Below are 55,720 nucleotides of genomic sequence, written 5' to 3' on the forward strand. Positions count from 1 at the left end.
TCCCGTCGGCCTGCGGTCCGCCGGGTGGTCCGGGGTGCACGTCGAAGAGATACCGGCCGATCAGTTCCTGTCGGGTCCGGCCGGTGCCCGCCGCAGACATGCCTCGGTCGACCACGGGGGCCTGCTTCCGGCGCCTCCCGCCCCTCGGCGCAGGCCGGGCGGCGGCACGGGGCACCGCGCCGCCGCCCGGCGGTGGGATCAGGGAAGCTTGACCGCGAGGAGGTCGACCGGGCGGATGTCCGGCGCCTCACTGAGCATGGTCTCGGCGGCTTCCATGAGCGCGCCCGCGATCCGGCCCTTCAGATGTCCCTGGCGTCCCTGCTCGTCGTCGAAGGTGTCGAAGACACCGAAGGTCGTGGCGCCCTGCCGGAACGCGAACCAGGTGACGGTGTGGTCCTCCTGTTCCGCGAGCCGCACCGCGTCCCGCAGCAGGGCCTCGACCTTCTCGGCGTACTCCGGCTTGGCCTCGATGCGGGCCAGCAGCCCCAGCTTCGTCATGTTGCACTCCTGTGTCTGTGATCACCGAATGAACGGGTGGTGCTGGTACCGGGCACCCATGTCGTCCGGACACCACAGAACCTAGGCCGCCCCCACAGCCACGCCCAGCGTCGCAAACGACTCTTCCGATACCGTTTCCGTCATGGATGTGGCTGTGCTGACGTACGACGGGGTGTTCGACTCCGGCCTCGCCGCCCTGCTCGACGTGCTCGACGGGGCCAACGCCATGCGCGAGGAACTCCCCGAGCCCCAACCCGCCTGGAACGTGTCCACGGTCGGGTTCCGCCGCCGCGTCCGCACGGGCGCGGGACACGTGGTCGAGACCCTCCCCGCCGACACGGCGAAGGACGCCGACCTGCTCCTGGTGCCGGCGCTGGCCGAACGGCGGCCCGAGGCCCTGGTCGCGCATGTCTCGGGCCCGGAGTCCGCGTCCGTGCGCCGACTCGTGGCGCAGACACGTGAACGCCGCATCCCCGTCGCTTCCGCCTGCACCGGCACGTTCCTGCTGGCGGAGTCCGGAGTGCTCGACGGGCGCCGGGCCACCACGAGTTGGTGGCTCGCCCCGTACTTCCGCAAGCGCTACCCGGCGGTGACGGTCGACCAGACCCGTATGGTCATCACGTCCGACGGGGTGACCACGGCCGGCGCGGCCTTCGGACACGTCGACCTCGCGCTCGCGGTCGTACGGATGAACAGCCCGGCCCTCGCGGAGCTCGTCGCCCGCTACCTGGTCGTGGACGAGCGGCCCTCGCAGGCGGCGTACACGATCTCCTCGGCGCTCGCGCAGAGCGATCCGACCCTGGCGGCCTTCGAGCGCTGGGCCCGGTCGCACCTGGACCAGGCCCTCTCGATCGCCGACGCGGCACGGGCCGTCGGGGTCAGCGAACGCACGCTCCAGCGCTCCGTGCGCCGCACGCTCGGCACCTCGCCCGTCCGCTTCGTCCAGGACCTGCGCGTCGAGCGCGCCTCCCACCTGCTGCGCACCACGGACCTGCCGCTGGAGGTCATCGCCCGCAGGGTCGGCTACGAGCACGCCAACACCCTGCGCATCCTGCTGCGTGAGCGCACCGGAGAGACGGCGAGCGCACTGCGGGGGCGATGACCCGTCGGCCGGAGGCAGGGCGCGGACAGCCTGCTCCTGTAGCTCCTGTAGCTCCTGTAGCTCCTGTAGCTCCTGTAGCTCCTGTACCCCTGGAGCCCGTGGAACCCGCAGGCCAGGCCGTCAACGTCCGCTGTACGCAAGGTGGTTGATGGCGCACCAGTTTTGGTAATCAAATATAACTTTGCCATTTCTTGGTGTAGGTCGGCCGATGATTACGTGAGCCTCATGGGCATCAGGCGGTGACCGCAGCCCCGCCAGAACCGAGGGCACCACGGTCACCGTCCCCCCACGTAGGTGAAAGGCACCAACGATGACGATGAACCGCGCCCTGCGGTACGGCGGCCGCACGCTGGCGTTGACCGCGACCGCTCTTGGGACGATCGCGGCGGCGGCCGTGCCCGCGGCGGCCGAGGAACAGCCCACGGCGGAGCAGATCGTGGCCGACTGCGCTTCCGGGGAGGGCAAGTGCACCTTCAACTCCCCTGAGATCGGTGAGGCTTACCTCGGCGAGCCCCGCCAGGTCTCCGAACTGCTCTACAACTGCACCGACTCGCCCGCGTCCCAGTCGATGTCGTGGGCCGACACCGTGGGCTCCTCCCACTCGGTGGGAGGCTCGGTCACCGTCGGCGGCGGCATCGAGGGCATCGTCACCGCCAGCGTGACCGCGACGTACAACTACACCTGGCAGAGCTCGCGCACGGAGACCAGCTCCTTCACGGTGTCCGTGCAGCCGGGCGAGGTGGGTTGGATCTCCCGCGCCCAGGTGATGCAGCGGATAACCGGCACCTGGCAGACCCACTACGACGACCCCAAGTGGGGCCACTACTACTGGTTCGTACCCGATGTGATCACCGGCCCCGCCCCGAACGGCACGGACGGCAAGCACAACGCGGTCGTCGTCAAGTCCCGCAAGATGACGGCCGAGGAGAAGAAGCTCTGCTCCAACGGCTCCACCAGGAACGAGGTCTTCACCCGGAGCGCCTGACCGGCAGCGCCGGTTCCCCGGAGGGGGAGGGAACGGAGGGGCCTCGCCGCCGGAGCGGAAACGGCGGGGTCCCTCCGGCGCGATGCCGACCCGCGAGATCGGCCGGCGAGATCGGCCCGCGAGAATGGTCGCCGACCTCGGGCGCGGCGTCTCGTGCGCGGGGGAGTGGCCGGACCCGGGGACCTGCCGTCGGGAACCGCGCGGTGGCCGCGGGCCGCGAAGGCCGACCACGGCCCTGGAATCCGATTGCCGCTTCGACGTGGGCCGCGCATCCTGCCAGGATGCGCTTCTCCGTCAACATCCCCAACTTCGGCGACTTCGCCGACCCCCGCAACGTCGCGACCGTGGCGAGCGCCGCCGAACAGGCGGGCTGGGACGGGCTCTTCGTCTGGGACCACGTGCTGCACCGGTATCACCAAGGGCGCCCCTTCGCGGACCCCTGGATGCTCCTGACGGCAGCCGCGCTGGCGACCTCCCGGATCCGCCTGGGGACTTTGCTGACGCCCGTCCCGCGCTACCGTCCGCAGCAACTCGCCCGACAGGTGGCCACGTTGGACCATCTGAGCGGCGGCCGGGCGATCTTCGCCGCCGGTCTGGGCGGCCCCGTCGAGGACGAGTACGGCAGCTTCGGCGACAGCACCGATCCACGTATCCTCGCCGAACGCCTCGATGAGGGACTGGAGTTGCTCAGGCGCTTGTGGTCCGGGGAACCGGTGGAACACCAGGGGCGGCATTACGCGGTTCGTGACGTGACGCTGCTGCCCGCCACCGTGCAGCGTCCCGGCCCGCCGGTATGGATCGGGGGATTCTGGCCGCGGCGTCCGCCCATGCGGCGGGCCGCGCGATGGGACGGAGCGGCACCCCTGTTCGAGACGGCCCGGCATGGTCAGGTGCCCGACGTCGCCCATGTGCGGGACCTCGTCGCCTACGTACGCAAGCACCGGACGGCCGAAGCCGAGCGGCCCTTCGAGTTCGTGCTCGGTGGCGCCACACCGCCCGACGCGACCCGGGCCAAGGACCTCATCGGCCCCCTGTACGAGGCCGGCGCCACCTGGTGGGACGAACGACAGCTCCAGACCGGACCCGAGCTGGACCGCCTGGCCCCGGTGCTGCGCCGGGTCGAGGCGGGTCCGCCGGTGCTTTAGCCAGGGCAGTCGCCCGCCTGCTCGGCGACCCAGACGCCCGGCACCACCCGGCGGGCCGGGCGGTTCGATGCTCAACTCATTGACAGGTCCGGACCAACACGCAACTCTGAGAGCGCTCTCAGAGCTTCCTGAATCGGCCGACGTCGAACGGAGACAGAGCATGTTACGAACACTGGGGCGCCGCGCCGCCGCCGCGGCCTTGTCCCTGGCGACCGCCGTCGCCGGCGCACTGCTCGCCACCGGAGCGGGCACGCCGGCCCACGCCGCCGTACCGGCCACGATCCCTCTGAAGATCACCAACAACTCGGCCCGTGGCGAGCAGGTGTACATCTACAACCTCGGCACCGAACTGTCGACCGGACGGCAGGGCTGGGCCGACGCGAACGGCACGTTCCACCCCTGGCCCGCGGGCGGCAACCCACCGACTCCCGCGCCCGACGCGTCGATCCCGGGCCCCGCGGCAGGACAGTCGAAGACGATCCGCATGCCGAAGTTCTCCGGCCGCGTGTACTTCTCCTACGGCCAGAAACTGGTGTTCAGGCTCACCACCGGCGGCCTGGTCCAGCCGGCCGTACAGAACCCGACCGACCCCAATCGGAACATCCTGTTCAACTGGTCGGAGTACACACTGAACGACTCCGGTCTGTGGATCAACAGCACACAGGTCGACATGTTCTCCGCGCCCTACGCCGTCGGCGTGCAACGAGCCGACGGCACCACCGCCAGTACCGGCCGGCTCAAGCCCGGCGGATACAACGGCTTCTTCAACGCCTTGAGAGGACAGCCCGGAGGCTGGGCCAACCTGATCCAGACCCGCCCCGACGGCACCGTGCTGCGTGCCCTGTCGCCGCTGTACGGACTGGAGACCGGCGCACTGCCGACCACCGTCATGGACGACTACATCAACCGCGTCTGGCAGAAGTACGCCACCTCGACGCTGACGGTCACGCCGTTCGCCGACCAGCCGGGCACTAAGTACTACGGCAGGGTCTCCGGCGGCGTCATGAACTTCACCAACGGCGCCGGCGACACCGTCACCAGCTTCCAGAAACCCGACGCCTCCTCGATCTTCGGCTGCCACAGGCGGCTCGACGCCCCGAACGACCTGGTCCGCGGCCCGATCTCACGCACCCTGTGCGCCGGATTCAACCGCTCCACCCTGCTCGTCAACCCCAACCAGCCCGACGCCTCAGCCGCCGACTTCTACAAGGACCCCGTCACCAACCACTACGCCCGCAAGATCCACGCCCAGATGGCCGACGGCAAGGCGTACGCGTTCGCCTTCGACGACGTGGGCCACCACGAGTCCCTGGTGCACGACGGCAACCCGCGCCAGGCCTACCTCACCCTCGATCCCCTCAACTGACCGCCCGCCGTGGGCCGACCCTCCGCTCGCCGGGCCACGCGCGTTGGCCCGACAGGGTGGAGGTCGCCGTATTGCTCGGCTTGTATGCCCAGGTGGTCGCCATGGTGACTGCTAGCTTCGCCTGCTGTTGACAAGGGCCCGGGTTCTGTCCAGTCCTGGTGGACCCATGGCTCCCGACCGAGGCGAGGGTGACGGGTATGAGCGAAGAGTCGGGCAGCCCGGCGGTTGCTCCTCTCAAACGCAGGAGTTTTCTGGCGTCGGCGGCCCTGGCGGCCGGTGCGCCCGCCGCGGTCGCCGGCGCTGCGGAGGCGGCCGCGGCGCCGGCGACCGCGCCGTCGGCAGCGCCCGGCCTCGGGTCCGTGGCCCGGCTGCTGGCCGTTTCCGAGGACGCCCGCGGCGTCGCCTGGATCAGGTCGGCCCTGCAGGTGGCCGTAGGACTCGAACTCGCCACCATTCCGCCGTACTTGTGCGGCTGGTGGTCCGTCAAGGACCGGGGCAGCGAGGTGGCACGGATGATCCGGCGTATCGCCGGTGACGAGATGTACCACCTGGGCATCGTCTGCAACCTGCTCGTGGCCGTGGGTGGCAGGCCCCGTATCAAGGCCGCGGCGCCCGTCTACCCGGGCCCGCTGCCCGGAGGGGTGCGGGCCGGCATCACGGTCTACCTCTCCGGTCTGACCAAGCCGTTCGTCCGCGACGTGATGATGGCGATCGAGGCCCCGGAGGAATCGCTGGTCAGAAGCGCCCAAGCGGCGCCGACCGTCGGTGAGTTCTACGCCGGACTGCAAAGGGCCTTCCAGGTCGTGCGGCCGGACCTGTCCGTGCGCGGGCAGTTGTCCGGGTACGTCGGCGGTGACGACCTGCGACCGGCAGAGAGCCTGGAGGACGTCGAGCGCGCCATCGGGATCATCAGGGAGCAGGGGGAGGGCACCGCCGGCTCCCCGGCCGACTCCTTCGAGGACGACCACCCCGCGCACTACTACGCGTTCGGCGAGATCTACCACGGCCGGGAGCTGCGCGAGACCGACGAGGGCTGGAAGTACGTGGGCGGCCCCGTGCCGTTCCCCGACGTGCGCCCCATGGCCCCGGTCCCGGTGGGCGGCTGGCCCCACCCCTCAGCGCGTGTCGGGCAGCTCCTCTACCAGTTCGACGCCACGTACAGCACGGTCCTGGACACGCTCGACGCGGCTTGGGCCGGCGGCGGCCACCGCACGCTGGGCGCGGCCCTGCACGCGATGCGGGGCCTGGAGGACCCGGCCGTGGAACTGATGGAGACCAAGATCCCCTACGCCCCGGGCACCTACGGCCCCCAGTTCCGGGCGCTGCGCAGGCGGAGCCAGGCGGGATGAGGTGGCGGTCGAAGCCGCTTCGGGCACGGCTCGCCGGGAACACGGCCTCCCGGCGGGCCGTGCCCGGGCCGAAGTGAATCTCGACGCGTCCGAAAAACGTGTGTTCGACGGGCTCGCCCGATCGTTGGGCTGAGGGACACCGCATTTCGCGCGACCTCAGGGGGACACGGTGGCGACGGCTCACGACGACGTACGCACGCCCACCGGAGCGGGTGGCTCCGACCCGGCCCCACCACCGGAGCCGGAGAACGCCTCGGTCCTCGTCGCCAATGACGACGGCGAGTACCTGCTGCACCTGCGGGACAACCTGCCGGGCGTCTGGGAGCCCGGCGCCTGGTCCCTGCTCGGCGGGGGGCGGGAGCCGGGCGACCGGTCCTTGGAGGAGACGGCGCGCCGGGAGCTGTGGGAGGAGGCCGGCCTCGTGCTGCCGCTGCTCCAGCGGTTCCGTGTGGAGCTCGTGACGGCCCTGGACGGGGCGACCGTCCCCGTCCAGGTTTTCACGGCACGCTGGAACGGCGACCCCGACTCCCTGCACCTCACCGAAGGGGTCATGCTCCGCTGGTTCGCCCCGGAGATCATGCCCAGGCTGCGGCTGAGCCCCTCGACACTCGACCTGGTGCGCGACCACGCGGCGCACCGACCGGCCGCACCCCGGAGCACCGTGGCGGACGCACCCGTCCCGCCCGAGGCACAGCGACCGGCCGAGGGCGCGGACCGTCGAGGCGTCCCCCACGTGGTCGGCGTCCACCTCTACCTGGAGAACGCGCAGGGCGAGGTTCTGCTCGGTCTGCGCCACCCCGACTGCGCGTTCGCGGGCGGCCGGTGGCACTTCCTGGCCGGGCACGGTGAACAGGAGAGCGCGATCGCCTGCCTCGTACGGGAGGCGTACGAGGAAGCGGGCCTGCTGATCCACCCCCGCGACGCCGAACTCGTACATGTCGTCCATCTCTGCGACGCGCCGGGCAGCCGACCGCGCCTGCAGCTGGTCTTCCGGGTACGGCGGTGGGCGGGGGACCCGGTGATCCGCGAGCCCGACAAGTGCCTGACCTGGCGCTGGTGGAATCCCGATGCCCTGCCGGAGCCGATCGTGGCCTACACCCGCACGGCCGTCCAACGCCTCCGGGAAGGCCACCTCTACACCGAGACGGGATGGGCGTGAACCCTCACCGTCGACGCCCCCGTGCGGATCGCGACTGGGGCGTTGTCAGTGGTGGCAGGCAGGATGACAGGCATGACCACACCAGTTGCGCAGATCGTGGACGCCGTCGGCTACGCGCGGGCCGTCGAGGACGTCGTGAAGGCCGCGGCCGCCTACTACACGGACGGCACCTCCCCCCTGGACGACGACACCTACGACCGGCTGGTGCGGGGGATCGCCGCATGGGAGGCCGAGCACCCCGACCAGGTGCTGCCCGACTCACCGACCGGAAAGGTCGCCGGCGGCGCCGTGGAGGGCGACATACCGCACACGGTCGCGATGCTGAGCCTGGACAACGTGTTCTCGGCCGAGCAGTTCACGGCCTGGACGGCGTCGCTGGCCCGCCGCATCGGACACGAACCGGAGCGGTACAGCGTCGAGGCGAAACTCGACGGTCTCGCGATCGCGGCCCGCTACACCCGAGGACGCCTGACGCGGCTGATCACCCGTGGCGACGGGACGGCCGGGGAGGACGTCTCGCACGCGATGGGCACCATCGAAGGCCTGCCAGAGACCCTGAACGAGCCGGTCAGCGTGGAGGTGCGCGGCGAAGTCCTCATGACCGGTGCGCAGTTCGAGTACGCCAACGAGGTGCGCACCGCACACGGCGGACAGCCCTTCGCCAACCCCCGCAACGCGGCCGCGGGCACCCTGCGCGCGAAGGACCGCGCCTACACGGTCCCCATGACGTTCTTCGGCTACGGCCTGCTGCCGCTGCCCGACACGGACGACGCCTCGGCCGCCCGGCTGGACGCTCTCGCGCACAGTGAACTCATGGCGTTCGCGGGGGAGCTGGGGGTGAACACCACCGCCTCCACGGCAGTGCCCGGTGTCACCGCGGCCACGACCGACGAGGTCCTGGTCCGGGTGCAGGAGATCGCCGCGCTGCGCGCGGGGCTGCCGTTCGGGATCGACGGGATCGTCGTCAAGGCCGACCTCGCCGCCGACCAGCGGGCCGCCGGCTGCGGATCGCGGGCTCCGCGCTGGGCCATCGCCTACAAGCTGCCCGCCGTGGAGAAGATCACCCGGCTGCTGGAGGTCGAGTGGAACGTCGGGCGCACCGGCGTCATCGCCCCCCGAGGCGTCCTGGAACCGGTCGAGATCGACGGCTCCACCATCACCTACGCCACCCTCCTTCTGTGGGGGAAGCGTGACTCGGCGAGGCTTATTGACCCTCAAAGGATGCAGCTCAGATGCCTTGTGAGATCGAGGCTATCGAGCACAACAGCTGTGGTGCAAGTGGGCTGTTGATCGGCTACGCCATCACGTGGGACGTCATCCGTCGTCCCGTCGCCGTCGTGGTACGCGCCCCACCGAGGTGCGCTACCTGGCGTCCCGTCTGCCTTGGGGTATTGCGGAGGCGGTCGGCGTGGCCAGGAACTCGGGCAGGCGGCTACAGCGCCAGCAGCTGCCCCAGCTGGGACTCGGGGTACCGAGCAACGATCGTGACGATGCGTGCAGGCTGCGGCGTATGCCGACCTCGGTGAGCACGGAGAAGACCGAGCCGAGAGGGAATGCAGCCGCTGGTCACGATGGCATGGTTCGAATGGAAGATTGCCGGATCGGCGTCATGACTCCTTCATGGTCCACAGCCACGCTCCACGCACCCCTCTTTCCTTTGTGATTGCATCATCAGCGGCTAGCTCATTCAATAGCTTTCTCGCGGTAGAGGGGGAACACTTGAGAATATTGGAAATTTCCTGAGATGTCATCGATCGATTCTTCAAATGTGCAAGTATCAGCATCTTGTACGGCTCCGACGAATAGCCCTCCAATTGATTCCAGAACGCTTCATTTCTTGACTTGGATCTAGACATGTACCCGGAAAGGATGTTGATGGAGATACCCGCTTCCGCGCCTAGCGCGCCGGTAGCGATATCTCCCCAGTCTCCGTTGGCGGCACCGGCGCCCCCACCAATGAGTGCCGCCAAGATGATCGCCAGGACGCTTCTTCGCCACCGCGTCTTGGTGACCTCTATCGGCATCTGGTCAGGGAACGGCTGGTGACTGCTCCACGTTCCAACGGATAGTAGGGCGGAGCGGAACAAACCTAGCGCGAAGTGATCTTCTAGAGGGATCCCCAACCGTGCAGCCAGCAATTCAATGGCTTGATCGCGCGAGTCGAGTTCCTGCAGCATTCCGGTCACGTCAGTGACGACAATCTCATCGTCGTCAGCTACCAGATCCAACTCCGAGGCTGCGGAGATATCGGCCAAGATCTCCTGTAGCCTTGACTCAGCGTCTCGAATTCCTGGGATAGAAGCAGCCTCGGCCATCGCCTTGGTTCGAAGGTCCTTAGCCATAGCGCGGCAGCGATGTGAGTCTTCGTCGCAGTGTCCAGCATAAGCCAAGGATGCAGCCTCGTAGGCTCGCGCTTTATCTTCGAGGAATGGGAGCTGTGCTGCGGTCTTCTCGATGGCGCGTCCTTGACGGCGCTTCTCCAACATTATGGCCGTTTGAGTGTCTGATATCGCCGCTACCACTTCCGCATGGCGATCTGCGTCTGAGACCTCCAGGAAGAGTGAGTCAGCCTTTCGCAGGGTCGTGAGCCTCTCTTCGTCGTATTGGGTGTCAGCTTTCGCGACATACGTTGATGCCAACGATTTGGTCAATATGTTGCGCGCCTCTGCAGTCCTGGACCGGAACTGTCTTAGACAGCGCTTGAGCAGAATTTCTCGATCATCAACGGAAATATCTTTCGAAGCTTGCGTCAAACTGGTAACCGTGTGCAATTGCTCTTGTTCATCGCCAGCAGCGACGGCAGTGCGCACCGCATTCCACAGAAGGTCAATTTTGTGATGTATTTCAGTTGCAGACTCTGCGGCTTCCATCCATAGCAGCATTGCAGCCAACGCGGTTTCTGTACGTCGGGCGTCGTCACCTGCAAGGCCATAGTTATTTGCCGCTGACAGCAATGACTGCGCCTTATCAGTAAGGGAACGTGCACGATTGGCGGCCAACACGTCGGTGTCGGCCGCTTGGCGAACCTTGTTTTCCCTCCAGAGGCGCTTAGCTCTTCTGGTGAGTTCCTCGTAGGACTCCTCGTCGCCCTCCATAGGGGTCAGCCTACTTCCGTCCCTGTTTCAAGGGGGCGTGGTTCGGCTAACTGGCCGAATCGATCGACCACTCGTGGAAATGCTATGCCGGGGCAGCGGGTCAACGCCGATACTGCGGGACCGGTTGATCGACGTGCCGCGCCCGCAGTTATCTAGGGTTCATCGGCTGTCCGAGCAGGTCAGCAGGCATCTGGAGTCGCTAGGCACATAAGGCACATAGTCAAGCCTCCGATCGGTCAGTACAGAGACGCTGTGGCAGCATCACCGGGCAGCGACTGAACTGCACCTATGAGACTGAACAAGAGCCGGAAGGCCCTCGCACTGGCGGAGAAGCACCTGGAGATCCTGGAGGAGCTCGTCGACGACCAAGAGGAGTTCCAGGACTCCTTCGTCGGTGCCATCGCCGTGATCCGCAGAGTCGGTCACGTGATCGAGTCCGAGTCGAAGACGTTGGGGCGGACGTCCAAGTTCGATCAGTGGTGGCGGCTGACCGCCGCCCAAGACCGTCGGTTCAAGTGCGTCAAAGGCGCGAGGGACCTGGTACTCAAAGAGGCGGAGGAAGCGGCCCAGGTCCAACACAAGGCTGGCGTCTCCGATACGCCGACGGTGCGCGTGACCGCCTACAACCCTTCGGTGATCACCGAGTCCCACATCGACGTCGTGAGAGAGGGAACCGAATCAGCGCGGTACACCTTCAGCGCGCCCTCGACGTCCCCCACGGACAGCGGCGCGGCTGCTGAGACCTACCCTCGAACATGGGTCTTCGCAAGCGGGGAATGCGCTGGCGAAGAACTGATCCCCGCGCTGCGCCGGTTCCTCACCTGGATGCGCGACGAAGCCATCCCCAAAGCTGAGGATGCCTGATCCCCGCGGTGCCAGCGACCCGCCGGGCCGTCAGCTGATCGGTGGCTCCGTCAGGTGGTCTGAACGAACCGCCGGATCGTGTGAGTATGCGGTTCGTTCAGACCGGCTACTGGAAGAGCGCGAGCATCGACGGCACGTGGCGGCCACCGGTATACGGGCCGCACGAGTACAGCAAGCCCGAGCACCAAGGCGTCTTCGTGGTCCCGGCCGAACGCCTCCACCAGGCTCTTCAGCGGACCCGAGCCAACTGGGAGGCCGCGTGCCGACAGTGGAACCGAGAGAACCCGGACTTCGCAGCAGAACTCGCCCAGGTCGCCGAACACGCGCGCCTTTGACGTGCCGTACATGCCTGACGAACCCCCGGATATCTGTAAGGCACGGACTGATCAGGCCCACTTGCCTTACTTGCCTTCTCTGAACTAAGCGTTGTCCCGTAAATGATCTACGACGTGTTTGGTGACCTGCCTGCTTCTGCATCAACCGGCGAGGGTGAGGTCGTGCATCCGGGCGATGCCGAGCATGGCGTGGTGGACTCCGTCGCCTTTGAGACGGCAGTCGCGGAGGATCTTCCAGGTCTTCATGCGGGCGAAGACGTGCTCGACGCGGGCGCGGACCTGTTTGTGGGACTTGTTGTGTGCTTCCTTCCAGTCCGGAAGGTCTTCGCCCTTGCGTCGGCGGTGGGGCATGACGAGCCCGGTGCCGGGAAAACCGCCGTCGGCGATCGTCATGGTGTTGCCGACGGCGGCTTTGGCACCGGATTCCTCCAGGCCTTGCAGTCGTTGCGGTTTCCGGCGAGAGGCCGGCCCACCACGACGACCAGGCGGGTGTCGGCGTCGATGACGACCTGGTGGTTGGTCGAGTACCGGTAGTTCTTGGACTGTTCCGCCACCGTGTGGTCCCGGATGGGGACCAGGGTGCCGTCCACGATGAGCACGGTGTCCTCGGCGAACCGCTTGCGCGGCTGGAGCGCGAGCATCGGCCCGAGGTGGTCGATGATGGGGTCAGCTGCCGACTTGGACATCCCGAAGAGCGGGGCGAGCTGGCGCATCGTCAAGTTCGTGCGCCAGTACGCCGCGACCAGCAGAGCTCGGTCCTCCAGCGGGAGGCTCCACGGCCGGCCCTTGCGGACCGCATCCGCACCCTCGCGCCGCAGTACGGTCACCAGCTTGCCGAAGAGGCGGGGGCTCAGCCTCGTGAACGGGGTTATCCAGGACGGCTCCGACGCCGTGATCACACCAGTCACATCAAGATCATCTCACCTGTTACCAACAGTTACGGGACAGCCCTTACCAGGCAGAACCTTGCGCCTCGCCAAGCCACAAGCCTTGGCCAAAGGCCGCATAACGATGGACGTTGAACGTGGTCCCGTGCTTCTATGCGATCAGCGGCGCGTGATCGGAGGCAGGTTTGAGGCAGTCAACGCGGGTGCTGAAGCGAAAGGCTCTGGCCTCGCTCAAGAGAATGACCGTCGCGTTCAACGCCATTGAGGACGATGGCCGAACTTCATCCGTCTTGCTAAGCCTCCAACATTCTTTCGAAATGCTCCTGAAGGCGGCCCTGGTCCACAACAATGTGCCGGTCTTCGACAAGAAACTCGGGCGGTCCATCGGCTTCGAGAAATGTTTGGAGCTATCTCGCCAGGAACCGAACATCAAGCTCACGGACGCCGAGGCGGGAACTTTGCGAGCAATTGATGCTCTGCGAGACGACGAGCAGCACTGGTTCAATTCAGTAAGCGAACCCATCTTGTTCATCCATGCTCGCGCCGGCGTCACGCTCTTTGATGACCTCCTGAATCGGGTCTTTGGGGAACGGCTAGCAGACAATCTCCCGCTACGAGTCCTCCCCATTTCCACGGAACCTCCGATGGGGCTCGATATCCTCATCGATCAAGAGTTCAGTCAGATCCAAGATCTGCTGCAGCCGGGACGTCGAGCAAGGAACGAGGCTCGAGCCAGGATCCGCACACTATTGGCTATCGAAGGGCACGCCTCGGAAGAGAGCCTCGTCAGCGAGAAGGACGTGGATCGAGTCGAGAAGGGAATAGCTCAGGGAAAGCCTAGGAATGCCGTCTTCCCGGCTTTGGAGCAAATCTCTACCGCGTTTTCTGGAGAAGGGCCAACGCTCACCGTCCGATTCGACCAGAAGGGCCCGCCGGTCAAGTTCGCTGACAGCGATTCGGACGCTGCAGCAATTCGAGAGATTGACCTGCAGAAGAAGTTTCATTGGTCGGCAACAGAGTTGGCGAAAAGGCTCAACCTCTCCCTGCCCAGGTTGCTGGCTCTGCGCCAACACCTAGGCATCGACGATGACCCGAAGTGCTTTTACGTTTTCGAGATGGGCTCGCAGAAGCATCCGCGATTTTCAGACAATGCCCTCAAGCTAATGAGGGAGTCCGTGAAGGCACTAGACATGGACGAGGTATGGGAGACGCACAAGCCAATAGGCAGAGGAAAAAGCCCTCGTGAGTGCCCCATCGAGGGTTGCGCCCAGTCCACGAAGAAGTGACCTTCTTGAGACCTGGAGCCTGGATGAACTTCAAGAAGCGAACCGTTATGCAGCTCGCCGACATGGTCTGCGGTAATACACCAGACGGCAGGAAGCACGAAGAAAACTATTTCAAGTACCGGAGCAGCATGTACTTGACCGAGTTCTTCGCGGACGTAGAGACAGACTTCCAGCACGACGGATCAACGCGCAAGATATGGGTGGCAGACACATTGGAGGTCATCCTGTCGGAGCCACTTGCCAGTGCGCATACCGTTCCGGAAACCTTTGCTCGCGTGATTTCTAGACTCATGGATCCCGATGATGCCACCAACGAAGGAGACGACCGATCCAAGGCACTAGCAGACTTGAACCGGGCGCTCGCGCGGGAAGGGCTCGAAGCATTCTACGGGGACGACAAGCAATGCTACTTGCGGAATTTGAAGACGAACACTGTACTCACGCCCTCACCCAATCCGCACCGCCCATTCACCAAGTCAGAAATTGAACGACGCGAGAAACTATCACGATACCTTGACAAAGCGTCGGAAGATGCTTTGATCGAGGAAGTACTACTCCCGCTATTTCGCCAACTTGGGTACCATCGCATAACTGCCGCCGGCCATAAAGATAAGGCACTGGAATACGGCAAGGATGTATGGATGCGATACACCCTTCCCTCCCAGCACTTGATCTATTTTGGACTGCAAGTGAAGAAAGGGAAGCTAGACGCATCCGGGGTAACCAAAGGCAGCAATGCCAACATGGCCGAGATCTACAACCAAGCCCTGATGATGCTCGGCCACGAGATCTTCGATCCCGAAATCGGCAAACGTGTCCTTGTGGATCACGCATTTATCGTGGCTGGTGGAGAAATAACTAAGGCTGCCCGGAACTGGTTGGGTAACAAGTTAGATGCTTCTAAACGAAGCCAGATCCTTTTTATGGATCGCGACGACATCCTGAACCTGTTCGTCGTCACAAATCTCCCATTGCCGGACGCCGCTTGGCCTAGCGGAACCAATTACCCGGCCGAACCTCCTTTCTGAGTCGCAACAGAATCAGAGGTCCTGGTCTCGGAGGCTTGCTTGGCGTGAGCGCCCTGGCAGGTGTACGCAGGGCAGGTCTTCTGGCCGCCAAGGTCTGGGACAAGCATCACTCACAGTTGGAGTCAGATCGTTCCGAGAACGAGTGGTCAGCTTGTGATCGCGTCACGCACCCCGCGCTGTCGCCAATGTCGCTAGCGAGTGAACCAAGATAGTTTATCTGTGGGGCACGGACTTCAGCGACCACTTGCCTCAACATGCCTAACGGCTCCTGAGCACCCCAGATAACGTCATAGTTCAGTCCGATGCGTGCGGGCTGATCGGATACAACCTCATCGCTTGCTCGCCTTGGTCACTCTGGAAGAGCCACACCCAAGAGCGATGGCGCGTCCCCGAGTCTGGGGAGGCGCCATCATTCATCTTTGGTTAGTCGGCCTGGTTGAGGGCTCTGGTCAGCTCGCGATTTGCCGCTCGCGAGGCCTCCAGATCCTCCAGGGCCTCCTCGAGCTTGAGCTTGAGGTCGCCCTTCTCTTGTTCAAGCTGGACGACTCTCTTCTGGATCTGTTCGACGCTGTCGGGGGCGCCCAGACCGGAATCCCTCCAGGTCTGCTCGCCCATCAACTGCGACAGGCGTTGTTCCAGGAGAGTAATCCGGCCCGTCAGTCGCGCATTGCGCTCATGGGCGGCGGCCAAGTCTGCCATCAACGAGGCCCGCGAGACCGCCGCTCCCACCGCAGCGCCTCCGGCTGGCGTCTGCTCGGCTGTGTGGATCTGCGTCAGGAGATCTCGGTGGCGGTAGAGGAACGTGCGGTCCACCCCCGCTCGCCGGGCCACTGCGGTCACCGACACCTCCTCGCCTGAGGCCTGGAGATCGCGAAGCGCCTGGCCAACCCGAGCGCGACGGCGCTCGGTGTCGGCTTGGCGGCCAAGGACCATCGCTTCGCTGCGACGGGAGCCGGGCTTGCTCATCGGTCAGGGCCTCTCCGGTCGAACGTCTGGCACCGGTTGGCCGACGCGGGGCATGCCGAGCATGACAGCCCGACTTTTGCGGATGGTCACCATCGCCTCCTGTACTCGGTCCTGCTCGTCCATCTCAAGCTCAGCGAGTGATTCCTTCACGTTGGCGATCAGACGGCGCACTCTACGGATCTCGTGCTCTGACGGCATCGCCTCGGCCTTGGCCCACTCGTCCGCGGTGGTCAGCGCCGCGATCCGCTCGCGCGTCTGAAGCAGATCGGACAGGTAGCGCTCCAGGTCCGGAAGGTAGGACACGTCGGTGTTGAAGTGGTCGCAGCCCACGCACCGGAACCGGATCGGGCACTCGCCCCCACCGGCCTGGACGTTGAATGGCTCCTCGCAGGCGCCGAACGGCACCGGGACTGACTCCAGGCCCCGTCGCAAATGCTCGGATTCCATCAACTGGCGGGCCTCGCGCCAGATACGGTTCCCGTGCCGGTCGAAATGGAACCGCGCGACCGTGTCAACCGCCTTGCGGGTTCGCTCCTCCGTCACCCTGTAATACCGGCGTGTCGACTCCAGAAGATCATGATCCATCAGCTTGCGGAGCTGGTCGATCGGCACGCCCGCGTCAGCATGGCGCTGGGCATAACTATGCCGGTACGCATACATGACGACCTTGGACCGGTCGAACTCCGTCTTGCCGTCCTCCATCAGCAGCGGAGGCATCTCGGCGACCCACTCCGAGTGGCGGTCCCCAACCGTGCCCATCGCGACCGACCGGGTCCCACGCGGGTTGCGAATCGGGGCCGGCAACAGCACCAGCTCCGACAGCGGAGTGTCCGGGAACCGCGTACGAACTCGACGTTGCTGATCCCGGATCACGTCGACGGTGGCCTGGGCTATTGGCAGACGAATGCCCAGGCGGTTGCACTTGATGTTTGTCCAGATCAGCTCGTGCTTGCCTTTGGAGTCCGTGGCCAGGCAGTCCCACTCCAGCTTGCAGATCTCATCGGGCCGACGCCCAGTGTCGATCATCAGGTCGATGGCCACCCGGACCTCACGCGAGGCCATCTTCTCCAGCCCGTCCAGCTGCCCGCAGACCTGCCGCATCACCACCGCCGGCAGGTCTCGGGGCTTCTTGCGCTTGTCTTCCTTCGGGATGTCCGACTCCCGCAGCGCGAAGTCCTCCGAGACGCCCTCCATCGGGCCGCCCGGGCGTGACGCACCGAGCGCGCGGGTGCGGTTGAGGAGCTTCCGCAGCATCCGCAGGGTGTTCCACCGCAGGTTCTCGGTCATGTCGGCGTCGTGCTGGCTAACCTGGAAGCTCAACCGGCCAAGGAAGTTCTCGATGTCCGCCCGGTCAACGGCGGTCGGGATTTCACCACGGTCGTCGCGGAAGGCCCGCAAACTCTTCGACAACCGGCCGACCGCGCCGATATGGGCCTGCAGGAACCGGGTCGCGTTCTTGCCATAGTGACGCGGCAACTCCTCGACAATCCACATCATCACCGCCTCACGCAGCCACTTCTGGGTGATACCGGTGAAGTCCAGCACTCCGCGGTGACCCCACGCCCGAGCGTCCCAGCGGTCCGGCTTACGCCGTTCCACCTCCGGGTCCAGGAGCGCGTGAACCACATGATCCCGCAGCAGCCGGGCATGAATGGCCGCCGTGTTCTTCTTGCCCGTCCGCTCGCTATCGGGCACGTCCATCAAGGACCAAAACTCCTGCCGGCGAAGCCAGTTGACCGTCGACCGCAACTTCTGCGGCGACACCTTCACCTCCTGTCCAATCCGCTCCTGCAACGCGAACAGCACCTCGACGACCAGCAGCGGTGACAGCCCCAGCAGCGGCACCACCCCCGGACTCGTCAGCGTCGGCGCCTCCGTCCGGGCCCAGCGTGCCTCGTCCGAGGCCTCCGGCTCACCGTCCCGCACCAGGCGCTTCCACTTCGTTTTGTGCGCCTGGCAGTACGGGCTCGTGGTCAGCTCCCGCTCGCGCGAGCACGCCACCACGCCGCAAATCCCCAACGGGGGCATCGGTTTGACCTGCGGGTGCGCGAAGAATTCCTCCATCGACAGACCCAGTTTGCGAAACCGCGAGCGGTGCGGCCCACACAGTTTGGACACCGAACTGCTCCACATCCGGGCGCAGTTCAGAACCGAACAGCGGTCCCGAGGCATCTTTTTCTCCGCCTCCGCACTGCCCAGGAACTCGTCCAGGGACAGTTTGGAACGGTTCCACCTGTCGTGGCAGAGATTGCACAACCCCGACGTCAAGATTGCCTCGGCAGAGCAGACGGTATTGACGCACGGTGTCCACGCCAGCAGCGGGTGCCCCGGCGGAATCGTCAGCGTCAGGCCGTCCTCGTCCCAGCCTGCCGCCTCCACCAGGAACTGGGGATCCAGGAGAGCTCTGAACCGCTCCACCTCCGGATCGGCTCCGCCGGAACGCTTGCTCTCACGTACTTCGGCGAGTGTTGTCATCACTGGCCCGCCCTGTCCGTGGTCAGCAGCCGCGGTGAGGGAACCCGCTCGACAACATTCCTCAAGGCCTGCGGATCGGGGTGCAGATAGGGGACAAGCGACTCGGGCGAGTCGTGCCCCATCAGCTCGGACAGCTCATCCCAGTCAGCTCCCGCCGCCCGCGCGTTACTGGCAAAGGCGTGACGGAGCTGATGCGGCCGGACCCTGCGTGCCAGGCCAGCCCGCTCGCTGAGCGCGGTCATCAACTCATTGACCGCTCGCGGCGGCATCGGTGCCCCCAGCGGCTCCCGCTGCAGGTTCACCAGCACGAAGTCGCACGCATCGGCCGCGCGGCAGGCGATCCGCTCCATCACATAACGGTCGTGCGCCTGCACCAGCAGCCGATCGACCGGGACCACCCGCTCGCGGCGGGACTTGGCCCACGCTCCGTTCGGGTTCAGCTCGCGCCGCACCACGTGCAAGTGCGGTCCGGCCACCGCGCAGCCCAGAGACACAGAACTGAGCAGGAAATGGATGTCTTCTCGCCGCAGCCCGACCAGTTCCCCCCGGCGCAGGCCGCCCCTGCCCATGAAGAGGAGCATCATCCGGTCCCGCGCCGTCCGGCAGGCCCGCAGCAGCGCGAGGATCTCCTCATCGCTGGCCCGGTCCACCGGTCGCTTCGGCTCCTTCATCCGGTGCCGTACTCCGAGACGGACCCCCGCCGTCGAGCCCTCGCCCCTTGCCGCGGCCGGCAGATCCGCCGTTGAAGCCAAGTCGAACAGGACCGGCAGTACCCACTGCGGCGCGTCACCGTGTGTCACCGCGTGCGCGACCATCCCACGCACCGCTGTCAGTACCCCGTTGACCCGTTTCTCACCGCGCGCTGGCTTGCGCCCCGGCCCGACCATCAGCGCCGCCCCCGGCGACGGCTCGATGCCCGACATGCCCTTCGGCGCGTGCCGCAGCCACGTCATGAACAGGCCCAAGTCCGGTGCCGCAGTGCGCCAGTCCCTGTCCGTGCGCAGACACCAGCGCAGGAACAACGCGAGCGCGTACGCGTAGGTCTCCGTAGTCGACTCAGCCTTTCCCTTGCCGAACCGCACATGCTGCAAGAACCGATCCGCAGCCGCCACTGGAACGAACAGCTGGTCCAACACCGTCCAGTACCTCTGCCCTGAAGGCAAGGTCACAGGAAACGCTCTCAACCTGGTGCTCTCTCTCAACTGATGTACGCCATGCAACGTGAGCTACACCCCGACAGGTGTGTTGCGCACCGAATCTTGAGAGACTGTCATGCCACGTCACACCACAGAACATCACCCCCTACAAAACTCTCCACAACCCCGCCGACATCACCCGCCGCGACCTGCGTCTGGGCGACCAGGTGATGGTGCACCGCGCCGGTGACGTCATCCCGCGCATCGAGGCCCCGGTCGCCCACCTGCGCACCGGTGCCGAAGTACCGATCGCCTTCCCCGAGGTGTGCCCGCGCTGCGGGTCGGCCATCGACACCAGCCAGGAGCGCTGGCGGTGCGAGCAAGGCCGCAACTGCCACCTCGTCGCCTCCCTCTCCTACGCCGCGGGCCGCGACCAGCTCGACATAGAGGGCCTGGGTGCCACCCGTGTCGTCCAACTCGTCGAGGCCGGCCTGGTCACCGACCTCGCCGACCTGTTCACCCTGACCCGCGACCAGCTTCTCGGGCTGGAGCGGATGGGTGAGACCAGCACGGACAACCTGCTGGCCGCTCTGGCCACGGCGAAGACGCGGCCACTGTCGCGGGTGCTGTGCGCCCTCGGTGTCCGTGGCACCGGCCGCTCCATGTCCCGCCGTATCGCCCGGCACTTCGCCACCATGGACAACATCCGCGCCGCCGACGCCGACCAACTGCAGCAGGTCGAGGGCATCGGGGTCGAGAAGGCACCCGCCATCGCCGCCGAACTCGCGGAACTCGCCGAACTGATCGACAGACTCGCCGCGGCCGGGGTGAACATGACCGAGCCCGGCGTCACCTTCCCGCCGGCGGACGCCACCACCGCCGACGACACCACCGCCGACACCGGCGCCGGGCCCGCCGTGACCTCCCCCCCGGCCGCCGCGGGCCCGCTGGCGGGGATGACCGTCGTGGTCACCGGCGCCATGACCGGACCGCTGGAGAACCTCACCCGCAACCAGATGAACGAACTCATCGAACGGGCAGGCGGCCGCTCCTCCTCCAGCGTGTCCAAGAGGACCAGCCTCGTGGTCGCCGGAGAAGGCGCCGGATCCAAGCGCGCCAAGGCGGAGGATCTCGGCGTTCGCCTCACCGCACCCGATGAGTTCGCGATCCTCGTGGCCGACTACCTCGACGCATCCTGACGGGAGGTCCCGCGCCGCCGCCCGGGGGTCGGCAGGCAGAGCGCCCGGGGCCCGAGTGCGTACCCGGGCCCCGGCCCGCAGGGCCGTGCCCTACGCGGGGCGGCCTGCCGTCAGCACGTGCGGCCGACGTAGTGAGCGCCCTGGATCTTGTCGGCGGAGCCCAGCCAGGTCTTTCCGGGCGCGACGCACCGCTCGTAGTCGGGCGCGAGGGCGACCCGGACCTGGATGATCACCCGCGAGCCGTCGGAGGTGCAGTGGTTGTACCAGGCGTCGGAACTGGTCTCGTAGAAGCCGCACGGATCGGCCGCCGCTGGGCTCGACTGGGCGGTCACCGCGCCGAGGGACGTGAGCACGAGAGCGGCGGCTCCGAGAGCGCCGGTCACCATACGACGAAGACTCAAGGGAACTCCTTGGCCAGTGGCGGCAACAGGCCGTGAGAGCCCTCGCTCGCCGATGAGTTGGATACGGCACAAGGATGGCGGCGTCCCTCGGCGCCATTGATCGGATATCGGGCCGTTCACCTGGTGAATCGTTCGTCCTGTACGTCGATGGGATGATCTTGCTCCGGGTGCCGGTTCCGGGCCGAACAGGCTGGGTACCTGCGGCGCACTCGCGGTCTTCTTTTGCGACCATGACCGTGTGGACGGTGATGCGGCCTTCGGCACCGGCGATCCCCGGGGCGCGCTCGACGTGGCGCCCACGGCCCGGACGGCCGTGGCGTGGCTGCCGCCGCGTGAGGTCTGGCCGGTGATCCAGGACATCCGCTGGGAGCACGACCCACAGGTACGGCGCTGGCCGCCGCATGTGAACCTGCTGTTCGGCTTCGTGCCCGAGGAGGAGTTCGGCCGGGCCCTCCCGCTGCTCTCGGCCGGGGCGGCGGCGAGCAGGGCGTTCCCGGCGCGGCTGGCCGGTGTGCGGTACTTCCGGCACAGGCGCTGCGCGACGGTCTGGCTCGATCCGGCGGCGGCCGGCCTCGCACCCTGGACCCGGCTCCAGCGGGAACTGCAGCTGCGGTTCCCGCGCTGCCTCGCACGCGGTGGCCGTTTCACCCCGCATCTGTCCCTCGGCCGCACCCATGACCCGAAGCGCCTGGCAACCGAGTGTGCCGCCCGGCTCGGCACGCTGTCGGCGGTGGTCGGTGAGGTGGTCGTGCTCTCCCGGCGGGACGAGGACCCCATGACGCCCCGGGCCGTGATCGAGCTGGGCACGGGCGAGATCCGCCACCCGCGCACGCCGTGAGGAGTACGGGACCGGGCGGTGGGCGAGGGAGTCCGCCGCCGTACGGACGGCCGCGAGTCAGGGTGACCGCTGGAGGAAGGCCATGAGCGCGGCGGTGAGTTCGGCAGGCGCGTCTTCCTGCACGAGGTGGCCCGCACCGGCGATCGGCTCGAAGTGCGCTCCAGGGATGCGGGCGGCGAGTTCCCTGCCTTTCGCCAGGGGGATCCAGCTGTCGTCCTCGCCCCAGCACACCAGAGTGGGGATGCCGATCTCGCCGTACCGGTCCTGCACCTCGTCGGTGTACCGCTGGTCGGCCTGAGCGATCTGCCGGTAGAAGGCCGCCTGGCCGAGGTCGTCGAGCCAGGGCCGGACGAGCCGGTCGAGCACGTCCGGACGCAAGCCGGGGCTGCTGGCGGAGCCGACGTACTCACGCACGAGTGCGCGGTGCAGCGGGGGCGGCAGCTGTTCGAAGACCTCGGAGTGCGCGCCGACGAGCCGGAAGAACGGGGAACCCCACGGGGCGAGCGCCACCGGATCGACCAGGGCGAGCACACGGTAGCGGGCCCCGTGCAGCAGATGCGCGCGCAAGGAGAGGGCACCGCCGAAGTCGTGGGCGACCACCGACGGTTCTTCAAGGCCCCAGTGGGCCAGCAGCTCGGTGAAGATCCGGCTCTGGGCGGCGAGGGAGACGTCCTGGTCGGCGGACTTCTCGGAAGCCCCGTAACCGGGCATGTCCCAGACGAAGACATGGTGGCTGCGGGCGAGTGCGCGGGCGATGCCGCGCCAGACGTACGAGGAGAACGGGGTGCCGTGCAGGAGCACGACCGGATCTCGGCCGGGTGTGCCGAGGCTGCCCCAGCGGACGTCGCCCGAGGTGCTGTGGAAGGTCTCGGGCAGGTGCCATTCGGTCACGGTGCGGTTCCTTTCGGCTGTGTGCGTGCCCCGGGCCGGTGAGCGGACCGGTCGTCGGTGATCCGCGTCGACCGTGGTGACGAGGACCGTGCTCTCGTCGTACCCGCGCCGCACGGGCGGTCAGGGGTGTCGCTTGCCGGTTGTGGTGATGCGGGCGATGGCCTCCAGGGTGAGAGCGCGGTCATGAGGCTCGCGGGACAGCGCGCGGTGCAGGGTCAACCCCTCGATGAGAGCGTCGAGTTGGCGGGCGGTGTCGGGGTCGAAGTGCTTCTCCAGGTGGATGCGGCTGCGTCGCATCCATTCATGGGTGAGTTCACGGTACGCGGGCCGGCGGGCGGCGAGCGTGTACAGCTCCTGGGTGAGCACCAGGTCGCGGCCGCCGCCTTCGGACAGGGCGTGGACGAGGTCGGCCACCGCCTGTCGTGCCTGGTCGGGGTCGGACGGTGCGGAGAGATGGGTGTCGAAGACGGCGACGATGTGGTCCGTGAAGTGCTGGAAGGCTTCCCGCAGAAGCGCGTCCATACCGCTGAAGTAGTACGTGGTCGACCCCAGCGGGACGCCTGCACGTGCGGCGATCCTGCGGTGGGAGACGTGCTGGATGCCTTCCTCCGCGATCAGGTCGAGGGCGGCGGTGAGGATGCGTTCGCGGCGCTGGGGGTCGGTGTGTCCGGTGGCCATGGCGCGTGGTTCACAGGGTGCGGACGGGGCGCGCGGGGTTGCCGACGGCCACGGTGTTCGCGGGGACGTCCTTGGTGACGACGGCACCGGCACCGATGACGGAGTTGTCCCCGACGGTGACCCCGGGCAGGACGATGGCGCCGCCTCCAAGCCAGACGTTGTCGCCGATGGTGATGGGTCTGGCGGCTTCCAACTTGTCGCGACGCGGCTGCGGCTCCAGCGGATGGGTGGGGGTCAGCAGCTGCACGCCGGGGCCGATCTGGCAGTCCTCGCCGATGGTGATGGCCGCGACGTCGAGTGCGGTCAGGTTGTAGTTGACGAAGGTCCGCGCCCCGATGCTGATGTTGCTGCCGTAGTCGACGTACAGCGGCGGCCGCACGTGCGCCTCCTCGCCCAGGGAGCCGAGGAGTTCGGCGAGGATCAGCTGTGCGGCCTCGACATCCTCGGCGTAGGTGGCCTGGTATCGCGCGGCCAGGCGCACGGCCTGCTGCTGCCTGCGGGCGATCTCGGGGTCGTCGGCGATGTAGAGGTCACCGGCCAGCATGCGCTCCAGGTTCGTGCGCGGATCCTGCGCGAAGTAGTCCGTCGGCATACGGGCGAGCGTACCTCCGTGAGTGTACGAACGTACATTCCCCGGTCGATTCTGTTGCGACCCGTCACTTCCGGCGTTTGCGTATAGGAGTCGTGTGCAAGTGATCAGGGGGTACCCGGTCGGTTCGCGTCCGCACATGAAAGGAGCTGCCGCATGCGCATCGATCTGAAGGGCCGTACCGCCCTGGTCACCGGTTCCACCCAGGGGATCGGCGCGGCGATCGCCGCCGGCCTGGCCCGCGCCGGGGCTCGCGTCGGGGTCAACGGCCGTGACCCGGAGCGTGTGGAGCGCAGTGTCGCCGAACTGGCGCAGGAGGTGCCCGCAGCGGAATGGGTGCCCGTCCCGGCGGATGTGAGCACGCAGGCAGGCGCCGACCAGGTCGCCGAGAGGCTGCCGGAGGTGGACGTCCTCGTCAACAACCTCGGCGTCTTCGCCGCCGCCGACCCCCTGGAGATCAGCGACGCCGAGTGGCGGCGCTACTTCGAGGTGAACGTGCTCTCCGCCGTACGGCTCACCCGGCAGTACCTGCCGGGCATGACCGAACGCGGCTGGGGCCGCGTGCAGTACATCGCCAGCGACTCGGCGCTCGTCACCCCGGCCGAGATGATCCACTACGGCATGTCCAAGACGGCGTTGCTCGCGGTGAGCCGGGGATTCGCCAAGCAGGCCGCCGGCACCGGGGTGACGGTGAACTCCGTCATCGCCGGGCCCACCCACACGGGCGGCGTGGAGGACTTCGTCTACGAACTGGTCGACCGCGACCTGCCCTGGGACGAGGCCCAGCGCGTCTTCATGCGCGAGCACCGCCCGCAGAGTCTGCTGCAACGGCTGATCGAGCCCGAGGAGATCGCCCACATGGTGGTCTACCTCAGCTCCGACCAGGCGTCGGCCACCACCGGCGGTGCCCTGCGGGTGGACGGCGGATACGTCGACTCGATCCTGCCGTGACCCGACGCGCGGGGGAGGGGGCAGAGCCGCGGATCAGGTCAGGGTGACTTCTTCGACCGATCCGGTCGACGCCAGGGGCCGGCGTCCGACGCCGCGATGAGACAGCGCGAACGGGGTACCCGTCCGCACTGTCTGGAGGACCTGTGCTGTGGAACTGACCGACTGGCTGCTGACCTCGGGCGAACGCGGCAACAGTGCCACACGTCTGGACAGGCGCCGACCGGACCGGGCGGCCTGGTCGCACGGAAACCTGGTGCGGCCCCTCGTCCACGGCGGGACCTACTTCGCGGCACTCCACAGCGCGATCCGTGAGCAGCGCGCCGGGGACCTGCTGCTGTTCACCGACTGGCGTGGCGACCCCGACGAGCGCCTCGACGGCCCCGGCAGCGAGATCGGCAAGGTGCTGGCGGAGGCGGCCGAACGCGGGGTCATCGTCAAGGGGCTGCTGTGGCGCTCCCACCTGGACCGCTTCCAGTTCAGCGAGGCGGAGAACCGCCACCTGGGCGAGGAGATCGAGGCGGCGGGCGGCGAGTGCCTTCTCGACATGCGGGTGCGGCCCGGTGGCTCGCACCACCAGAAGCTCGTCGTGCTGCGGCACCCCGGCCGCCCCGAACGCGACATCGCCTTCGTCGGCGGTATCGACCTGTGCCACAACCGCCACGACGACGCGAGCCACGCAGGCGACCCGCAGGCACTGCCCATCGCCACCGCGTACGGACCGCATCCGCCGTGGCACGACGTGCAGCTCGCGATACGCGGGCCGGCCGTCGGCGACATCGAGGCAGGGTTCCGGGAACGCTGGGAGGACCCCGCCCCGCTCACCCGCAGCCCGCTGGTCCGCCTGCGGGAACTCGCCCATCGTGAGGACACGTACGCCGACTCGCTGCCTCCGCAGGCGCCCGACCCCGAGCCGTGCGGCACCCATGTCGTCCAGGTCCTGCGCACCTACCCGAACCGCTTGCTGCGCGGCTACGCCTTCGCCCCCGACGGGGAACGCAGCATCGCCCGCGGCTACCGCAAGGCGCTGAGACGGGCCCGAGCGCTGATCTACCTGGAGGACCAGTACCTGTGGTCCCCCCACGTGGTCGAGTGCTTCGCGGAAGCCCTCACCGCCAACCCCGATCTGCACCTGATCGCGGTCATCCCCTCCGTGCCCGAGCAGGACGGCAGGATCACCCTGCCGATGAACCTCATCGGGCGGGTCACGGCCCTGGACAGACTGCGCCACGCCGGTGGTGGGCGCGTGGCGGTGTACGGGCTGGAGAACCACGCCGGCACACCGGTCTACGTCCATGCCAAGGTGTGCGTGATCGACGACGTGTGGGCCTCGGTCGGCTCGGACAACATCAACCTCCGCTCCTGGACGCACGACTCCGAACTCACCTGTGCCGTCCTGGACGAGAGCCACGACCCGCGCGAGCCGCGCGACCCCGGTGGTCTCGGAGACGGGGCGCGCCGCTTCGCCAGGGAGCTGCGCCTGGAACTCGCGCGCGAGCACCTGGACCAGGAGGCACCCGGGGACGCGCAGGCACCCGACCCCCTCTGCGACCCCCGCAAGGCGTTCGAGACCTTCGCGGCGACCGCTGCCGCCCTGGACGCCTGGTACGACAACGGCCGCCGCGGCCCGAGGCCGCCCGGGCGCTTGCGCACGTACCGCCGACCGAACCTCTCGCGTCCGGCCAGGACGCTCTACGCGCCCCTGCACCGCCTCCTCGTCGATCCGGACGGCCGCCCCTTCCTGCTGAGGCGGCGCAACGACTACTGACGACCACCGAGGGCTACCGACGCTCGACACCTGCTCAGCGCACGGCACGGCGCAGCGCCGGGCCCGGGAGCGCGGATTCCTACGGGCCCTCGTGGTGGGCCGACGCTTCCGCGACCTTCTTGAGCGCCGACGTCGTCTCGGGGTCACCGACCTTGGCGGGCTGGTCGTGCCTGCCGTTCTCCGCGTGCTCGGGATGGAAATGGGAAGGGGACAGCCGGTCGCCGGGGCCCTGGGACTCCGACCGGCCGCCCGGGCCCTCCGAGGGCGCAGCGGCAGTGCGCCCGTCGCCGTCGACCGGCTCCTGCGGAGCGTCGCGGTGGGGGCGCGGCTGGGTCAGCCATGCGACGGCCGCGCCGGTGAGAGCAAGCGGCCACTCCACCACGCCCGCCACGCCGAGCACACCGGCCCCGGTGTAGACCGCCATCCGGCGGCCACGTGGCGAGACCGCCCCGATCCGGTCCAGCGCACCGTCGGCGACCTTGCTCACCTGCTCTGCTCCGGGCAGGCGGCGGATCCCCGAGCCGAGGGTCCGGAACGGCTGAGGAAGATCCGACGAACTCGTCCTGGCCTGGCTCATTTCGAACTCCCTCCGCGTGTCTTCGGGGTATTCCGCCCGAGTTTCCCCTGTCGCGGCACATATGCGGCGTTCCAGCCTCGCGTGGCCCCTGGACCTGGGACCGCCACCGCGGACCGCGACGCCCTCAGGGCGGACGGCGACCCGTCGGCGTCCTGCCTCCGGCTCAGCCAGTCCCCTGGGGACGTACGGGCTCAGGAAGCAGGACTCCGGGATTGAGGACGCCGCCCGGGTCGAGAGCCGACTTCGCGGCGGTGAGCGCGGCGGCGAAGGGACCGGGGCGCTGGCGGTCGTACCAGGGCCGGTGATCGCGGCCGACCGCATGGTGATGCGTGATCGTGCCACCGGATTCCGCGATCGCCTCGGACACCGCGGTCTTGATGTCGTCCCACTGGCGGACCATGCTGCCCCAGCGGCCGGGCGCGTACACGCTGAAGTAGGGCGCCGGGCCGTCCGGGTAGACATGGGTGAACCGGCAGGCGATCACTCCCGTTCCGGCGACCTCGTCGACGGCGCGCCGTGCCGCCTCGGTGACCGCTTGGTGCAGGGCGCCGAACCTGTCCCAGGTGCACGCCGTCTCGAAGGTCTCCGCGATCACCGAGTGGCGGGCCAACGCGTCCCGCTGATAGGGCATCCGCAGGAACGACGAACGCCATGTCTCGGCGGCGGACCCGTCCCTCCCGCGACCGTCCGACCCGCCTCGCGCCCGCCCGTCGCCGGCCTCTCCCGCAGAGTCGACGGACGGCTCGCCGCCGTGGTCCCGGCACAGTTCCACCGCTCGCTCCAGGCTGCCGCCCACCGGGTGGTCCGCCGACTCGAAGCCGAGGACGAGGAGGCCGCCGCCCACGCTCACCCCCGCGTTGATCAGTGCCTCGGTGGCGTCGAGGAGACGGCAGTTCGCCGGGTTCAGTCCGCTCTGCGCGACGGCCCGGGTGGCCGCCACGGCCGATGCGTAGTCGCCGAACCGCACGGTGGTGCCGGCGCGCAGGCGCGGGCGCTCCTGCAGGCGCATCCACGCCTCGGTGATGATCCCCAGTGTCCCCTCACTGCCCAGGAAGAGCCGGTCCGGTGACGGTCCCGCGCCCGATCCCGGCAGTCGCCGCGACTCGCTGATCCCGACGGGCGTCACCACACGCATCGATTCCAGCAGGTCGTCGATGTGCGTGTACCGGGTCGCGTAGTGACCGCCCGCACGAGTGGCGAGCCAGCCGCCCAGTGTGGAGAACTCGAAGGACTGCGGGAAGTGGCGCAGCGTCAGGCCGTGCGGCCGCAGCTGGTCCTCCAGCCGCGGTCCGAGCACCCCCGCCTGGACCCGTGCGGCCCGGCTCGTGGCGTCGACCTCCAGGACCCTGCTCAGCCGCCCGAGGTCGAGGGTGACGACGGCGGGATGGCCGTCACCACGCGGCTCCACGCCGCCGACCACCGAGCTGCCGCCGCCATAGGGCACCACCGCGATGCCCTCGCGCGTGCACCAGTCGAGCAGGTCGGTCACGTCCTGCTCGTGGCGGGGCCGGGCGACGAGGTCCGGTACATGGCGCAGATCGCCCTGCAGATTGCGCACCACGTCCCGGAACGCCTTGCCGTGCGCGTGCCCGGCCCGGTCGGTGGGATCGGCCGAGCACAGGCCCGCGAGCGAGGCCGGTGGGCTCACCCGGGGCTCGGGCAGGCCGAGTGCGGCGACGCTCGGCGGCTCGTGGTCGGTCAGCCCGCCCGGCAGCAGTGCTCGCACCCGCCCCAGCAGCGCGTCAAGCTCAGCGCCGCGCACCGCGTCCTCCACGTTGCCCCAACCCCACCACGACCGCGTCATGCCGCCCCGCTCTCCGGCCCGTGGGCGGACCACGAACCATGGAATTGACCACTGGGTAAATTACTCCGGGGTCATATCGTTGGCTAGGATGGGGGCATGGGCAAGGCCGGGACCAAGGGCGTCTCCCGACTCGACCGGGAGCGGCAGATCATCGACGTGGCCGTGGAGGAGTTCGGCAGACACGGATACGCGGGCGTCTCCGTCGCCGCCGTCGCCCGGCGCGCCGGCATCTCCAAGCCGCTGGTGTACAGCTACTTCGACTCCAAGGACGGTTTGTACCTCGCCTGCGTCCACCAGGTCGGCGCCCTCCTGGTGGACGCGGTGGCCGCCGCACGGTCCCGCAGCGGTTCGACCGGTCACGCCGCCGACACCCTGGCGGCGATCTTCACCGCCGTGGAACACCGCCGGTACGCATGGTCCGTGCTCTACGACCCGGCACTCCCGCCGGCCGGTGAGCTGCGCGACGCCGTGAACCACTACCGGGGCCGACTGGCCGCCATGGGTGCCGCCGGTGCCGCGCAACTCCTCGCCCACGCCGGGCACGACGACCCGCTCGACCACGACCTGCTCAACCATGTGTGGCAGCACGCCGTCACCGCCGTCATGCGCTGGTGGTTCGAGCATCCGGACCAGAGCACGTCCGAGATGACGGCCCGGTGCGCCCGCCTCCTCGCGGCGCTCGGCACCGAATGACCCGGGTACGCCGTCACCGCACAGGGCCGTTCGCCTAGCCGACAGGCGGATGCGCCGGACCCGGCCACACCTCCTAGCGGGCGATCGCGTGTACGCCGGCCTGCGCGAACTTCTCGTCCAGCGCTCCGGACGGGGCGCCCGCGACGCCGATGCCGGCGATCGGCGCCTTGTCGGCGGTGACGGGCACACCGCCCGCCAGGAACAGGGTGCCGGGGATGTCCTTCAGGTTGGGCGCCTGCTCCAGGCGCTCGGTCAGCTGGGAGGTGGGGGCGTTCCAGGCGACCGCGGTGAACGCCTTGCGCTCGGCGGACTCGTAGGACTGCGGGCCGGCGCCGTCGCCGCGCAGGGTGACGACGGTGTTGCCGTTGCGGTCGACGACGGCGACCGTGACGCGCTGGTTCTCCTGCTCGGCGGCGTCGAGCGCGGCCTGCGCGGCCCTGGTGGCGGCGTCGATCGTCAGGTGGGTGGAGGTGGTGGTGGCCCGGGCGGGGGCACCGGCCGAAGCGGCGGCGGTGGACGTCGTGGCCGGCGCCGAGGCGTTCGCGGACACCGCGCCGAAGCCCGCCAGGGCGACGACGGCGAGCACCGCCCCGCCGGTGGCGACGCGGGCACGACGGGAGAGGTTCTTGCGTACGCGGTTCATGGTCGGTCGACTCCTTCGGTGGGCGGGGCGGCCCGATTGCCGCCCCGCTTGGTCCGCTCTCCACCCTCGGCCCGCGACGGGGCCCCCGCGGTCGGCGTTCCGGCTGCACCGCTCGCACGCGACGGATGACACCGGGGTCATCCGATCGGTTGACATGCCGAGACTGCGCACCGGGCCACAATGAAGGTGTTTGCCCAGTTCAGCGCTGACGTGTGGAAGGGAGGCGACCCGCATGGGGGACCGGTCGCGCGCACCGGACACCGTGGACACGCGATGGCTCGGCGTCGTGATGCACGCGGCGTTCTTCCTGCTGCTCGGCGGAGCGCTGGCCCGCTTCCTGCTGCGTCACCCCGGCGAGCCGCGCACGCCGTGGATCATCGCGCTGTGCGTCGTACTCGCAGCGCTTCACCTGCTGGGCCCCAGGCCCGCAGACTCGACCGTGCGGCGCACCAGGCGGCACACCGCCTGGCTGACGCTCGTCGTCATCGTGTGGATGGTCCTCGTCGTCCTCGCGCCCAGCTTCGCCTGGTGCGCGGTGCCCTTGTTCTACGTCGGCCTGCGCACACTGCCGCCCCGCGCCGCCCTCGCCCTCGTGGCACTCCTGACCGTGTTCGTCGTCGCCGCCCAGGTCGAGCTCGCGGGCCGCTTCGATCCCAACCTGGTCCTCGCGCCGCCCGCCGTCGCGGCCCTCGCCACCGCCGTCTTCCTGCAGATGGAACGGCACACCGCCCGCCAGCGCGTCCTGATCGACGACCTGATCCGCACCCGGCACGAACTCGCCGCCTCCGAACGCCGCGAGGGCACCCTCGCCGAACGCCAGCGGCTCTCCATGGAGATCCACGACACCCTCGCCCAGGGCCTGTCCAGCCAGCGGATGCTGCTCCAGGCGGCGGACCGGGTGTGGGACACCGAACCGGCCAAGGCCCGCGCCCATGTCCGCACCGCCGCTTCCGTCGCCGAGCACAACCTCGCCGAGGCCCGGCGCTTCGTGCACGACCTGGCCCCCGCCGACCTCGCCCGGGGCGGCGGACTGGAACAGGCGCTGCGCACCCTGGCGGCGCGCGAGTCCGTGGCGCACCTGACCGTACGCGTCCACGTGGACGACGACGGCCGCCTGCCCGACCTGCCGGACCGGGTGCAGTCCGCCCTGCTGCGCATCGCCCAGGGCGCGCTGGCCAACGTCCGCGAACACGCAGAAGCCACCACGGCGGCCCTCACCCTCACCCTGCTGGACGACACGGTCGTACTCGACGTCACCGACGACGGTCACGGCTTCGACCCCGCCGCACCGCCGGTCGCTTCCGAAGGGGAGCGCGGCCACGGACTGCCCGCGATGCGGGCCCGGCTCCGTTCCCTCGGCGGCACCCTGACCGTCGAGTCCGCTCCCGGCCAGGGCACCGTGCTGTCCGCCGCAGTCCCCCTGGAGGCGCCCCGATGATCCCCGACCGCGCTCCCGTGCGGATCCTGGTCTGCGACGACCACGCCGTCGTACGGGCCGGGCTGCTCGCGCTGCTCGACAGCGCCCCGGACATCGAGGTCGTCGGCGAGGCCGGCACCGGCGAGGAGGCCCTCGCGCTGGCCGCGAAACTGGTCCCGGACGTGGTGCTGATGGACCTGCAGCTCGGTGCGGGCATCGACGGCGTGGAAACCACCCGTCGGCTCACCTCCGCCCCTGGCTCCTCGACCCATGTCCTGGTCCTGACCACCTACGACACCGACGCCGACATCACCCGCGCCATCGAGGCGGGCGCCACCGGGTATCTGCTCAAGGCCGAGCGCCCCGACGAACTCTTCGCCGCGATCCACGCCGCCGCCGCGGGACGCACCGCCCTGTCGGCGCCGGTCGCCGGCCGCGTCATGGCCCACCTGCGCCGGCCCCGCCCCACGCTCACCGACCGCGAACGGGACATCCTCGCTCAGCTCGCCCGAGGCATCGGCAACCGCGACATCGCCCGCGCCCTGTACATCAGCGAGGCCACGGTCAAGACCCACCTCCGGCGCATCTACGACAAGCTCGGCGTCGACACGCGCGCGGGTGCGGTGGCGGTCGCCAAGGAGCGGCGTCTGCTGCCGTGACCGCTGTCGGTGCGGAATTGAATGAACACGAATTTAAAACGAAATTGAACACAAAATTGAACGTGACATTGAACGTGTCATTGAATGTGGCATCAACTGTGGGAGTTGACAATCGAACGAGCGGGCCGCCCGTCACCGGGCGACCCGCTCCGTCGATGAGGCTTTACTGAGTCGCGTGACTCAGAAGGCGAATGCCGAAGCCCCCTGGGTTTCCTTGATGCATGAATTGGCGAAGGTGTGCTCGTAGTTCACGCGCGTACCACGCCAGACACCCTGAACGGTGACGACAATGGGGCGGTATTCGCGTGTGCAGGGCTGCTCATTTCCGCGGAGCGTGGCCAGGCGGTCGAAGTCCCCGTTCACGCGGTCCAGGTCCGCACAGGCCTTTCGGGGGGCGGGGTGAGTCCCGGACGTGGTGTACGCGCAGTTCACGGTCACCGCGCGCTCCGGTGTCGCGGTGGCGGCCTGCTCTCCCTGGCCGACGGTCATGACCAGAGCGGAAGGCGCGTACAGCGAAGCCGGGGCGCTGTGGGCGGGCACGCTCAGAGGGCCCGCGACAGCCGTGGTGAGCAGAGCTCCTGTCATTGCCCAGCGTGTCATTGGACGCATGGTGTGTCTCCTTTCTGTTTGTGGTGCTTCAACGCCACGCAGTACCCGCGTCGTCGCCGGCGTCTCAGGAAGGAAGGGTTCGAATGTTTCCCGGTGCTGCAATTCGGACCATATTGCTCGTTCAATCAGTGGCCTGATCGGTCGATACGGGCTCGCTACTGAGGAGGTGAGCGGCCTTGCATTTCGTTCTTCGGGGAAGGCGTGGCCGATGTGCCTGGGGTGGGATATGGCTCGAAAGTGGTGAGTTCGTTTTCGGCCCCGGGTTGCGCCCCCCGGGTTGTGCCCCGCAGGCGCGGGTCCGCTCCGCGGGCGGCCACACCGGTTCGACGAAGCCGGAGCGGGACAGCGGCGGTCGTCGTCCGCACACGCGGACGGGCCCCGCCCGCAGTCCCTGAAGGAGGCTGCGGGCGGGGCCCGTCCCGAGCGTCGAGTGACTCAGATCTCACTCGACGCCCACGCGTGCTGTGGCTCAGAAGTCGGTGGGCAGTCCGCTCACTTCGGCGATGCCCCGTAGCTCTTCCGTCTGCCGGTGTCGTTCCCTGATGTAGTCGGCGATCTCGGCAAGGCGGTCAGGGTCGGAAGCGGTACTCGCGTCCGTGACGATCCTGACCGGACCGGTGTCGTCGACGTCGATCTCGATCACTTCGTTGTCGAGGCGGCCGGTGACAGCGGTGGCGATGACGAGGGCGGCCTCGTCACGGACCTCCTGGGGCAGCTCGTCTTCGGTCCCGGTGTCGAGCGCGAGGTCGAGGCTGGAGAGGCGCTCCTCTTCGATCGCCTGGAGGACCGGTTCCACCATGCGCAGCAGGAGGCGGTAGTCCTCCGTCTCCATCCGGATGCGCAGGAGGTCCAGGTACGCGTCCACGGGCCGGCCGTCGCCATGCGGAATCTCGGAATCGCTCATTGGCTCCGTGTTCCCCGTGAGACGCCACTCAGACCCTTCGCCAGCGAGCCATGGCGAAGGAGAACACTCCGAACAGCACCAGACCGGCCGCAACGCAGACCAGCAGCCAGGGGCCGAGCGGAGTGTCGGCGAAGGTACGCAGCGTGTCGTCCAGCCCCTTGGCCTGGTCGGGCTCGTAGTCGATCGCCGCGCGGACCGCGAAGACACCGGCCACGGCGAACACCATCCCGCGGGCGGCGCCGCCGGCCACGCCGGTGATGTCCACCAGCTGACGTGTCCGGTGACTCATCTGCCCGAGCCTGAGCTTGTCGTGGTACTTGCGCAGGACCGCCCGTACCCCGATCCAGCAGCCGGCCGCTACGACGCCGATCCCCGCCGCTCCGACCAGCCACTGACCGGCTGGTATCTCCAGTGCCCTGGCGGTGGCGTCCCGGGACTGCTGGTCGCTTGACCCGCCGCTCTGGTTCCGGCTCACCGCGAACGTGAGCACGGAGTAGGCGACGAAGACGTAGAACGCGAAACGGACGGCGGCCAGCAGGCGCTTCCGGGCGCTGCGGCCGTCCCGTCCGACGGAACCGAAAAGCGCTTCGGACAGCCGCCACAGGGCCATGCCGACCAGCCCGATGCCCAGCGCCCACAGCAGCACCGCACCGAACGGTTTCTGTGACAGCTCCGCCAAGGCGCCCCCGCGGTCCGCCTGCTTGTCGCCGTCACCGAACGCGATCTGCAGCGCCAGCGCACCGACGAGCAGATAGATCACGCCCCGAGCCGCCAGACCCGCCCGTGCCGCCGTCTCGGTGGCCGAACCCCGGGCCGCCCGTCGGGCCCGCAGTCGCCCCGTCCCTGCCAACGCACTCGTGTCCATGTAGACCTCCCGGCAGTCCGGATGCCCCGGCTCGGCCGCCACACACGCGGCTCGTCCGCCGTCGAGCCCCCGCCCTCCCTGCATCGATTGCGATTCCCGGATGCTCACATTCCGGTTCTTCTCCGGCAGGAATCCCCACTGTCCGACTTCCCGCACCTCACCACCATGAACATGGGGAAATGTCCTAAGGGTCGACCAAGAACCTCGAAAACAGGTCAAGTCTCCTTACCTGTGGACGTATTCCCTCCAGCCGGGGCACTCGCGCCGCAACCGACGACACGTCAGACCCAGGCGGTCATCGTGAGGAGAGAGGGAATCCATGCGGAGCACGAGGGGGATGGTGAAGGCAGGCGCGATCGGTACGGCCCTCCTGATGGGGAGCGTCGTACTCACGGCCTGCGGGGACGACGGTGAACCCGAGGCCGACCGGCCCGCCGCTTCGGTGAGCGCGAGCGGAGACGCCCGGAACGAGAGCACGACGGCGGTGCGCAGCGCCTACGACAGGACCGCGGAGGCGGAGACCGCGAGGATGACGGTCAAGGTGCGGGCCGCGGCGAACGGCGAAGCGGTCACCTCCGACGGCGAGGGGGCCATCGACCTCGACGACGGCGACAGCACCATGACGGTCAAGGCCGAGGGCAGGACCGTCGAGCAGCGCGTGGTCGACCAGGTCCTCTACCAGAAGGCCCCTGGCCGGAAGGCGGCCGGCGGCAAGCCCTGGATCAAGATCGATCTTCAGCAGGTCACCGAACGGCAGGGCGTGAACCCCGACCAGATCGGGGACCCGGCCCAGAGCGCCGCCTATTCCAAGGCGATCAGTGACGACGACGTCTCCAAGGTGGGCACCGAGACGATCGACGGAGTCGAAACCACCCGGTACAAGGTCTCGGTCGACGTCGCGCAACTGCCCGGCGGCACCCGACTGCGCGAGCAACTCGGCCCCACGATGCCGATGGAGATCTGGCTGGACGACGACGGCCGCATCCGCCGCCAGCAGGTCGACATGACGGTCGAGGCCCCGGCGTCCGCCCAGCCGGACACCGGCGCCTCGCGCCAACAGGTCAAGGTCAGCACGATGATGGAGTTCTCCGACTTCGGGACGGAGGTCGACGCCGAAGCCCCGCCGGGCGACAAGGTCGCCGACATGACCGACCAGGTGCTCCGAAACGGCCAGAAGGAGAGCTGACCTGGCGAGGGCCCGGCCGAACGGTGCCGGGCCCGCCCCAGGTGCGCGGGCGGCGGGCGTCGGCCCGCCTCGGGCCCTTTTCGGCCCCGGCGCACCGGCCCCACCCTCGGCGGCGTGCGGCCGGCCGACGTCGCTCCGTTGGGCCGATGGGCTCGGACCCGGCGCGCCTCGGCGGTGACAGCGCCCGCCGCAGGAGGATCGGTGCGAGGGCGGTCCGCGACCGGCCGCCCAGGCACCGCCCCACCCCGTGAAGAGGTCCGGCCATGAACCTGTTCGACCATCTCGACGGCACCTTCAAAGCTGAGCGGGCGGCGGCGTGACGGCCGCGTCGGGCGGGGGCGCGTCGGACGGCGGCCGTTACGGCGAGGCCGTCTTCCGGCCTGAACAGGCAGGGGAGGGCGAGCGCATCGACTTCGGGGCCCTCGCCTACGACGACGTCACCATGGCGCGGTTGCGGGCGCTCGGGGCCGGCCCCGGATGGCGCTGTCTCGACGTGGGCGCAGGCACGGGCACGGTCTCCCGCAGGCTGCTGGACGAGGCCCGGGTGGCGAGCGTGCTCGCCGTGGACCGCGACGCACGTTTCCTCTCCGAGCGGCCCGCACCCGGCCTCGACGTGCGGGAGGCCGACATCACGGCCCCCGACTTCGATCCCGGACGATTCCACCTCGTCCACGCGCGTTTCGTACTGATGCACCTGCCCGAGCGTGAACGTCTGATCAGGGCCCTGGCCGAACACGTGGCGCCCGGCGGAGTGCTGGTCCTCAGCGACGCGATCGACCTGACGAGCGAACGGGCGCCCAGCACGCCGTACACGGTGGCGATGCGGGCGATGTGGCAGGGGCTGCGGGCCACCATCGGTACCGATGTCTCCTGGGTGCCCACCTACCCGCAGCTGCTGCGCGGGACGCAACTCGTGTCCGTCGCCGCCGAGATCCATGTGCCGCCGCTGCTGCCGGGCAGTCCCATCAGCCGCTTCTGGGCGGACACCTGGGAGCGGAGCAGGTCGGCGATGCTCGCCACCGGCCTGGTCGACGACGCGGCCGTCGACGCGGCGGTCCGGTACCTGGAGTCCGGCGAGTGCGCCGCGCTGTCAGCGGGGATGCTGACCGTCTGGGGATGGAAGCCCGAGAGGTGAAGCCCGTACGCCGCCTTGAGGTGAGTTGGCCGCTCATCCGGACGCCTGCCCCATGATCCCCTGACGAAAATTGGGTGGGCGGCCGCGAGGGCTCAACCGATGATGTGGGTATGACCGATGCGCCGGCGATCAGCACTTTGACCTTGCGGCACAGGATTCCGGAAGACTGGGCGGCGGGCCCCTGGGCCGAAGTGCGGCCTCTGATCGACGGCGTCGACGTCCTGAGGGAGGTCCACCCGGAAGGCACGGCGTCCAGTTGCCGGGACTGGACGGGGCCGGCCGAGAGTTGGCCGCTGGCCGTCTCGGAGAGACCCCGCAGGGTCATGATCACCGAGCCGACGTGCACGGCCGGTTGTTGCGGTGCCCTGTACGTCACGATGCGCCGCGAGGGCGACCGGGTGGTCTGGGACGCCTGGGAGAACACCAGCGACACCGCTGCCGTGCCGGCCGTTGTGCGCTTCGACGCGGCCCAGTACGACGCGGAACTCGCGCGGGCCGCGGCGGACCGCAGTTGGGAGGAACCGGTGGACACCGTCGCCCGGCTCCTTGAGCGGACGCTCGCGGACAGCCGATGGTTCGAACGTTGGGGCTGTGTCCTCACGAGTGTCTCGCCGCGACGCGCGGAACCCGGACTCCCCGAGGCGCTGACGAGCCCCGAGGGAGTCGATGTCGAGTTCCGTCAGACCGAAGGACCGGGCAGGCCCGCAGTCGCCTACCGGTACGAGTTGTTCGTCACCCGCGGCGAGTCCGCGGAGGCGCAGGTACGCAGGCTCGCCGACGGCATTCTGGCCGACGATCCGCGGAAGACCGCTGAGAGGGAAGGCTGAGGCACGCTGACGCAGAGGCCCTGGGTCCCGGACCGCCGGGAAAACCGTCCGAGGACGTCCCTCAGGTGAGGTCCAGGTCGGTGTGCAGCAGATGGTGATCCGAGTACGGGGTCGGGCGCACCTGGTGCCTGAGTGGGACGATGCCGCGCAGGAAGATGTAGTCGAACTTGCTCTGCCAGTCGGTCGTCGCCTTGCAGGTGCCGGTGGGCAGGGGATGACACCGGCCGTCCGTGTCCGCGGCCAGTGCCCACATCCTGCTGAGTTCGGGTGCGTCCGGAACGGCGTTGAAGTCGCCGAGGACGATCGCGCGTTCGTGCCCGGCGACGTCCGCGGCCAGGACGCCGGTCTGGTCCGCTCGGACCGCCTCCTGACGGCGTTGCGCGAGGTGTGTGTTGAAGACCCGCACGCTCTCGCCGCCCACGGTCGTGGTGACCGCCATGTAACCGCGGTCCTCGGAGCCGCCGTCGGGGTATTCCACGTTCACGAGATCCGTCATCGGTGCCGCCGAGAGGAGTGCCTGGCCGAACCCCCCCGGGCTCCACGGCGCTCCTCCGCAGCGGCTCCAACTCTGCAGAACCGTCCCGTACTCGACGTGGTAGACCAGCCCGTGGAGGTGCTCCAGATAGTCCCGGATCCTCTCCACGTCACGCACGCACGCTTCTTGCAGACCGATGACCTGGGGCGCGTACGCGGCGATCTGCGCTGCGCGGTCGACGTTGCTCGTGTCGCAGGGATTGCAGATGTTCCAGGTCATGACCCGGTTCGCGACGACATCCCTGGCGGATTCGACGGGCTGTGACCTGGCGGCGAGGGCACCGCTCGGCGCACTGGGGCCGACCAGCATCACGAAGACCGCGGTCAAGACGGCCGCGAGCAGCCGTGTGCTTCTTCCGAGCACTGTCCCCTCCTCACCGTGGACATCCATGGCATCCGATGTCCTCCCGCATGAGGTTATGGGACGAGCCTGTGAGCGACGCGTGCCGGTGCGCCCGGTCCCATGAGGCGGAAGGCGCTGCGACGCACCGCCCGGGCCAGGGCCGGGAGCCACGGCCGGCCCACACACCGCCTTGTCGCACATGACGTACGCCGGCCCCGCACCGCGGGTGCTCACCGGCTGAGCTCCGGCCGCCGGCCGGGCAGGCCGGCCCTGTGCGCCTCGCTCCAGGTCTCGGCGAGGCTGCGCACCGGGGTACTCGTGAGCGTACGAGCAGACGTGCGGCCGCCGTTGCGCCGATGCCGGTTCTCAAGGCAGGACCGGGTACCCGTCGCAGCGGGTGGCGCGGGACGAAGCCCGGCGAGGGAGCCAGGTGAAGGGGCCAGGTGAGGGAGCCTGCCCCGCCAAGATACCCCCGGGGGTACTTCTCGTGGGTGGACCACTGAGACCCCCGGGTACACCGTTCAAGAGGAGTCGTGATCGTGTTCTTCGTCGACACCTTGGAGTTCGAGGGACTGGGCAACCGCAGCTACCTGGCCGGCGGCGCCAGGGCGGTGGTCGTCGTCGATCCGCCGCGCGACGTCGACCAGGTCATCGCCGCCGCGGCCCGACGGGGAGTGCGGATCGCCCTCGTTGCCGAGACCCACGTGCACAACGACTACGTCACCGGCGGCCTGGAGCTGGCCCGGGTGACCGGGGCCCGCTACCTGGTGCCCGCCGCGGCGTCGGTCGCCTACGTCCGCACCCCCGTCACCGACGGCGACACGTTCACCGTGGACGAGGGCTTGGAGCTGCGGGCGATGGCAACGCCGGGCCATACCCCGCACCACACCTCCTACGCGCTTCAGCGGGACGGGCGGGCGGTGGCGGTGTTCACCGGCGGCTCGCTGCTGATCGGCACCGTGGGGCGGCCGGACCTGGTCGAGCCGCGGCTGACCGAGCGGCTGGCCCGCGACCAGCACGCCTCCGCCCGCCGCTTGGCCGACGAGTTGGACGACGAGGTGCAGGTGCTGCCCACCCACGGCTTCGGCAGCTTCTGCGCCTCCGCCCAGGCCGCGGGGGACACGACCACGATCGGCGAGGAGCGCCGGACCAACGACGCGTTGACCCAGGACGTCGACACCTTCGTCGCCCGGATGCTCGCCGGACTGGACGACGTGCCCGCCTACTACGCCCACATAGGCCCGGTCAACGCCGACGGCCCCGCACCCGTCGACCTCACCTCACCCGAGGCCGCGGACGCCGAGGAGATCGCCGCACGGCTGGCGGCGGGGGAGTGGGTGGTGGACGTACGCAACCGGGTCGCGTTCGCCCAGGGGCATGTGGCCGGGGCCTTCAACTTCGAGGGCGAGGGCAAGCTCGCCACCTACCTCGCCTGGCTGATCCCTTGGGGCAAGCCCGTCACCCTGCTCGCCGACACCCCCGAACAGGTCGCCGACGCCCAGCGGGAACTGGTGCGGGTGGGCATCGACCGCCCGGCCGCCGCGGCCACCGGCGACCCCACGACCTGGATCCGCTCCGACGAGCAGCTCGCTTCCTTCCCACGTGCCCGCTTCGCCGACCTCGCCGAAGCGCGCGAGAGCGGCGAGCGGGTGGTGCTGCTGGATGTGCGCCGGGACTCCGAGCGTGCGGACGGCTATGTCGACGGCTCGGTGCACATCCCGATCCACCAGCTGTACGGCCGTCTCGGCGACGTCCCGGACGGGCTGGTGTGGGTGCACTGCGCCGGCGGGATGCGTGCGGCCATCGCCGCCTCCCTCCTCGACGCGGCCGGCCGTGACGTGGTCGCCCTCGACGACGGCATCGCCGCGGCCGCCGACGCCGGCCTCACCCTCGCCCGCCCCGACACCACCCACTGAACGACCCGCCCGCACCCCGAGCACGGAGATCGCACCATGCTCCCGCTCGGGCGCCGCGGCCTGGGCCGTGCGGCGTGGAGGGCGGTGCCACAGCTCTCGGGGACGGTCGCTCTCACGAGCCGGGCGGGGTGACCAGGCCGGATTCGTAGGCCAGGACGACGAGTTGGGCCCGGTCGCGCACGTGCAACTTGGTCATGGCCCGGTTGATGTGGGTCTTGGCCGTCACCGGGCTGATCACCATGCGGCCGGCGATGTCATCGTTGGACAGACCCTGGGCGACGAGGACGACGGCCTCGCGTTCGCGGCTGGTGAGCTCTCCCAGCGCCTTCGTGCTGTCGGCGGGGAGCGGCTGGGTGACGTACCGGTTGATGAGCTTGCGCGTGATGGACGGTGCCAGCAGGGAGTCGCCGCGCGCGGCCACACGGATGGAATGCAGGAAGTCCTCCGGCAGGACGTCCTTGACGAGGAACCCGGCGGCGCCGGCGCGCAGCGCGTCGAAGACGTACTCGTCCAGGCCGTAGTTGGTCAGGATGACGACGTGCACCTGGGACAGTGCCGGGTCGGCGGCGATGCGACGGGTCGCTTCGATGCCGTCGAGGATCGGCATCTGGATGTCGATCAGGGCGACATCGGGCAGGTGCTTCCGGGCCAGGTCCAGGCCCTCCTTGCCGTCGGCGGCCTCGGCCACCACCTCGATGTCGTCCTCCAGGTCGAGGAGGGCGCGGAATCCGCTGCGGATGAGCGGCTGGTCGTCGACGAGCAGGACACGAATCATGGCGTCCGGTCCACGGGGAGTTCGGCTTGGACGGTGAAGCCGCCCTTGCCGCGCGGTTGTGCGCGCAGTCGGCCACCGAGGGCGGTGACGCGTTCGCGCATGCCGAGCAGGCCGAGGCCCGGTGACGGGGTGGTGCCCGGCGTCGCTGTGCCGTCGTCGTCGATGCGTACGGCGAGTGCGTCCGCACGACAGTCGATCCGCACCGACGCCGTGCTCGCGTCCGCGTGCCGGGTGATGTTGGTGAGGGATTCCTGGACGATCCGGTAGACGGTCCGGGCCACCGCTGCCGGCACGTGGTGCCGCTGCCCCTCGATCGTCAGTGTCGCGTCCAGACCCGTGGTGCGGGCCCGCTCCACCAGTTCCGGGACGTCGTCGAGGCCACGGGGCGGAGTCGTGTCGTCGTCGCGCAGTGCCTCCAGCGTCGCGCGCAGTTCGCGGGCCGCTTCCCGTCCGGCCTCCTGGATGGCCAGCAGCGCCTGGGGCACCTCCTCGCCGCGTCGGCGGGCCACATGCACGGCGGCTTCCGCCTGCACCTTGATGACCGAGATCTGGTGGGTGAGCGAATCGTGCAACTCCCGTGCGATGCGCAGCCGTTCCTCGTCGGCACGGCGTAGCGCGGTTTCCTCGCGGGTGCGTTCGGCCTCGTCCGCCCGCCGTTCGGCCTGCCGCAGCGCCTCACCCGCCGCGCCTGCCGCGACCAGCCAGGCGATTTCGAGGGCGCCTCGGGCCTGAGCGAACGCCTCGCTCGTGCTGTGCGGGCCCGAGATCAGGGCCGCGACGGGCAGAGCCGTCAGCATGGCCACGCTCGCGGTCACCGTGACGATGCGGTGTCCCGCCCGCATCGCCGCGTACACGGCGAACAGGTAGGCCACGGCAGGCACATCGAATCCGGCCGCCTGGTACCCCACGGCGCACACCCCGGTGGCGGCCAGGACGGCGACCGGAGTCCGGCGGCGCGCGACCAGCGCCAGCCCGCCGGCCGTCAGCAGCGCGTACCCGAGCAGGTCCGAACTCGCGGTGGAACGCTGCCCGGACAGCCCGGTCACCAGCAGCGCCACCGCCACACCGACAGCGATGACCCGGTCTGCGACGCGGGCCCGGCCATCGGTTTCCGCTGCACTCATGCGCGCACCCTAACCGGCCGCCGTCGCGGGCGAGTCAGCCTCGTGGGGGAGGGGCCCACTACCGCGTACGCAGTACCTTCGGGGCCCGTGCGGCGTGCGCGGCAGCCCGATGCGCGATCGGCGGCAGCGTGAAGTGCCCGCGTTCGCCGGACGACTTGGGGTGGGCCCGGCCGACATGCTCGGCTGACACCCACTCGTAGGAAGAGAAGGAGCCCTTCGATGTCTGCTCGCCGTCTGCTCTTCGCCGCCGCGTTCGCCCTGCTCGCCGGCATCGTTCTCGCCGCACCGGCGGCCGCACAGGCTTCGGCCCACCCCGTCGCGGCCGGTGCCTACGAGTTCGGTGCCGGGCGAGTGGGGGCCGTGACGGGCGCCTTGTCAGGGCTCGCCGGCGTACTTGTGGCCTGGCTGGCGCTCGCCCGCCCGTCCGGTCGCCTCGGCACCGGCAACGGATCACTCGGCGGCATGCTGGCCATCGTGACGGGGCTGGTCGGTATGGCTCTCGGCGGCTTGGTCGCGGCCACCGCCGACGGAGGTCTCGGCACGGGCAACGGGTTGGGCGGCGCCTACGTGGCCATGGTGACGGGGCTGATCGGTACGGCCCTCGGCGGGCTGGCCCTGACTCGTTCCCGCCGAACCGGCTGACCTTCACGAACGCCGGCGCGGCGGACCGCCGCGGCACCCCGTGGCCTCGGCAGGACCGGGCGGAGAGCCAGGCTCAGCGACTCACTCGACGTGCCCGCTGCGGGGCGCGTGTTCGAGTGAGTGCTCCCGGCTACGCCATCGGACGGGTTGCCGCCGGAGCACGCATGGCGGGAGGCTGCTCCGACGCAGAGCCATCGGCGGGAGATTGGTGGGCAACCCATGACGACGGCGAGCAAGGCGGTGCGCACGGGCACCGTGCTTCCGGTGGCTGCGGCGCGCCGGGCGACGTGGGCCTTCGTCATCGCCAACGTGGTGGTGGTCGAGGCACTGTTCCTCAGCGCCGACGCGGGCAAGAACCAGGTGCTCACGGTCGCCAGGTTCTTCGGCGTGCACGCGGCCCTGCTGCTGGTGTTCCAACTGCTGCTGGTGGCCCGGCTGCCGTGGCTGGACCGCCGTATCGGGACGGACCGGCTCACGGTGTGGCATCGCTGGGTCGGCTTCCTCCTGCTGTGGACCGTCCTCACTCATGCCACGTCGGTGGTGCTCGGCTACGCGACACTCGACGACACGTCCATGGGGAAGACGTTCGTCGCCCTGAGCGGTGTGCCGGCCTCCCTGCTGGGCATGCTCGCCGCGGCCGTGATCGTCGTGATCGCCGGGCTCTCCACCCGGGCGCTGCGGCGACGGCTGCCGTACGAGGTCTGGCACGGTCTGCACCTGTTGCTCTACATCGCTCTGGGCCTGTCGTTCGTCCACCAGTTGCTGGAGACGACGACCTTCACGTCCTCCGCTCCCGCCACGGCCTACTGGTGGATCCTGTGGCTGTTCGCCTTCGGCGCGCTGCTGACCGGGCGTCTTGCCCTGCCACTGTGGCGCAACGCCTATCACCGTTTCCGCGTCGCGGCCGTGGTACCGGAGTCCGACGACGTGGTCTCCGTGTACGTCACCGGTCGCCACCTCGACAAACTCCCCGCTCGGGCAGGCCAGTTCTGTATCTGGCGGTTCCCCGGGCACCACCACTGGTGGCTGGCCAACCCCTTCTCCCTCTCGGCGGCGCCGGGCGGTCAGGGACTGCGCCTGACGGCGAAGGCGGTGGGCCGCACCAGCGCCGGCCTGCGCGGCGTCGCGGTGGGCAGTCGCGTCTTCGTCGAGGGCCCGTACGGGGCGTTCACCTCGTTGCACCGGACGCGCCCCAAAGCCCTGCTGATCGCCGGCGGGGTGGGGATCACGCCGGTGCGGGCCCTGCTGGAGGAACGGACGAGCGGCGATGTCGTCGTGCTGTACCGGGTCCGTAGCGAAGCGGACGCCGTACTGCTGGACGAGGTGCGTGACCTCGTCGCGCTGCGGGGCGGACGCTTGCACCTGCTCACCGGCCCGACCGGCGAGTACGGCGTCGCCCCGTTCGCCGCGAGCAGCCTGCACCGGCTGGTGCCCGACATCATCGAACGCGACGTGTACGTCTGCGGTCCGCCCGCCATGACCAAGGCCGTGCTCGGTGGCCTACGTGACCTCCGGGTCCCCGCGCGGCAGGTGCACGCCGAGAAGTTCAGCATGGCCTGACCGCGGCGCGCCGTGCGGGTTCACCGGACCTTCACGCCGGACGGGCCATGACGCACACCCTGGCGGACACCCGGCGGATGGAGTCGGCCGGCGGAGCCCGCGCGGCGGCGTACCGGACGGCTCCGGGTGCAGCGCGTGCCGTCGCAAGAGCAGGCACGGTCGTGATGACGAGGAAGGAGTGAGGGAGAGCTATGAGCACGCTCACCGGATGGGAGCGGGCCCTTGAGCGCGCCGAGGGGGCGCTTCTGGCGCAGATCTTCCACAGGGAACCGATCGAGCTGGTGGACGCGCTGCGGCGTGAATGTGACAGCAACGCCGTGGTGTGCAGCCAGACCCGGGTCGTGGTACCGAACGCGTACGAGGTGGAACTCGCCGAACACGTCCACGACGAACTGGCCCGCCGCAAGGGCGAGGTGGGGCAGGTCCTCACCGACAGGCTGGCACAGTACGGAGAGCGCCGGGGTTACGAATGGGCGGGGCCGTTGGCCGTCCACGTCACCAGGTCCCGCGACGTCCCCAACGGCCGATATCGCGTGACGAGCACGGTGATGCCTCATGTCAGCGCCGACGGTTTCCAGCCCTCGCGCGACTGAAGGAACTTCGCCGCGCGCGACCGGGTGGAACGCCTTGTACCGGTTGCGCGGATGATCTTCGGCTGCATAGTGTCCCTCGTTGATGTCGGACATCCGTTCGTCAAGTTGCGGGGGAAGCCTCGTGGGCGTGCCGCCTTGGTGGGCGGAGGCCAGAAGGTGAGTAGACAGATGCAGCCGACGTTCGTGCTGGTTCACGGAGCGTTCGCGAACTCCTTCTCGTTCGCGCCACTCCAAGCCGAACTCGGCCTTCTCGGACACCGTTCAGTCGCTGTCGACCTGCCAGGCCACGGTTTCGGGGCGACTTACCTGCGTGCCTATCAGGCGCCGCAGGATCTCGAAGGGCTCGCGGCCGCACCCGGCTCGATCAAGGGTGTCACGCTCGCCGACAACGTCGCCCATCTGACCGGCATCCTGGAGCGGGCCAAGGAGAACGGGCCCGTCATCCTGGTCTCGCACAGTCGTGGCGGTGTCACTGCCACCGCCGCGGCCAACGCCCGGCCGGACCTGATCGACCACATCGTCTACGTCGCGGCCTGGTGCCCGGTCGAGCTGGATGTCAACGACTACTACGCCGAGCCGGAGATGGCCTCGGTCGACGCCGCTTCGCTGGGTCTGGCGATGGTCGGGAACCCGGCCGAACTCGGCCTGCTGCGGGTCAACTTCCGCACCTCGGACCCCGATGCCCTCGCGGCGTTCAAGGCTGCCTTCTTCGCGGACGGCACCGACGACGAGTTCCTGACCTTCCTGAACACCTTCCAGCCCGACGAGAACCTGGATGTCGGCACGTCCGCCGACCGGGCGCAGGCCGCGAGCTGGGGCCGTATCCCGAAGACGTTCGTGCGTCTGACCGGCGACGCCAGTCTGCCGCTCGCCCTGCAGGATCGACTGATCCGCGAGGGGAACGCGCTGACGCCGGACAACCCGTACGACGTCCGTACCCTGGAAGGCAGCCACTTGAAGTGGCTGGTCGACCCGGCGCCGGCGGCCCGCGTCCTGGGGGAGCTCGCCGCGCTCACGGTCCGCACCGACTGATCACCGGTCCGACCCGGAGCGCCTCCGGCGGGCGTACGCGGTGTGTGCTGTCAGGAGCTGCCGGGGGTGGTCCGTGCGGGCACGGGGTCGGTGCCCGCCTGCCGTCCGGTGGGGCGCGGGGCGCGGACCGGTGCCGCGTAGGCGAGATGCGCGAGCCTCGACTGCTCCTGACGCATGTGCATGAGTGATTCGAGGATGTATCCCACGAGCAGGACCAGCGTCGCGATCGTCATGATCGCGGCCGCGAGGATCGCCGTGGGGATGCGCGGCACGGTGCCGGTTCGGACGAACTCGGCGATGACGGGGGTCCCGAGGACGACCGAGACGAAGGCCAGGAGACCTGCGAGCACGGTGTGGACGAGCGAGGGCCGCTCGCGCCGGGCGAGATCCAGAATGGCCCGCAGGATGCGCCAGCCGTCCCGCCAGGTGCGCAGTTTGCTCTCGCTTCCGGCGGGCCTGACGCGGTAGTCCACCACCAGCTCCGCCGTGGGCAGGCGCAGGTGGAGGGCGTGGATGGTCATCTCGGTCTCGGTCTCGAACTCACGGGCCAGCGCGGGGAAGGATTTGACGAACCGTCGCGAGAAGACCCGGTAGCCGCTGAGCATGTCGGTCACGTCGTTGCCGAACAGGAAGCGCACCGCGCCCGTCAGCAGCCTGTTGCCGGTGGCGTGGCCGGTCCGGTACGCGGCACTGACCGTCTCGCGGCGGGCGCCCACCACCTGGTCGTACGGCCCCTCGAAGAGCAGGTCCACCATGTCACGGGCCCTGGACGCGTCGTAGGTGTCGTCACCGTCGATGATCAGCAGGACGTCGGCGTCGACATCGGCGAAGGCCCGCCGGATGACGTTGCCCTTCCCCTTGCGCGGCTCTTCCCGGACGATCGCACCCGCCTCACGGGCGGCCTCCACCGTGCGGTCGGTCGAGGCGTTGTCGTACACGTAGATGTCGGCCTCGGGGAGGGTCGCCCGCAGGCTGCGGACCACCTTGCCGACAGCCGCCTCCTCGTTGTGGCACGGCACGACGCACGCGATGGTGGGTTCCACGGCCACTCCTTACCCGAACCGGTGCCGGATACAAGAGGAAATAATGCGATATGAGCGCGTCCGGGCGGTGAGGGCGCGCCGTGTCGTTACTCTCGCGGTGTGCCCGTCCTCAGATCCATGACGCTGCGTGTGCGTGATGCCGTCCGGGGCGTCTGGCGCGAGGCCGCCAAGTTCGGAGTGGTCGGGCTCCTGGCCTTCGTCGTCGACCACGGTGGCTACAACCTGCTGGTCTTCGGTCTCCCCGGCGGCACGCCGGGTGGGGTGATGCGGGCCGCCCCCGTCCAGGCGTCGCTCGTCGCCACGGCTGCCGCGACATTCGCCGGCTGGGTGGGGAACCGCTACTGGACCTACCGCCACCGTCATCGCGAGAAGGTGGGGCAGGAACTGGCCCTGTTCCTCTGCGCGAACGTCGTCGGCGTCGTCATCACGGCCGGCACGGTCTTCGCCTCACGACATCTGCTCGGGCTGGACTCGGCGCTCAGCGACAACAGCGCCCGTCTCTCCGGCTGGGTCCTCGCCACCCTGTTCCGCTTCTTCGCCTACCGGCGCTATGTCTTCGTGGCGCCCTGATCCGGACGGTCCGGCCGCCACTGCTAGCATCCGCCATATGGGACAAAATGTATTAAACCGGATTGAAAGACGCTGGGTTTGGGTGCTGGCCGCGCTTGCCGCGTCGTGCTGGCTGGCCACCACCGTCGTCTTCGCCCCCGGGTACATGAGTCCCGACAGCATCGACCAACTCCGTCAGGCCATGGGCAGGAGGCCACTGACCGACTGGCACCCGCCCGTGCTGAGCCTGGTGTGGCGTGCTCTCATCGCGGTCACCGGCACGTCCGCCTCGATGGCCGTCCTGCAGTCGGCCCTCTTCTGGGCGGCGCTGTGGGTGGTGGCGTGGTGCGTGTGGGCCATGACCGCACGACGCGGCGGTTCGCTCGCCGTCCTCGCCCTCGGTCTGACACCCCCCGTCCTGACGTTCGTCGGAGTGGTCTGGAAGGACGTCCATGTGGCCGTCGCGCTGCTCGCCGCCTGCGCGGTGGCCTTCGTCGGGCTGCGACTGCGCGACAGCCGTCCTCCCGGCGCGATGCGCTGGGTTCTGCTCTGGCTGGGCGTGCTCTTCCTCGCCTACGCCGTACTCGTGCGCAAGAACGCGTTCTTCGCGGCGATTCCGGTGTTCGTCCTGCTCGTCCGCGCGCTGTGGCAGGCACCCGGGCGCCGCACATGGGCCATGTGCACGGTGGCACTCGTGGCCGGTGTCGTCCTGCCCGCCGTCGCCATCTCCTGGTTCGCGCGGCCCGTACAGACCAAACAGGCCGCACAGATCATGATCGACGACCTGGTGCACGTGCTGACCGCTGAGGAACTGCGCTCGGCGGACGTGCCACGGGATCTCCGGAACCGCCTCGTGGCGGCAGCGGAGAAGTGCGAGCGCACCGGGACCCTGTCGGACGCCTACTGGGCCTGCTACGAACGCCCGGCCGCGGGCCTGACCGAGGACTCGGACCGGATCAGGTCCCTGTGGCTGCGCGAGATGAGCGCACACGTCCCCGAATATCTCCAGTACCGGCAGCGGCTCTTCGCGGCCCTGCTCTTCGAGACCGGCTACCCGTACCACCCGGGGGTCAGCTCCAACGACCTGGGGATCGAGGTGACCCACCCCTGGCTGGAAGACACGCTGGACGCGTACGTCAACGGCGTCGTCGCGGATCTGCGACCGCTCTTTCGGGGCTGGTTCTGGCTCGCGGTCGCGCTCGTGCTCGCCGTCCGTCCTGGACGGGGAGCCTTCCACCTGCCGATCCGGGCGCTGGGCATCAGCTCGGCGGCCTACGTGCTCGGCTACCTGTTCATCGTGCCGGCGACGAACTACCGCTATGTCTACTGGCCGGCCCTTGCCTGCACACTCGGTCTCGTCCTCCTCTGGACGGGCCGAGACGACACCGCTCCGGCCGGAGCCGGGGGAGAGCGGGTCCACGTCGGCCGAGAGCGATCCGAGGCGGTCCCCCTCAAGCGCCGGCCGCCGGCGTCGCCGTAGCCGCGTGAATCAACGCCGGCCGCACGGCCGGACCGGCGTCCGCAGCGGCCGGCTCAGGTGCCGACCGCTCAGGGCAACGGCGTCACGCGGCGTTGCGGTGCCTCCCGCGCCGCGCGCTCGGACGGCGGTCGGCGGACGAACGCTTCGTCGAGTGGACCAGACGCAGATGACGGCGCCCGGCGTGGCGTGCCGTACGCGGCTCGCCGAACACCCAGTCCTCGACACGATCCATCCCGTACAGCAGCAGCCCCAGTACCGGCAGCAGCAGAACAGCAACGATGATCACCAGCAGCCCCTCCCCGCCGTGGACACCCGCCGGGTGCCCGCCACGAGTGGGACCATCGCCCGCAGGATGTGAAGGGGTCGTGACGGCCGTACGCCTGGACACCCCGCCGCGCGCCTCACCGACAGCCGCACCGAGGCGGTTCTCGACGCTACGGCGTGACCGCGCCTTGACCTTGACACCGTGACAAGGTCTTCACTGCGGCCAGGAGGTGGTCGCGATGACCATGCTGAATGACGACACGAACCTGGCGCGAGCTCTCCGAGGGCTGGAGCGCGGCAGCGCCTCGGTGCGGCTGAAGGCGGCTCTGGCGGTGGGCACGGCCCCGGACCGGCGGTGCGTCGACACACTCGTCGAGCGTTGCGCGGTCGAGCCCGATTTCCACGTGCGCGAAATGCTGACGTGGGCACTGACTCGCCACTCGCCGTCGACGACGGTTCCGCGGCTCGTCGACGAACTCCGCTCGGAACGCGCGCAGGCACGGAGTCAGGCGTTGCACACGCTGTCCAAGATCGGCGATCGGCGGGCATGGCCGGCCATCACTCGGGCGCTGCTGACCGACGCCGACGACGAGGCGGCGCGCAGCGCCTGGCGCGCAGCGGTCGTGCTCGTGCCCGAAGGTGAAGAACCGGAGCTGGCCCGGGTGCTGGCGACGCAGCTGGGGCGGGGTGAACGGCAGATGCGGCTGAGCCTGAGCCGGGCGCTGATCGCGCTGGGTGAGGTGATCATGCCGATCCTGCGCGCCTCGATGGCGCATCCCGACCCTCGTGTACGGCAGCACGCGCACGCCACGGAACGGCTGTTGCGCGACCCCGAAGCGGGATTCGACTTCGCGATCGAGGAAGCGAAGCGCACCCTGGTCCTCGGTACGACCGGCCAGGAGGAGTGACAGGCAGTGTTGATCGGTGATGTGGCCCGACGGTCCGGGGTCAGCGCCCGCATGCTCAGGCACTACGACACGCTCGGCCTGGTGCGTCCGACCGGGCGTACCGACGCCGGCTATCGCGAGTACTCAAGCGCTGACATCCGGCGCATCTTCCATGTCGAGAGTCTGCGGTCACTGGGGCTGTCGCTGCGCGAGATCGGGCGTGCGCTGGACGAACCCGGCTTCGAGCCCTCGGAACTCGTCGACGACCTCATCCGCCGGACGCGCGAACGCATCGCGAGCGAGACGGAGCTGCTCACGCGACTGAAGCGGATCGGTGCCGCGGAACCCTCCCGCTGGGAGGAGGTCCTGGACGTGGTGGCGCTCCTCCAGGCCCTGGGGTCGGAGAGCGCAGGCAGGCGCCAACGCGCGGCTCTGTCCTCCACCGGGAAGGATCCGGTGCCTGTGGAGGCCCTGGTCGAGGCGGTACTGAGCGAGACGGACCCGAACGTCGCCGGAGCCCTCCGTTGGGCACTGGCGCGATCGGGAGAGGACGGACTGGCACTTCTGGCGGAGGGCCTCGACTCACCGGTGGCCGAGGTGCGGCTGCGTGCCGTCCAGTCCATCGCCAAGATTCCGAACGGTGGGGCCACCGCGCTGCTTCGGGACGCCCTCACCCACCCCGACAGCACAGTCCGCAGGCGTGCGGCTCTGGCGCTCGGGGCGCGTGGCGTGGCTGAGGCGGTACCGACGCTCATCGAGATGGTCGTCCAGGAGACGAACGACGCCGACGCGACGGACGCGCTGACCGCGTTGGCCGGCGATCCCGCCCTGACGGATCGGATCGCCACCGGGCTCGTCGACTGCCTCGACCGCGACACCATCGGATCGTCCGCACGGCGACGGCTCACGGAGGCGCTCGCGGACATCCCGTGCGGCACCACGACACGTGCCCTCGCGGATCTGTCCCACGACGAGGACCCCGCCGTCGCGCTCACGGCGAGGTACGTTCTCGAACTGCGCGACGAGCGCTGACCGCCCCCGGGGAGCCAGGCGCGTGGCCGGCCGAGCGGCGCGTCGCGCGCGGGGGTGCGGCGCCCACCGGACACCGCTAACGAGGGATCGGCTCCGCCATGCGTTCGGTCTCGTCCCGTACGAGCAGGGAGAGCAGGGAAGCCACGGTGAGGCCGGCTTCGGCCGGGTGGCGCAGGACCTTGTCCGGCTCGATGCGGTAGGTGTTGGTGCGTCCGTCCCTGGTGCGGGAGAGATAACCGTCCTGCTCCAGATCCGAGATGATCCGCGCCACGGCGCGCTCGGTGAGCCTGCAACGGGCGGCGATGTCACGGATGCGGACGTTCGGCCTGTCGGCGATGGCCGCCAGTACACGCGCGTGGCTGGTGATGAACGTCCATCCGGTATGAGATTCGGGCACTCCAACCATGTTCCGCATCTTAAGGGGGCACCGTTGCCTGAACCCAGATACATGACATACTTTTCAGGCAACCAATGACGTGCTCCCGCTGGGGGAGCCGCAGAAGGAGCCCGAAGGTGCCCTGGGACGAGGCCGTCAAGTCGACGTTCATGAGCAACACCGGTGGGAGGCCGCTACCGGAACAGGACGGTGCGTCCGTCTCGGTGGGCGATGGCGTGCTTCAGTACGAATGGCGCGGAGCCTGGGTCGTGGTCGCCCATGGCGAGTACGACATGGACTCGATCGCGCCGTTGACGGACGCGCTGGAGACCGCCGTCAGGAAGCACGCGACGGTGGTCCTGGACGCCTCAGGCGTCGCCTTCGCGGACTCGACGCTGCTGAATCTGCTCATCCGCACCCACCAGGCGGGCACCCTGCGCGTGGCCGCCCCGTCGCCACAACTTCGGCGGCTCTGTGAGATCACCGGGGCCGACACGCTGCTGGAGCTGCGCGGCTCGGTGGACGAGGCTGCCGTCGCCTGAGGCACCCGGGACGCCGGACCGGGCAGGGGTGCGGAACGGGGCGCTGACCGGCCGGGCAAGGTCGCTGACGAACTCCATCGGCGCGGTGGCCGGCTGGAAAGCGGGTGACAGCGACACCTGTCCTGACCGAGTATCGTCCCGTGACGCCTGACCTGCAGATTCTCTCCCTTCACGTCGTGGTTCCGGAGCTGCCGTCGCGTGGGGACGTGGTGGAGGTCCGCCCTCTTGTCGATGGGCGGGACATAGTGGCCGAAGCCTTCGACGAAGGTCCGGGCGAGGACCCCCGTCGCCTCCTGAGCCCGAACGGTCCGCTGGCAGCCGACAGGGAACCGCGCGAGGTCCGCCTGGCCGAGGCCGGGTGCACCGAACGGTGCTGCGGAGCCCTCTATGTGACGATCCGTCGTGACGGCGACCAGGTGGTCTGGGGCTCATGGCGCAACCCCGACGAATCCGAGGTCGATCTCCCGGAGTTCAGATTCGACGCTCAGCAATACGGAGCAGAGGTGCAGCGAGCGGCGTCGGATCATTCCTGGGAATGGCCGGCTCGGACCGTGGCCCGACTCCTTGAGGGCGCGCTTCGGCAGCGCACCGCCTGGCTGGAGCGCTGGGAATGCGAACTGGGAGGTGTGTCCGCTTGGCTCTGGGAACCGGAGCGGATCAATCTCTTCTTCTTCCATCCAGGTCGTTCCGCCATCAGGGAAGACCGTCCATGGCTCCAGTTCCGCATGTCTCTGGCCGTCTCCGGTGACGCACCGGCGGACCAGGCCGAGCGGCTCGCGGAGCGGCTCACGGCCGGCGACCCGCGCCGGACGGCGGAAGTCTGCGGCGGCGCACCGGAGTTCGCGCGACAACTCGGCTACCCCTGGCCCCAGAGGCGCAGAAGCTGATCCGCCGGTACGTGCTCAGGAGCCGCAGCAGCCCCCGCCCGCTGCCTCCGCGTCGGCGCCTGCTGTGGCGGGTGCGCTGAGCCGGATCGGCTGCGGGGTCGGGGCGCAGCAGCCGCCCCCTGTCTGCTCGCTCTCCGGGGTGTCGAACAGTCCGGCCCCGCCGCACACCCCGGTTTCGGGGAGGGTGAGTTCGACGCGGTCGGCGGCCTGCAGGTCGCCGGCGAGGGCGGCGACGACGGAACGGGCCTGCTCGTACCCGGTCATCGCCAGGAAGGTGGGGGCGCGGCCGTAGGACTTCATACCGACGAGGTAGATGCCCTGCTCGGGGTGGGCGAGTTCGCGGTGGCCGTGGGGCTGGACGGATCCGCAGGAGTGCCGGTTGGGGTCGATCAGAGGGGCGAGCGCGCGCGGGGCCTGGAGGCGCTCGTCCAGACCGAGGCGGATCTCGGAGAGGAAGGAGAGGTCCGGGCGGAACCCGGTGAGTACGACCACCTCGTCGACCGCGTCGAGACGGCGGCCGTCCTCGGCGGCCAGGACCAGGCGGCCGTCGGCGTCCCGTTCGATCGCCTCGGTCCGGAAGCCGGTGACCGCTTCCGCGTGGCCCGCGTCGACGGCGGCCTTCGCCGCGAGTCCGAGCGCGCCGCGTGCGGGGAGCTGGTCGGCTTCGCCGCCGCCGAAGGTGGAGCCGGAGATGCCGCGGCGCAGGACCCACAGCACCCGCGTTCCCTCCCCGTCGTCGGCCTCGGCCAGCTCGGCGAGGTGAGCCAGCGCGGTGAAGGCGGAGGCGCCCGAGCCGATCACGGCGGTGCGCCTTCCCGCGTACCGGGCGCGTACGGCCGGGTCCTTGAAGTCCGGGACGCGGTAGGTGATCCGGTCGGCCGCGGTGTGCTCTCCGAGGGCGGGGAGCCCGCTGCCGCCGGCCGGGCCCGGGGTGGTCCAGGTGCCGGAGGCGTCGATGACCGCACGGGCGAACAGCCGCTCGTGGCGGCCGTCGGCGTGCGCGACGTGGACGACGAACGGCTGGCTCTCGCGGTCGGCGTCGACGATGCGATCACGGCCCGCGCGGGAGACACCCGTGACCCGGGCGCCGGTACGGACGGTGTCGCCGAGGGCGTCGGCGAGCGGCTGCAGGTACTGCTCGACCCAGTCGCCGCCGGAGGGGTAGGCCGACGTGTCCGGCTTGGTCCAGCCGGTCGGGGCGAGGAGCTTCTCGGCCGCGGGGTCGATGAGCTCGCCCCAGGCGGAGAACAGCCGGACGTGCGACCACTCGCGCACCGCCGCACCGGCGGCCGGGCCGGCTTCGAGAACGAGCGGGGTGAGGCCGCGACCCGTGAGGTGGGCGGCGGCGGCCAGACCGGCGGGGCCGGCCCCGATCACGATGACGGGCAGCTCCATGGCGGGCGCGTTCACGGCGACTCCTAGCGTGTTTCGACGTTTGTCGATGGCTTGTGCGGATCAGCATGGCGCTTGATTCGATGGTCGTCAACATAGACGTATACCGAATTCCGGAGGGTCGCTCGCGCGCTGTCGGCGTCGCCTTGCTCGGCCCGGGCCGTGGTCGCGGTCTCCGGGGTCTTCGAGCGCCCCCCCCGAGTGGGGCAGGGTCGAGGCGCTCCTGGCGGGGGCGGGCTACCGGCCTTACGGGCCCCGCCTCGCCCCGGCCGCGCCCCGCGAAGGTGCCCTCGACCGCCGGGGTGGCGGCCCCGCCGTAAGGAGGAGTGCCGCACGCGGCCACCCGGACCTCGTACGTTCGTCGGGTTGTCGTGGAGGTTGCCGGTCTCGATGTCTTCGCGTCGGCGGCGCGTTCTGCGGTTTTCTTCGAGGCGACGCGTGG

The 55,720-nt window shown here is 69.2% G+C and carries 52 protein-coding genes and 3 pseudogenes; 32 read left to right on the forward strand and 23 right to left on the reverse strand.

All coding sequences use genetic code 11. The annotated features are described in order from the left end of the window. Positions 1 to 198: 198 nt before the first annotated feature. A complete protein-coding gene (locus ACFYNL_RS35130; RefSeq protein WP_388811003.1) occupies positions 199 to 498 on the reverse strand; it encodes a putative quinol monooxygenase in 300 nt (99 codons plus the stop codon). A gap of 142 nt (positions 499 to 640) precedes the next feature. Between ACFYNL_RS35130 and ACFYNL_RS35135 the strand changes: the two genes are divergently transcribed. From ACFYNL_RS35135 to ACFYNL_RS35165, 7 genes and pseudogenes are all read left to right on the forward strand, one after another. After that, positions 641 to 1,600, forward strand: coding sequence for a GlxA family transcriptional regulator (locus ACFYNL_RS35135; RefSeq protein WP_388811006.1), 960 nt, complete (start codon positions 641 to 643; stop codon positions 1,598 to 1,600). A gap of 310 nt (positions 1,601 to 1,910) precedes the next feature. Further along, positions 1,911 to 2,585, forward strand: a complete 675-nt coding sequence (locus ACFYNL_RS35140) for a hypothetical protein (RefSeq protein WP_388811008.1) — start codon at positions 1,911 to 1,913, stop codon at positions 2,583 to 2,585. 281 nt (positions 2,586 to 2,866) lie between these two features. Beyond that, on the forward strand, positions 2,867 to 3,730 hold the full coding sequence (locus ACFYNL_RS35145; RefSeq protein ID WP_388811010.1) for an LLM class flavin-dependent oxidoreductase: 864 nt from the start codon (positions 2,867 to 2,869) through the stop codon (positions 3,728 to 3,730). Between the two features lie 160 nt (positions 3,731 to 3,890). Continuing rightward, positions 3,891 to 5,096: a glycoside hydrolase family 64 protein gene (locus tag ACFYNL_RS35150; RefSeq protein WP_388811012.1), complete on the forward strand. Its 1,206-nt coding sequence runs from the start codon at positions 3,891 to 3,893 to the stop codon at positions 5,094 to 5,096. Positions 5,097 to 5,293: 197 nt separating this feature from the next. Next, positions 5,294 to 6,445, forward strand: a complete 1,152-nt coding sequence (locus tag ACFYNL_RS35155; protein ID WP_388811014.1) for a ferritin-like protein — start codon at positions 5,294 to 5,296, stop codon at positions 6,443 to 6,445. Between the two features lie 169 nt (positions 6,446 to 6,614). Next, on the forward strand, positions 6,615 to 7,604 hold the full coding sequence (locus tag ACFYNL_RS35160; RefSeq protein WP_388811016.1) for an NUDIX domain-containing protein: 990 nt from the start codon (positions 6,615 to 6,617) through the stop codon (positions 7,602 to 7,604). A 72-nt stretch (positions 7,605 to 7,676) separates the two neighbouring features. Further along, a pseudogene (locus ACFYNL_RS35165) lies at positions 7,677 to 8,777 on the forward strand (NAD-dependent DNA ligase LigA); the annotation flags it as partial. Positions 8,778 to 9,211: 434 nt separating this feature from the next. Here the strand turns inward: ACFYNL_RS35165 and ACFYNL_RS35170 are convergent. Beyond that, positions 9,212 to 10,699, reverse strand: a complete 1,488-nt coding sequence (locus tag ACFYNL_RS35170; RefSeq protein ID WP_388811019.1) for a hypothetical protein — start codon at positions 10,697 to 10,699, stop codon at positions 9,212 to 9,214. Between the two features lie 288 nt (positions 10,700 to 10,987). Here ACFYNL_RS35170 and ACFYNL_RS35175 point away from each other — a divergent pair, with 288 nt between their 5' ends. Then, positions 10,988 to 11,563 carry a hypothetical protein gene (locus ACFYNL_RS35175; protein ID WP_388811021.1) on the forward strand — a complete coding sequence of 192 codons (576 nt, stop codon included), beginning with the start codon at positions 10,988 to 10,990 and terminating at the stop codon, positions 11,561 to 11,563. Positions 11,564 to 11,649: 86 nt separating this feature from the next. Beyond that, positions 11,650 to 11,898 (forward strand): hypothetical protein, encoded by a 249-nt coding sequence (locus ACFYNL_RS35180; protein WP_388811024.1) that lies wholly within the window; start codon positions 11,650 to 11,652, stop codon positions 11,896 to 11,898. Between the two features lie 141 nt (positions 11,899 to 12,039). Here ACFYNL_RS35180 and ACFYNL_RS35185 read toward each other — a convergent pair. Continuing rightward, a pseudogene (locus ACFYNL_RS35185) lies at positions 12,040 to 12,806 on the reverse strand (transposase). A 182-nt stretch (positions 12,807 to 12,988) separates the two neighbouring features. Here ACFYNL_RS35185 and ACFYNL_RS35190 point away from each other — a divergent pair. Continuing rightward, positions 12,989 to 14,071, forward strand: coding sequence for a hypothetical protein (locus ACFYNL_RS35190; RefSeq protein ID WP_388811027.1), 1,083 nt, complete (start codon positions 12,989 to 12,991; stop codon positions 14,069 to 14,071). A gap of 23 nt (positions 14,072 to 14,094) precedes the next feature. Continuing rightward, entirely contained in the window at positions 14,095 to 15,099 is a 1,005-nt protein-coding gene (locus ACFYNL_RS35195) for a hypothetical protein (protein ID WP_388811029.1), read from the forward strand. Between the two features lie 423 nt (positions 15,100 to 15,522). Here ACFYNL_RS35195 and ACFYNL_RS35200 read toward each other — a convergent pair whose 3' ends face one another. From ACFYNL_RS35200 to ACFYNL_RS35210, 3 genes are read right to left on the reverse strand one after another with little or no spacing between them, the layout of a single operon-like run. Continuing rightward, positions 15,523 to 16,065 (reverse strand): DUF6262 family protein, encoded by a 543-nt coding sequence (locus ACFYNL_RS35200; protein ID WP_388811031.1) that lies wholly within the window; start codon positions 16,063 to 16,065, stop codon positions 15,523 to 15,525. 3 nt (positions 16,066 to 16,068) lie between these two features. After that, a complete protein-coding gene (locus tag ACFYNL_RS35205) occupies positions 16,069 to 18,540 on the reverse strand; it encodes a tyrosine-type recombinase/integrase (protein WP_388811033.1) in 2,472 nt (823 codons plus the stop codon). Next, positions 18,540 to 19,676: a tyrosine-type recombinase/integrase gene (locus ACFYNL_RS35210; protein ID WP_388811036.1), complete on the reverse strand. Its 1,137-nt coding sequence runs from the start codon at positions 19,674 to 19,676 to the stop codon at positions 18,540 to 18,542. Before ACFYNL_RS35210 ends, ACFYNL_RS35205 begins: the two co-directional genes overlap by 1 nt. 167 nt (positions 19,677 to 19,843) lie before the next feature. Between ACFYNL_RS35210 and ACFYNL_RS35215 the strand changes: the two are divergent. Then, positions 19,844 to 20,875 (forward strand): annotated as a pseudogene (locus ACFYNL_RS35215) (helix-hairpin-helix domain-containing protein); the annotation flags it as partial. A 110-nt stretch (positions 20,876 to 20,985) separates the two neighbouring features. On the opposite strand, the gene ACFYNL_RS35220 reads toward ACFYNL_RS35215, so the two are convergent. Continuing rightward, positions 20,986 to 21,261, reverse strand: coding sequence for a DUF6355 family natural product biosynthesis protein (locus ACFYNL_RS35220; RefSeq protein ID WP_388811681.1), 276 nt, complete (start codon positions 21,259 to 21,261; stop codon positions 20,986 to 20,988). Between the two features lie 253 nt (positions 21,262 to 21,514). Between ACFYNL_RS35220 and ACFYNL_RS35225 the strand changes: the two genes are divergently transcribed. Next, the gene (locus ACFYNL_RS35225) at positions 21,515 to 22,114 is read left to right on the forward strand and encodes a 2'-5' RNA ligase family protein (RefSeq protein ID WP_388811038.1); all 600 of its coding nucleotides are present in this window, start codon (positions 21,515 to 21,517) and stop codon (positions 22,112 to 22,114) included. 57 nt (positions 22,115 to 22,171) lie between these two features. Here the strand turns inward: ACFYNL_RS35225 and ACFYNL_RS35230 are convergent, their stop codons facing one another. The 3 genes from ACFYNL_RS35230 to ACFYNL_RS35240 form a co-directional block, all read right to left on the reverse strand. Beyond that, the gene (locus ACFYNL_RS35230) at positions 22,172 to 23,005 is read right to left on the reverse strand and encodes an alpha/beta fold hydrolase (RefSeq protein WP_388811041.1); all 834 of its coding nucleotides are present in this window, start codon (positions 23,003 to 23,005) and stop codon (positions 22,172 to 22,174) included. 120 nt (positions 23,006 to 23,125) lie between these two features. Next, the gene (locus ACFYNL_RS35235) at positions 23,126 to 23,683 is read right to left on the reverse strand and encodes a TetR/AcrR family transcriptional regulator (RefSeq protein ID WP_388811043.1); all 558 of its coding nucleotides are present in this window, start codon (positions 23,681 to 23,683) and stop codon (positions 23,126 to 23,128) included. Positions 23,684 to 23,693: 10 nt separating this feature from the next. After that, positions 23,694 to 24,275 (reverse strand): sugar O-acetyltransferase, encoded by a 582-nt coding sequence (locus ACFYNL_RS35240; RefSeq protein WP_388811046.1) that lies wholly within the window; start codon positions 24,273 to 24,275, stop codon positions 23,694 to 23,696. A gap of 153 nt (positions 24,276 to 24,428) precedes the next feature. On the opposite strand from ACFYNL_RS35240, the gene ACFYNL_RS35245 reads away from it, so the two are divergent. Both ACFYNL_RS35245 and ACFYNL_RS35250 read left to right on the forward strand, forming a co-directional pair. Then, positions 24,429 to 25,223 carry an SDR family NAD(P)-dependent oxidoreductase gene (locus tag ACFYNL_RS35245; protein WP_388811049.1) on the forward strand — a complete coding sequence of 265 codons (795 nt, stop codon included), beginning with the start codon at positions 24,429 to 24,431 and terminating at the stop codon, positions 25,221 to 25,223. Between the two features lie 148 nt (positions 25,224 to 25,371). Beyond that, complete coding sequence (locus ACFYNL_RS35250; RefSeq protein WP_388811052.1) at positions 25,372 to 26,988, forward strand: phospholipase D family protein; 1,617 nt, start codon at positions 25,372 to 25,374, stop codon at positions 26,986 to 26,988. A 79-nt stretch (positions 26,989 to 27,067) separates the two neighbouring features. On the opposite strand, the gene ACFYNL_RS35255 is transcribed toward ACFYNL_RS35250, so the two are convergent. Both ACFYNL_RS35255 and ACFYNL_RS35260 read right to left on the reverse strand, forming a co-directional pair. After that, positions 27,068 to 27,565, reverse strand: coding sequence for a hypothetical protein (locus ACFYNL_RS35255; protein ID WP_388811054.1), 498 nt, complete (start codon positions 27,563 to 27,565; stop codon positions 27,068 to 27,070). 163 nt (positions 27,566 to 27,728) lie between these two features. Then, complete coding sequence (locus tag ACFYNL_RS35260; protein ID WP_388811056.1) at positions 27,729 to 29,369, reverse strand: FAD-binding oxidoreductase; 1,641 nt, start codon at positions 29,367 to 29,369, stop codon at positions 27,729 to 27,731. A gap of 96 nt (positions 29,370 to 29,465) precedes the next feature. Here ACFYNL_RS35260 and ACFYNL_RS35265 point away from each other — a divergent pair, with 96 nt between their 5' ends. Beyond that, positions 29,466 to 30,062, forward strand: coding sequence for a TetR/AcrR family transcriptional regulator (locus ACFYNL_RS35265; RefSeq protein WP_388811059.1), 597 nt, complete (start codon positions 29,466 to 29,468; stop codon positions 30,060 to 30,062). A 73-nt stretch (positions 30,063 to 30,135) separates the two neighbouring features. On the opposite strand, the gene ACFYNL_RS35270 is transcribed toward ACFYNL_RS35265, so the two are convergent. After that, a complete protein-coding gene (locus ACFYNL_RS35270; protein ID WP_388811062.1) occupies positions 30,136 to 30,705 on the reverse strand; it encodes a heme-binding protein in 570 nt (189 codons plus the stop codon). 232 nt (positions 30,706 to 30,937) lie between these two features. Between ACFYNL_RS35270 and ACFYNL_RS35275 the strand changes: the two genes are divergently transcribed. Together ACFYNL_RS35275 and ACFYNL_RS35280 are read left to right on the forward strand one after the other, a co-directional pair. Beyond that, entirely contained in the window at positions 30,938 to 32,143 is a 1,206-nt protein-coding gene (locus ACFYNL_RS35275) for a sensor histidine kinase (RefSeq protein WP_388811064.1), read from the forward strand. Continuing rightward, positions 32,140 to 32,781, forward strand: coding sequence for a response regulator (locus ACFYNL_RS35280; protein WP_388811066.1), 642 nt, complete (start codon positions 32,140 to 32,142; stop codon positions 32,779 to 32,781). The genes ACFYNL_RS35275 and ACFYNL_RS35280 overlap by 4 nt, the downstream gene beginning before the upstream one ends. A 180-nt stretch (positions 32,782 to 32,961) precedes the next feature. Here the strand turns inward: ACFYNL_RS35280 and ACFYNL_RS35285 are convergent, their stop codons facing one another. From ACFYNL_RS35285 to ACFYNL_RS35295, 3 genes are all read right to left on the reverse strand, one after another. Then, positions 32,962 to 33,390, reverse strand: coding sequence for a subtilase-type protease inhibitor (locus ACFYNL_RS35285; protein WP_388811069.1), 429 nt, complete (start codon positions 33,388 to 33,390; stop codon positions 32,962 to 32,964). A 469-nt stretch (positions 33,391 to 33,859) separates the two neighbouring features. Beyond that, entirely contained in the window at positions 33,860 to 34,294 is a 435-nt protein-coding gene (locus ACFYNL_RS35290; protein ID WP_388811072.1) for a hypothetical protein, read from the reverse strand. A 28-nt stretch (positions 34,295 to 34,322) separates the two neighbouring features. Then, a complete protein-coding gene (locus ACFYNL_RS35295) occupies positions 34,323 to 35,159 on the reverse strand; it encodes a DUF1206 domain-containing protein (RefSeq protein WP_388811075.1) in 837 nt (278 codons plus the stop codon). Between the two features lie 319 nt (positions 35,160 to 35,478). Here ACFYNL_RS35295 and ACFYNL_RS35300 point away from each other — a divergent pair, with 319 nt between their 5' ends. The 3 genes from ACFYNL_RS35300 to ACFYNL_RS35310 all read left to right on the forward strand — a co-directional run bounded on the left by ACFYNL_RS35300 (position 35,479) and on the right by ACFYNL_RS35310 (position 38,307). Continuing rightward, positions 35,479 to 36,345 (forward strand): hypothetical protein, encoded by an 867-nt coding sequence (locus ACFYNL_RS35300; protein WP_388811078.1) that lies wholly within the window; start codon positions 35,479 to 35,481, stop codon positions 36,343 to 36,345. A gap of 316 nt (positions 36,346 to 36,661) precedes the next feature. Further along, the gene (locus ACFYNL_RS35305) at positions 36,662 to 37,480 is read left to right on the forward strand and encodes a class I SAM-dependent methyltransferase (protein ID WP_388811080.1); all 819 of its coding nucleotides are present in this window, start codon (positions 36,662 to 36,664) and stop codon (positions 37,478 to 37,480) included. A gap of 110 nt (positions 37,481 to 37,590) precedes the next feature. Continuing rightward, positions 37,591 to 38,307 (forward strand): hypothetical protein, encoded by a 717-nt coding sequence (locus ACFYNL_RS35310; RefSeq protein ID WP_388811083.1) that lies wholly within the window; start codon positions 37,591 to 37,593, stop codon positions 38,305 to 38,307. 61 nt (positions 38,308 to 38,368) lie between these two features. On the opposite strand, the gene ACFYNL_RS35315 is transcribed toward ACFYNL_RS35310, so the two are convergent. Further along, entirely contained in the window at positions 38,369 to 39,232 is an 864-nt protein-coding gene (locus ACFYNL_RS35315; protein WP_388811086.1) for an endonuclease/exonuclease/phosphatase family protein, read from the reverse strand. Between the two features lie 491 nt (positions 39,233 to 39,723). Here ACFYNL_RS35315 and ACFYNL_RS35320 point away from each other — a divergent pair, with 491 nt between their 5' ends. Next, positions 39,724 to 41,100 carry a rhodanese-like domain-containing protein gene (locus tag ACFYNL_RS35320; protein ID WP_388811684.1) on the forward strand — a complete coding sequence of 459 codons (1,377 nt, stop codon included), beginning with the start codon at positions 39,724 to 39,726 and terminating at the stop codon, positions 41,098 to 41,100. Positions 41,101 to 41,212: 112 nt separating this feature from the next. Here ACFYNL_RS35320 and ACFYNL_RS35325 read toward each other — a convergent pair whose 3' ends face one another. Together ACFYNL_RS35325 and ACFYNL_RS35330 are read right to left on the reverse strand one after the other, a co-directional pair. Then, positions 41,213 to 41,875, reverse strand: a complete 663-nt coding sequence (locus tag ACFYNL_RS35325; RefSeq protein ID WP_388811089.1) for a response regulator — start codon at positions 41,873 to 41,875, stop codon at positions 41,213 to 41,215. Further along, positions 41,872 to 42,999: a histidine kinase gene (locus ACFYNL_RS35330; RefSeq protein ID WP_388811091.1), complete on the reverse strand. Its 1,128-nt coding sequence runs from the start codon at positions 42,997 to 42,999 to the stop codon at positions 41,872 to 41,874. Before ACFYNL_RS35330 ends, ACFYNL_RS35325 begins: the two co-directional genes overlap by 4 nt. A gap of 219 nt (positions 43,000 to 43,218) precedes the next feature. Here ACFYNL_RS35330 and ACFYNL_RS35335 point away from each other — a divergent pair, with 219 nt between their 5' ends. The 4 genes from ACFYNL_RS35335 to ACFYNL_RS35350 all read left to right on the forward strand — a co-directional run bounded on the left by ACFYNL_RS35335 (position 43,219) and on the right by ACFYNL_RS35350 (position 46,826). Beyond that, positions 43,219 to 43,641: a DUF6223 family protein gene (locus ACFYNL_RS35335; protein ID WP_388811094.1), complete on the forward strand. Its 423-nt coding sequence runs from the start codon at positions 43,219 to 43,221 to the stop codon at positions 43,639 to 43,641. Positions 43,642 to 43,860: 219 nt separating this feature from the next. Further along, entirely contained in the window at positions 43,861 to 45,201 is a 1,341-nt protein-coding gene (locus ACFYNL_RS35340) for a ferric reductase-like transmembrane domain-containing protein (protein ID WP_388811097.1), read from the forward strand. A 191-nt stretch (positions 45,202 to 45,392) separates the two neighbouring features. Next, entirely contained in the window at positions 45,393 to 45,794 is a 402-nt protein-coding gene (locus ACFYNL_RS35345) for a DUF3662 domain-containing protein (RefSeq protein WP_388811100.1), read from the forward strand. Between the two features lie 168 nt (positions 45,795 to 45,962). Beyond that, positions 45,963 to 46,826: an alpha/beta fold hydrolase gene (locus tag ACFYNL_RS35350; RefSeq protein WP_388811687.1), complete on the forward strand. Its 864-nt coding sequence runs from the start codon at positions 45,963 to 45,965 to the stop codon at positions 46,824 to 46,826. A 50-nt stretch (positions 46,827 to 46,876) separates the two neighbouring features. Here the strand turns inward: ACFYNL_RS35350 and ACFYNL_RS35355 are convergent, their stop codons facing one another. Then, positions 46,877 to 47,875, reverse strand: coding sequence for a glycosyltransferase family 2 protein (locus ACFYNL_RS35355; protein WP_388811102.1), 999 nt, complete (start codon positions 47,873 to 47,875; stop codon positions 46,877 to 46,879). A gap of 93 nt (positions 47,876 to 47,968) precedes the next feature. Here ACFYNL_RS35355 and ACFYNL_RS35360 point away from each other — a divergent pair, with 93 nt between their 5' ends. Both ACFYNL_RS35360 and ACFYNL_RS35365 read left to right on the forward strand, forming a co-directional pair. Then, positions 47,969 to 48,439 carry a GtrA family protein gene (locus ACFYNL_RS35360; protein WP_388811104.1) on the forward strand — a complete coding sequence of 157 codons (471 nt, stop codon included), beginning with the start codon at positions 47,969 to 47,971 and terminating at the stop codon, positions 48,437 to 48,439. Positions 48,440 to 48,521: 82 nt separating this feature from the next. Further along, the gene (locus ACFYNL_RS35365; protein ID WP_388811106.1) at positions 48,522 to 49,898 is read left to right on the forward strand and encodes a hypothetical protein; all 1,377 of its coding nucleotides are present in this window, start codon (positions 48,522 to 48,524) and stop codon (positions 49,896 to 49,898) included. An 82-nt stretch (positions 49,899 to 49,980) separates the two neighbouring features. On the opposite strand, the gene ACFYNL_RS35370 is transcribed toward ACFYNL_RS35365, so the two are convergent. Then, positions 49,981 to 50,184: a hypothetical protein gene (locus ACFYNL_RS35370; RefSeq protein ID WP_388811109.1), complete on the reverse strand. Its 204-nt coding sequence runs from the start codon at positions 50,182 to 50,184 to the stop codon at positions 49,981 to 49,983. A 217-nt stretch (positions 50,185 to 50,401) separates the two neighbouring features. Between ACFYNL_RS35370 and ACFYNL_RS35375 the strand changes: the two genes are divergently transcribed. After that, positions 50,402 to 51,070 (forward strand): HEAT repeat domain-containing protein, encoded by a 669-nt coding sequence (locus ACFYNL_RS35375; protein WP_388811690.1) that lies wholly within the window; start codon positions 50,402 to 50,404, stop codon positions 51,068 to 51,070. A 6-nt stretch (positions 51,071 to 51,076) separates the two neighbouring features. Beyond that, positions 51,077 to 52,081 (forward strand): HEAT repeat domain-containing protein, encoded by a 1,005-nt coding sequence (locus ACFYNL_RS35380; RefSeq protein ID WP_388811111.1) that lies wholly within the window; start codon positions 51,077 to 51,079, stop codon positions 52,079 to 52,081. A gap of 76 nt (positions 52,082 to 52,157) precedes the next feature. Here the strand turns inward: ACFYNL_RS35380 and ACFYNL_RS35385 are convergent, their stop codons facing one another. Further along, on the reverse strand, positions 52,158 to 52,487 hold the full coding sequence (locus ACFYNL_RS35385) for a helix-turn-helix transcriptional regulator (protein ID WP_388811113.1): 330 nt from the start codon (positions 52,485 to 52,487) through the stop codon (positions 52,158 to 52,160). 107 nt (positions 52,488 to 52,594) lie between these two features. On the opposite strand from ACFYNL_RS35385, the gene ACFYNL_RS35390 reads away from it, so the two are divergent. Further along, a complete protein-coding gene (locus ACFYNL_RS35390) occupies positions 52,595 to 52,999 on the forward strand; it encodes an STAS domain-containing protein (protein ID WP_388811115.1) in 405 nt (134 codons plus the stop codon). 140 nt (positions 53,000 to 53,139) lie between these two features. Continuing rightward, positions 53,140 to 53,886: a hypothetical protein gene (locus tag ACFYNL_RS35395; protein ID WP_388811118.1), complete on the forward strand. Its 747-nt coding sequence runs from the start codon at positions 53,140 to 53,142 to the stop codon at positions 53,884 to 53,886. A 15-nt stretch (positions 53,887 to 53,901) separates the two neighbouring features. Here ACFYNL_RS35395 and ACFYNL_RS35400 read toward each other — a convergent pair whose 3' ends face one another. After that, positions 53,902 to 55,296: an NAD(P)-binding domain-containing protein gene (locus ACFYNL_RS35400; protein ID WP_388811120.1), complete on the reverse strand. Its 1,395-nt coding sequence runs from the start codon at positions 55,294 to 55,296 to the stop codon at positions 53,902 to 53,904. Positions 55,297 to 55,720: the final 424 nt, after the last annotated feature.

The organism is Streptomyces sp. NPDC007808, assembly GCF_042868655.1.
Classification (GTDB): domain Bacteria; phylum Actinomycetota; class Actinomycetes; order Streptomycetales; family Streptomycetaceae; genus Streptomyces.

What these genes read in the sequence shown, in the direction of transcription:
- ACFYNL_RS35130 (WP_388811003.1), bottom strand. Translation starts at nt 498, where the DNA reads ATGACGAAGCTGGGGCTGCTGGCCCGCATCGAGGCCAAGCCGGAGTAC.
- ACFYNL_RS35135 (WP_388811006.1), top strand. Translation starts at nt 641, where the DNA reads ATGGATGTGGCTGTGCTGACGTACGACGGGGTGTTCGACTCCGGCCTC.
- ACFYNL_RS35140 (WP_388811008.1), top strand. Translation starts at nt 1,911, where the DNA reads ATGACGATGAACCGCGCCCTGCGGTACGGCGGCCGCACGCTGGCGTTG.
- ACFYNL_RS35145 (WP_388811010.1), top strand. Translation starts at nt 2,867, where the DNA reads ATGCGCTTCTCCGTCAACATCCCCAACTTCGGCGACTTCGCCGACCCC.
- ACFYNL_RS35150 (WP_388811012.1), top strand. Translation starts at nt 3,891, where the DNA reads ATGTTACGAACACTGGGGCGCCGCGCCGCCGCCGCGGCCTTGTCCCTG.
- ACFYNL_RS35155 (WP_388811014.1), top strand. Translation starts at nt 5,294, where the DNA reads ATGAGCGAAGAGTCGGGCAGCCCGGCGGTTGCTCCTCTCAAACGCAGG.
- ACFYNL_RS35170 (WP_388811019.1), bottom strand. Translation starts at nt 10,699, where the DNA reads ATGGAGGGCGACGAGGAGTCCTACGAGGAACTCACCAGAAGAGCTAAG.
- ACFYNL_RS35175 (WP_388811021.1), top strand. Translation starts at nt 10,988, where the DNA reads ATGAGACTGAACAAGAGCCGGAAGGCCCTCGCACTGGCGGAGAAGCAC.
- ACFYNL_RS35180 (WP_388811024.1), top strand. Translation starts at nt 11,650, where the DNA reads ATGCGGTTCGTTCAGACCGGCTACTGGAAGAGCGCGAGCATCGACGGC.
- ACFYNL_RS35195 (WP_388811029.1), top strand. Translation starts at nt 14,095, where the DNA reads ATGAACTTCAAGAAGCGAACCGTTATGCAGCTCGCCGACATGGTCTGC.
- ACFYNL_RS35200 (WP_388811031.1), bottom strand. Translation starts at nt 16,065, where the DNA reads ATGAGCAAGCCCGGCTCCCGTCGCAGCGAAGCGATGGTCCTTGGCCGC.
- ACFYNL_RS35205 (WP_388811033.1), bottom strand. Translation starts at nt 18,540, where the DNA reads ATGACAACACTCGCCGAAGTACGTGAGAGCAAGCGTTCCGGCGGAGCC.
- ACFYNL_RS35220 (WP_388811681.1), bottom strand. Translation starts at nt 21,261, where the DNA reads ATGGTGACCGGCGCTCTCGGAGCCGCCGCTCTCGTGCTCACGTCCCTC.
- ACFYNL_RS35235 (WP_388811043.1), bottom strand. Translation starts at nt 23,683, where the DNA reads ATGGCCACCGGACACACCGACCCCCAGCGCCGCGAACGCATCCTCACC.
- ACFYNL_RS35240 (WP_388811046.1), bottom strand. Translation starts at nt 24,275, where the DNA reads ATGCCGACGGACTACTTCGCGCAGGATCCGCGCACGAACCTGGAGCGC.
- ACFYNL_RS35245 (WP_388811049.1), top strand. Translation starts at nt 24,429, where the DNA reads ATGCGCATCGATCTGAAGGGCCGTACCGCCCTGGTCACCGGTTCCACC.
- ACFYNL_RS35255 (WP_388811054.1), bottom strand. Translation starts at nt 27,565, where the DNA reads ATGAGCCAGGCCAGGACGAGTTCGTCGGATCTTCCTCAGCCGTTCCGG.
- ACFYNL_RS35260 (WP_388811056.1), bottom strand. Translation starts at nt 29,369, where the DNA reads ATGACGCGGTCGTGGTGGGGTTGGGGCAACGTGGAGGACGCGGTGCGC.
- ACFYNL_RS35265 (WP_388811059.1), top strand. Translation starts at nt 29,466, where the DNA reads ATGGGCAAGGCCGGGACCAAGGGCGTCTCCCGACTCGACCGGGAGCGG.
- ACFYNL_RS35270 (WP_388811062.1), bottom strand. Translation starts at nt 30,705, where the DNA reads ATGAACCGCGTACGCAAGAACCTCTCCCGTCGTGCCCGCGTCGCCACC.
- ACFYNL_RS35275 (WP_388811064.1), top strand. Translation starts at nt 30,938, where the DNA reads ATGGGGGACCGGTCGCGCGCACCGGACACCGTGGACACGCGATGGCTC.
- ACFYNL_RS35280 (WP_388811066.1), top strand. Translation starts at nt 32,140, where the DNA reads ATGATCCCCGACCGCGCTCCCGTGCGGATCCTGGTCTGCGACGACCAC.
- ACFYNL_RS35285 (WP_388811069.1), bottom strand. Translation starts at nt 33,390, where the DNA reads ATGCGTCCAATGACACGCTGGGCAATGACAGGAGCTCTGCTCACCACG.
- ACFYNL_RS35290 (WP_388811072.1), bottom strand. Translation starts at nt 34,294, where the DNA reads ATGAGCGATTCCGAGATTCCGCATGGCGACGGCCGGCCCGTGGACGCG.
- ACFYNL_RS35295 (WP_388811075.1), bottom strand. Translation starts at nt 35,159, where the DNA reads ATGGACACGAGTGCGTTGGCAGGGACGGGGCGACTGCGGGCCCGACGG.
- ACFYNL_RS35300 (WP_388811078.1), top strand. Translation starts at nt 35,479, where the DNA reads ATGCGGAGCACGAGGGGGATGGTGAAGGCAGGCGCGATCGGTACGGCC.
- ACFYNL_RS35310 (WP_388811083.1), top strand. Translation starts at nt 37,591, where the DNA reads ATGACCGATGCGCCGGCGATCAGCACTTTGACCTTGCGGCACAGGATT.
- ACFYNL_RS35315 (WP_388811086.1), bottom strand. Translation starts at nt 39,232, where the DNA reads ATGGATGTCCACGGTGAGGAGGGGACAGTGCTCGGAAGAAGCACACGG.
- ACFYNL_RS35325 (WP_388811089.1), bottom strand. Translation starts at nt 41,875, where the DNA reads ATGATTCGTGTCCTGCTCGTCGACGACCAGCCGCTCATCCGCAGCGGA.
- ACFYNL_RS35330 (WP_388811091.1), bottom strand. Translation starts at nt 42,999, where the DNA reads ATGAGTGCAGCGGAAACCGATGGCCGGGCCCGCGTCGCAGACCGGGTC.
- ACFYNL_RS35335 (WP_388811094.1), top strand. Translation starts at nt 43,219, where the DNA reads ATGTCTGCTCGCCGTCTGCTCTTCGCCGCCGCGTTCGCCCTGCTCGCC.
- ACFYNL_RS35340 (WP_388811097.1), top strand. Translation starts at nt 43,861, where the DNA reads ATGACGACGGCGAGCAAGGCGGTGCGCACGGGCACCGTGCTTCCGGTG.
- ACFYNL_RS35345 (WP_388811100.1), top strand. Translation starts at nt 45,393, where the DNA reads ATGAGCACGCTCACCGGATGGGAGCGGGCCCTTGAGCGCGCCGAGGGG.
- ACFYNL_RS35350 (WP_388811687.1), top strand. Translation starts at nt 45,963, where the DNA reads ATGCAGCCGACGTTCGTGCTGGTTCACGGAGCGTTCGCGAACTCCTTC.
- ACFYNL_RS35375 (WP_388811690.1), top strand. Translation starts at nt 50,402, where the DNA reads ATGACCATGCTGAATGACGACACGAACCTGGCGCGAGCTCTCCGAGGG.
- ACFYNL_RS35385 (WP_388811113.1), bottom strand. Translation starts at nt 52,487, where the DNA reads ATGGTTGGAGTGCCCGAATCTCATACCGGATGGACGTTCATCACCAGC.